At 68.1% G+C, this 54,449-nt stretch carries 54 protein-coding genes (2 of these 54 cut by a window edge); 34 read left to right on the plus strand and 20 right to left on the minus strand.

From position 1 onward, the window contains the following. From ACSQ86_RS08200 to flgL, 12 genes are all read left to right on the plus strand, one after another. Nucleotides 1-518: the 3' portion of a flagellar basal body rod protein FlgF gene (locus ACSQ86_RS08200; RefSeq protein ID WP_436308725.1), read on the plus strand. The gene continues 226 nt to the left of window position 1, outside the view; the window shows 518 of its 744 coding nt (coding positions 227-744); its start codon lies beyond the left edge, outside the window; its stop codon occupies nt 516-518. A 28-nt stretch (nt 519-546) separates the two neighbouring features. Further along, nucleotides 547-1,329, plus strand: coding sequence for a flagellar basal-body rod protein FlgG (gene flgG, locus ACSQ86_RS08205; RefSeq protein WP_093106198.1), 783 nt, complete (start codon nt 547-549; stop codon nt 1,327-1,329). Continuing rightward, nucleotides 1,329-2,012 carry a flagellar basal body L-ring protein FlgH gene (locus ACSQ86_RS08210; RefSeq protein WP_436303266.1) on the plus strand — a complete coding sequence of 228 codons (684 nt, stop codon included), beginning with the start codon at nt 1,329-1,331 and terminating at the stop codon, nt 2,010-2,012. The genes flgG and ACSQ86_RS08210 overlap by 1 nt, the downstream gene beginning before the upstream one ends. A 2-nt stretch (nt 2,013-2,014) precedes the next feature. Next, nucleotides 2,015-3,124 carry a flagellar basal body P-ring protein FlgI gene (locus ACSQ86_RS08215; RefSeq protein WP_093106193.1) on the plus strand — a complete coding sequence of 370 codons (1,110 nt, stop codon included), beginning with the start codon at nt 2,015-2,017 and terminating at the stop codon, nt 3,122-3,124. 1 nt (nt 3,125) lies between these two features. Next, complete coding sequence (gene flgJ, locus ACSQ86_RS08220) at nt 3,126-4,094, plus strand: flagellar assembly peptidoglycan hydrolase FlgJ (protein ID WP_436308726.1); 969 nt, start codon at nt 3,126-3,128, stop codon at nt 4,092-4,094. A gap of 11 nt (nt 4,095-4,105) precedes the next feature. Beyond that, nucleotides 4,106-4,615, plus strand: a complete 510-nt coding sequence (locus ACSQ86_RS08225) for a chemotaxis protein CheW (protein WP_436303270.1) — start codon at nt 4,106-4,108, stop codon at nt 4,613-4,615. A 15-nt stretch (nt 4,616-4,630) separates the two neighbouring features. Then, nucleotides 4,631-6,631 carry a methyl-accepting chemotaxis protein gene (locus ACSQ86_RS08230; RefSeq protein WP_436308727.1) on the plus strand — a complete coding sequence of 667 codons (2,001 nt, stop codon included), beginning with the start codon at nt 4,631-4,633 and terminating at the stop codon, nt 6,629-6,631. A gap of 10 nt (nt 6,632-6,641) precedes the next feature. Beyond that, nucleotides 6,642-7,127 (plus strand): chemotaxis protein CheW, encoded by a 486-nt coding sequence (locus tag ACSQ86_RS08235; protein WP_436303273.1) that lies wholly within the window; start codon nt 6,642-6,644, stop codon nt 7,125-7,127. Nucleotides 7,128-7,130: 3 nt separating this feature from the next. Continuing rightward, nucleotides 7,131-8,867, plus strand: coding sequence for a methyl-accepting chemotaxis protein (locus ACSQ86_RS08240; protein ID WP_436308728.1), 1,737 nt, complete (start codon nt 7,131-7,133; stop codon nt 8,865-8,867). 90 nt (nt 8,868-8,957) lie between these two features. Beyond that, nucleotides 8,958-10,535, plus strand: coding sequence for a methyl-accepting chemotaxis protein (locus ACSQ86_RS08245; RefSeq protein ID WP_436308729.1), 1,578 nt, complete (start codon nt 8,958-8,960; stop codon nt 10,533-10,535). 58 nt (nt 10,536-10,593) lie between these two features. After that, entirely contained in the window at nt 10,594-12,552 is a 1,959-nt protein-coding gene (gene flgK, locus ACSQ86_RS08250) for a flagellar hook-associated protein FlgK (protein WP_436308730.1), read from the plus strand. A gap of 17 nt (nt 12,553-12,569) precedes the next feature. Further along, complete coding sequence (flgL, locus tag ACSQ86_RS08255; protein WP_436308731.1) at nt 12,570-13,781, plus strand: flagellar hook-associated protein FlgL; 1,212 nt, start codon at nt 12,570-12,572, stop codon at nt 13,779-13,781. A 28-nt stretch (nt 13,782-13,809) separates the two neighbouring features. Here flgL and ACSQ86_RS08260 read toward each other — a convergent pair whose 3' ends face one another. The 3 genes from ACSQ86_RS08260 to ACSQ86_RS08270 form a co-directional block, all read right to left on the minus strand. Continuing rightward, nucleotides 13,810-14,226 carry a DUF6006 family protein gene (locus tag ACSQ86_RS08260; protein ID WP_436308732.1) on the minus strand — a complete coding sequence of 139 codons (417 nt, stop codon included), beginning with the start codon at nt 14,224-14,226 and terminating at the stop codon, nt 13,810-13,812. Nucleotides 14,227-14,304: 78 nt separating this feature from the next. After that, the gene (locus tag ACSQ86_RS08265) at nt 14,305-14,430 is read right to left on the minus strand and encodes a hypothetical protein (RefSeq protein WP_436295798.1); all 126 of its coding nucleotides are present in this window, start codon (nt 14,428-14,430) and stop codon (nt 14,305-14,307) included. A 154-nt stretch (nt 14,431-14,584) separates the two neighbouring features. Beyond that, on the minus strand, nt 14,585-15,544 hold the full coding sequence (locus ACSQ86_RS08270; protein WP_436308733.1) for a LysR family transcriptional regulator: 960 nt from the start codon (nt 15,542-15,544) through the stop codon (nt 14,585-14,587). Nucleotides 15,545-15,748: 204 nt separating this feature from the next. On the opposite strand from ACSQ86_RS08270, the gene ACSQ86_RS08275 reads away from it, so the two are divergent. Further along, nucleotides 15,749-17,158: a serine hydrolase domain-containing protein gene (locus ACSQ86_RS08275; protein ID WP_436308734.1), complete on the plus strand. Its 1,410-nt coding sequence runs from the start codon at nt 15,749-15,751 to the stop codon at nt 17,156-17,158. A 25-nt stretch (nt 17,159-17,183) separates the two neighbouring features. Here ACSQ86_RS08275 and ACSQ86_RS08280 read toward each other — a convergent pair whose 3' ends face one another. Both ACSQ86_RS08280 and ACSQ86_RS08285 read right to left on the minus strand, forming a co-directional pair. Further along, nucleotides 17,184-17,540 (minus strand): DUF1161 domain-containing protein, encoded by a 357-nt coding sequence (locus ACSQ86_RS08280; protein ID WP_436303281.1) that lies wholly within the window; start codon nt 17,538-17,540, stop codon nt 17,184-17,186. Between the two features lie 48 nt (nt 17,541-17,588). Beyond that, a complete protein-coding gene (locus ACSQ86_RS08285) occupies nt 17,589-17,975 on the minus strand; it encodes a hypothetical protein (RefSeq protein ID WP_436303282.1) in 387 nt (128 codons plus the stop codon). A 321-nt stretch (nt 17,976-18,296) separates the two neighbouring features. Here ACSQ86_RS08285 and ACSQ86_RS08290 point away from each other — a divergent pair, with 321 nt between their 5' ends. Continuing rightward, on the plus strand, nt 18,297-19,769 hold the full coding sequence (locus tag ACSQ86_RS08290; RefSeq protein ID WP_436308735.1) for an MFS transporter: 1,473 nt from the start codon (nt 18,297-18,299) through the stop codon (nt 19,767-19,769). Nucleotides 19,770-19,821: 52 nt separating this feature from the next. Here ACSQ86_RS08290 and ACSQ86_RS08295 read toward each other — a convergent pair whose 3' ends face one another. Both ACSQ86_RS08295 and ACSQ86_RS08300 read right to left on the minus strand, forming a co-directional pair. Further along, nucleotides 19,822-22,023 carry a phosphocholine-specific phospholipase C gene (locus ACSQ86_RS08295; protein ID WP_436303284.1) on the minus strand — a complete coding sequence of 734 codons (2,202 nt, stop codon included), beginning with the start codon at nt 22,021-22,023 and terminating at the stop codon, nt 19,822-19,824. Nucleotides 22,024-22,054: 31 nt separating this feature from the next. Continuing rightward, nucleotides 22,055-22,252, minus strand: a complete 198-nt coding sequence (locus ACSQ86_RS08300; protein WP_436303285.1) for a hypothetical protein — start codon at nt 22,250-22,252, stop codon at nt 22,055-22,057. A gap of 164 nt (nt 22,253-22,416) precedes the next feature. On the opposite strand from ACSQ86_RS08300, the gene ACSQ86_RS08305 reads away from it, so the two are divergent. The 8 genes from ACSQ86_RS08305 to ACSQ86_RS08340 all read left to right on the plus strand — a co-directional run bounded on the left by ACSQ86_RS08305 (nt 22,417) and on the right by ACSQ86_RS08340 (nt 29,084). After that, entirely contained in the window at nt 22,417-23,217 is an 801-nt protein-coding gene (locus ACSQ86_RS08305; protein ID WP_436303286.1) for an alpha/beta hydrolase, read from the plus strand. 140 nt (nt 23,218-23,357) lie between these two features. Next, complete coding sequence (locus ACSQ86_RS08310) at nt 23,358-23,720, plus strand: Zn-ribbon domain-containing OB-fold protein (protein WP_436303287.1); 363 nt, start codon at nt 23,358-23,360, stop codon at nt 23,718-23,720. Next, on the plus strand, nt 23,717-24,862 hold the full coding sequence (locus tag ACSQ86_RS08315; protein WP_436303288.1) for a thiolase family protein: 1,146 nt from the start codon (nt 23,717-23,719) through the stop codon (nt 24,860-24,862). The genes ACSQ86_RS08310 and ACSQ86_RS08315 overlap by 4 nt, the downstream gene beginning before the upstream one ends. A 1-nt stretch (nt 24,863) precedes the next feature. Beyond that, complete coding sequence (locus ACSQ86_RS08320; RefSeq protein WP_436308736.1) at nt 24,864-25,628, plus strand: SDR family NAD(P)-dependent oxidoreductase; 765 nt, start codon at nt 24,864-24,866, stop codon at nt 25,626-25,628. A 9-nt stretch (nt 25,629-25,637) separates the two neighbouring features. After that, nucleotides 25,638-26,444: an enoyl-CoA hydratase/isomerase family protein gene (locus ACSQ86_RS08325; RefSeq protein ID WP_436308737.1), complete on the plus strand. Its 807-nt coding sequence runs from the start codon at nt 25,638-25,640 to the stop codon at nt 26,442-26,444. Between the two features lie 23 nt (nt 26,445-26,467). Beyond that, entirely contained in the window at nt 26,468-27,463 is a 996-nt protein-coding gene (locus ACSQ86_RS08330; RefSeq protein WP_436308738.1) for a tripartite tricarboxylate transporter substrate binding protein, read from the plus strand. Next, entirely contained in the window at nt 27,460-27,861 is a 402-nt protein-coding gene (locus tag ACSQ86_RS08335; protein WP_436303291.1) for a PaaI family thioesterase, read from the plus strand. Before ACSQ86_RS08330 ends, ACSQ86_RS08335 begins: the two co-directional genes overlap by 4 nt. Nucleotides 27,862-27,881: 20 nt before the next feature. Continuing rightward, nucleotides 27,882-29,084: a CaiB/BaiF CoA transferase family protein gene (locus ACSQ86_RS08340; RefSeq protein WP_436303292.1), complete on the plus strand. Its 1,203-nt coding sequence runs from the start codon at nt 27,882-27,884 to the stop codon at nt 29,082-29,084. Here the strand turns inward: ACSQ86_RS08340 and gcvA are convergent. Further along, nucleotides 29,081-29,980 carry a transcriptional regulator GcvA gene (gene gcvA / locus ACSQ86_RS08345; RefSeq protein WP_436303293.1) on the minus strand — a complete coding sequence of 300 codons (900 nt, stop codon included), beginning with the start codon at nt 29,978-29,980 and terminating at the stop codon, nt 29,081-29,083. The two genes, ACSQ86_RS08340 and gcvA, sit on opposite strands and share 4 nt — an antisense overlap. Before the next feature lie 231 nt (nt 29,981-30,211). Here gcvA and ACSQ86_RS08350 point away from each other — a divergent pair, with 231 nt between their 5' ends. Continuing rightward, on the plus strand, nt 30,212-30,997 hold the full coding sequence (locus ACSQ86_RS08350) for a DUF899 domain-containing protein (protein WP_436308739.1): 786 nt from the start codon (nt 30,212-30,214) through the stop codon (nt 30,995-30,997). A 23-nt stretch (nt 30,998-31,020) separates the two neighbouring features. Here ACSQ86_RS08350 and ACSQ86_RS08355 read toward each other — a convergent pair whose 3' ends face one another. From ACSQ86_RS08355 to ACSQ86_RS08385, 7 genes are all read right to left on the minus strand, one after another. Further along, a complete protein-coding gene (locus ACSQ86_RS08355) occupies nt 31,021-31,503 on the minus strand; it encodes an adenosine-specific kinase (RefSeq protein ID WP_436308740.1) in 483 nt (160 codons plus the stop codon). A 51-nt stretch (nt 31,504-31,554) separates the two neighbouring features. Then, entirely contained in the window at nt 31,555-31,764 is a 210-nt protein-coding gene (locus ACSQ86_RS08360) for a hypothetical protein (protein ID WP_139191603.1), read from the minus strand. 377 nt (nt 31,765-32,141) lie between these two features. Beyond that, the gene (locus tag ACSQ86_RS08365) at nt 32,142-33,056 is read right to left on the minus strand and encodes a protein NO VEIN domain-containing protein (protein ID WP_436308741.1); all 915 of its coding nucleotides are present in this window, start codon (nt 33,054-33,056) and stop codon (nt 32,142-32,144) included. Nucleotides 33,057-33,086: 30 nt separating this feature from the next. Beyond that, a complete protein-coding gene (locus tag ACSQ86_RS08370) occupies nt 33,087-33,734 on the minus strand; it encodes a DUF6064 family protein (RefSeq protein WP_436303296.1) in 648 nt (215 codons plus the stop codon). Between the two features lie 4 nt (nt 33,735-33,738). Continuing rightward, on the minus strand, nt 33,739-34,653 hold the full coding sequence (locus ACSQ86_RS08375; protein ID WP_436308742.1) for an aldo/keto reductase: 915 nt from the start codon (nt 34,651-34,653) through the stop codon (nt 33,739-33,741). Between the two features lie 39 nt (nt 34,654-34,692). Then, the gene (locus ACSQ86_RS08380) at nt 34,693-37,092 is read right to left on the minus strand and encodes a spermidine synthase (protein WP_436308743.1); all 2,400 of its coding nucleotides are present in this window, start codon (nt 37,090-37,092) and stop codon (nt 34,693-34,695) included. 7 nt (nt 37,093-37,099) lie between these two features. Next, entirely contained in the window at nt 37,100-37,843 is a 744-nt protein-coding gene (locus tag ACSQ86_RS08385) for a protein-L-isoaspartate(D-aspartate) O-methyltransferase (RefSeq protein WP_436308744.1), read from the minus strand. A 203-nt stretch (nt 37,844-38,046) separates the two neighbouring features. Here ACSQ86_RS08385 and ACSQ86_RS08390 point away from each other — a divergent pair, with 203 nt between their 5' ends. After that, nucleotides 38,047-41,238: a galactose oxidase-like domain-containing protein gene (locus tag ACSQ86_RS08390; RefSeq protein WP_436308745.1), complete on the plus strand. Its 3,192-nt coding sequence runs from the start codon at nt 38,047-38,049 to the stop codon at nt 41,236-41,238. A gap of 75 nt (nt 41,239-41,313) precedes the next feature. Here the strand turns inward: ACSQ86_RS08390 and ACSQ86_RS08395 are convergent, their stop codons facing one another. Beyond that, nucleotides 41,314-42,429, minus strand: coding sequence for a cupin-like domain-containing protein (locus tag ACSQ86_RS08395; protein ID WP_436308746.1), 1,116 nt, complete (start codon nt 42,427-42,429; stop codon nt 41,314-41,316). Between the two features lie 56 nt (nt 42,430-42,485). On the opposite strand from ACSQ86_RS08395, the gene ACSQ86_RS08400 reads away from it, so the two are divergent. After that, nucleotides 42,486-42,620: a hypothetical protein gene (locus ACSQ86_RS08400; RefSeq protein WP_436308747.1), complete on the plus strand. Its 135-nt coding sequence runs from the start codon at nt 42,486-42,488 to the stop codon at nt 42,618-42,620. 31 nt (nt 42,621-42,651) lie between these two features. Here ACSQ86_RS08400 and ACSQ86_RS08405 read toward each other — a convergent pair whose 3' ends face one another. From ACSQ86_RS08405 to ACSQ86_RS08420, 4 genes are read right to left on the minus strand one after another with little or no spacing between them, the layout of a single operon-like run. Next, the gene (locus tag ACSQ86_RS08405; RefSeq protein ID WP_093101984.1) at nt 42,652-42,852 is read right to left on the minus strand and encodes a hypothetical protein; all 201 of its coding nucleotides are present in this window, start codon (nt 42,850-42,852) and stop codon (nt 42,652-42,654) included. 38 nt (nt 42,853-42,890) lie between these two features. Continuing rightward, nucleotides 42,891-43,355 (minus strand): EVE domain-containing protein, encoded by a 465-nt coding sequence (locus ACSQ86_RS08410; protein WP_436303302.1) that lies wholly within the window; start codon nt 43,353-43,355, stop codon nt 42,891-42,893. A 7-nt stretch (nt 43,356-43,362) separates the two neighbouring features. Then, nucleotides 43,363-44,001 carry a LysE family translocator gene (locus ACSQ86_RS08415; protein ID WP_436308748.1) on the minus strand — a complete coding sequence of 213 codons (639 nt, stop codon included), beginning with the start codon at nt 43,999-44,001 and terminating at the stop codon, nt 43,363-43,365. 56 nt (nt 44,002-44,057) lie between these two features. Next, entirely contained in the window at nt 44,058-45,116 is a 1,059-nt protein-coding gene (locus tag ACSQ86_RS08420; protein WP_436308749.1) for an adenosine deaminase family protein, read from the minus strand. A gap of 137 nt (nt 45,117-45,253) precedes the next feature. On the opposite strand from ACSQ86_RS08420, the gene ACSQ86_RS08425 reads away from it, so the two are divergent. The 9 genes from ACSQ86_RS08425 to deoA all read left to right on the plus strand — a co-directional run. Then, nucleotides 45,254-46,225 carry a BMP family lipoprotein gene (locus ACSQ86_RS08425; RefSeq protein WP_093102651.1) on the plus strand — a complete coding sequence of 324 codons (972 nt, stop codon included), beginning with the start codon at nt 45,254-45,256 and terminating at the stop codon, nt 46,223-46,225. 143 nt (nt 46,226-46,368) lie between these two features. Then, nucleotides 46,369-47,919: an ABC transporter ATP-binding protein gene (locus ACSQ86_RS08430; protein ID WP_436308750.1), complete on the plus strand. Its 1,551-nt coding sequence runs from the start codon at nt 46,369-46,371 to the stop codon at nt 47,917-47,919. Further along, nucleotides 47,916-49,058 carry an ABC transporter permease gene (locus ACSQ86_RS08435; RefSeq protein WP_436308751.1) on the plus strand — a complete coding sequence of 381 codons (1,143 nt, stop codon included), beginning with the start codon at nt 47,916-47,918 and terminating at the stop codon, nt 49,056-49,058. Before ACSQ86_RS08430 ends, ACSQ86_RS08435 begins: the two co-directional genes overlap by 4 nt. Next, nucleotides 49,051-50,019 (plus strand): ABC transporter permease, encoded by a 969-nt coding sequence (locus tag ACSQ86_RS08440; protein WP_436303306.1) that lies wholly within the window; start codon nt 49,051-49,053, stop codon nt 50,017-50,019. Before ACSQ86_RS08435 ends, ACSQ86_RS08440 begins: the two co-directional genes overlap by 8 nt. After that, the gene (locus tag ACSQ86_RS08445) at nt 50,019-50,435 is read left to right on the plus strand and encodes a cytidine deaminase (protein ID WP_436303307.1); all 417 of its coding nucleotides are present in this window, start codon (nt 50,019-50,021) and stop codon (nt 50,433-50,435) included. The genes ACSQ86_RS08440 and ACSQ86_RS08445 overlap by 1 nt, the downstream gene beginning before the upstream one ends. A gap of 82 nt (nt 50,436-50,517) precedes the next feature. After that, a complete protein-coding gene (locus ACSQ86_RS08450; protein ID WP_436308752.1) occupies nt 50,518-51,315 on the plus strand; it encodes a purine-nucleoside phosphorylase in 798 nt (265 codons plus the stop codon). A gap of 22 nt (nt 51,316-51,337) precedes the next feature. Then, the gene (ushA, locus tag ACSQ86_RS08455; protein ID WP_436308753.1) at nt 51,338-52,951 is read left to right on the plus strand and encodes a bifunctional UDP-sugar hydrolase/5'-nucleotidase UshA; all 1,614 of its coding nucleotides are present in this window, start codon (nt 51,338-51,340) and stop codon (nt 52,949-52,951) included. Nucleotides 52,952-52,964: 13 nt separating this feature from the next. Then, nucleotides 52,965-53,726 (plus strand): deoxyribose-phosphate aldolase, encoded by a 762-nt coding sequence (deoC, locus tag ACSQ86_RS08460; RefSeq protein ID WP_436306274.1) that lies wholly within the window; start codon nt 52,965-52,967, stop codon nt 53,724-53,726. Further along, a protein-coding gene (gene deoA, locus ACSQ86_RS08465; RefSeq protein ID WP_436303311.1) for a thymidine phosphorylase crosses the window boundary here: on the plus strand, nt 53,726-54,449 show its 5' portion. Its footprint extends 617 nt past the window's final position; 724 of the gene's 1,341 nt are visible here — the first part of the coding sequence; its start codon is at nt 53,726-53,728; the stop codon falls past the right edge of the window. Before deoC ends, deoA begins: the two co-directional genes overlap by 1 nt.

Consider the following 54,449-nt stretch of genomic DNA (forward strand, 5'->3'; position numbering starts at 1 on the left):
GCGCCCTCGATGTCGCGGTGCACGGCGATGGCTGGCTCGTGGTGCAGACGCCCGACGGCGGCGAGTCCTACACGCGTGTGGGCAACCTGCAGGTCGGCGCCGACGGCCAGCTGCTGACCATGGGCGCGCGCCCGGTGGTCGGCGAGGGCGGCGCGCTGGTGGTGCCGCCGGGCTCCACGGTGCAGATCGCGCCCAACGGCGCCGTCACGGCCCGCGGCGCCGGCGATGCGCTGGTCGGCGTGGCCGAAGTGGGGCGCCTGAAGCTGGTCAATCCGCCGACCGCCGACCTGGTGCGCGGCGACGACGGGCTCTTTCGCATGCGCGAGGGCCTGCCGCCGGCCGAGGCCGACGCGGCCGTGACCGTCGCCAGCGGCGTGGTCGAGGGCAGCAACGTCAACGCGGTCGAAGCCATGGTTTCGATGATCGCCCAGGCCCGCAGCTTCGAGATGCAGATGAAGTCGATGCAGACCGCGGACACCAACGCGCAGTCGGCCAACAAGTTGCTGGCGTACGGCTAGCCCACCAACCCCTGAAGGAATTTCTCCCATGATGCGCTCGCTCTACATCGCCAAGACCGGCCTCGACGCCCAGCAAACCCAGCTCGACGTGGTGTCGAACAACCTCGCCAACGTCGGCACCACCGGCTTCAAGCGCAGCCGCGCCGTGTTCGAGGACCTGATGTACCAGAACCTGCGCCAGGTCGGCGGCCAGACCTCGGACCAGACGCGGCTGCCTTCGGGCCTGCAGGTCGGCACCGGCGTGCACGTGGTCGCCACCGAGCGCATCCATGCGCAGGGCAACATGACCAAGACCGACAACCCGAAGGATGTCGCGATCAACGGCGCCGGCTTCTTCCAGGTGCTGATGCCCGACGGCACCACCTCGTACACGCGCGACGGCTCCTTCCAGACCGACCGCGACGGCCAGCTCGTCACGGCCAGCGGCTTCCCGGTGCAGCCGGCCATCACCATTCCGCAGAACGCCACCAGCATGACCATCGGCCGCGACGGCATGGTCTCGGTCACGCAGGCCGGCAGCACCGCCACGGTGCAGGTCGGCCAGCTGCAGCTGGCCACCTTCCTGAATCCGGCCGGCCTGCAGAGCATGGGCGAGAACCTCTATGCGGAGACCGATTCCTCCGGCGCGCCCAACCAGCTGAACCCGGGCCTCGAAGGTGCCGGCATCCTGAGCCAGGGCTACGTCGAGGCATCGAACGTCAACGTGGTGGAGGAGCTGGTCAACATGATCGCGACCCAGCGCGCTTACGAAATCAACAGCAAGGCCGTGCAAACCTCCGACCAGATGCTGCAGCGCCTCGCGCAACTGTGATGCAGAGCGCGCGTCTTCATCGTCTTGCCGTCTGCACGCTGGTGCTCGCCACCGGCTGCGCGCAGATCCCGCGCGAGCCGCTGGTGCACCAGCCGATGACGGCGCGCGCCAACACCTACGCGGCGCTGCCGGCGCCGCGCGCCAACGGCGCGATCTTCCGCGACGGGCCCGGCGCCAATGCGCTGTTCGAGGACCGCCGTCCGCGCAATGTCGGCGACATCCTGACCATCGTGATCAGCGAGAAGGTCAACGCCAGCAAGAACTCGGGCGCCAACGCCAGCCGCAGCGGCAGCCTGACGGCTGCCTTCCCGACCATCCCGAAGCTGCTGGGCGGTCTGCTGGACGAGCAGGACGCGAAGCTCTCCGGCAACAACATCCTCAATGCCAAGGGCGGCGCCAACGCCAACAACACCTTCAACGGCGTGATCACCGTGACCGTGGTCGACGTCATGCCCAACGGCAACCTGCTGGTTTCCGGCGAGAAGCAGATGGGCATCAATCAGGGCACCGAATACATCCGCTTCTCGGGCGTGGTGAACCCGCGCACCGTCTCCGGCAGCAACACCGTGCCCTCGACCCTGGTGGCCGATGCGCGCATCGAATACACGGCCAAGGGCTACATCGACGAAGCCCAGCACATGGGCTGGATGCAGCGCTTCTTCCTCAATGTGATGCCGTTCTGATCATGAACTTCAAATTTCTCCGGCGCTGCATCTTCTCGGCCTTGTGCGCCGTCGCGTTGTCGTCTCCGGCACAGGCCGAGCGGCTCAAGGAACTGGCCAGCATCCAGGGCGTGCGCGACAACCCGCTGATCGGCTACGGCCTGATGGTGGGCCTCGACGGCACCGGCGACCAGACCATGCAGACGCCGTTCACCACGCAGAGCCTGAACAACATGCTGCAGCAGCTCGGCATCACCATTCCGGCCGGCGTCAACATGCAGCTCAAGAACGTGGCGGCCGTGATGGTCACGGCCACGCTGCCTTCCTTCGCGCGGCCCGGCCAGAACATCGACGTGACGGTGTCCTCGATGGGCAATGCCAAGAGCCTTCGCGGCGGCACCTTGCTGATGACGCCGCTCAAGGGCGTCGACGGCGCGACCTATGCCATCGCGCAGGGCAACATGGTGGTGGGCGGCGCGGGCGCCTCTGCCAGCGGCAGCAAGGTGCAGATCAACCAGCTCGGCTCGGGCCGCATTCCCGGCGGCGCGCTGGTCGAGCGCAGCGTCGAGGCGCCGGTCGGCGGCGAAGGCATGTTCACGCTGGAGCTCAACCGCTCCGACTTCGGCACCGCGCAGCGTGCGGTCGAGGCCATCAATCGCCAGTTCGGCCCCGGCACCGCCGACGCGATGGACGCGCGCGTGATCCGCGTGCGCGCACCCGAGCCGCAGGAGCGCGTCGGCTTCCTCGCGCGCCTCGAAGGGCTCGAAGTCACGCCCACCCAGGCGGTGGCGCGCGTGGTGATCAATGCGCGCACCGGCTCGGTGGTCATGAACCAGGCGGTGCGCGTCAACGACTGCGCGGTGGCGCACGGCAATCTCTCGGTGGTCATCAACACGGAGCCGGTGATCAGCCAGCCCGGCCCCTTCTCGGGCGGCAGCACGGTGGCCACGCAGACCTCGCAGATCTCGATCGCCCAAGGCGGCGGCGCGCTGCAGATGGTGCGCGGCGGGGCATCGCTCTCGGATGTGATCAAGGGACTCAACAGCCTGGGCGCCAATCCGCAGGACCTGGTGTCGATCCTGCAGGCCATGAAGACGGCCGGTGCCCTCCGCGCCGAACTGGAAATCATCTGACATGTCGATGATCGACAACCGAAGCGGTGCGCTGGACCAGCGCTTTGCGCTGGACGTGCAGGGCGTCGATGGGCTGCGGCGCACCGTGCGCGCATCGCCCGAAGAGGGCTTGAAGCAGGTGTCGCGGCAGTTCGAAGCCCTGTTCATGAACATGGTGCTGAAGAGCATGCGCGAGGCCACGCCGTCCAGCGGCCTGCTCGAGAGCCGGAACGAGAAGGTCTACATGTCCATGCTCGACCAGCAGCTCTCGCAGAACCTCTCGGGGCGCGGCGTGGGGCTGGCCGAAGCGATGCTGGCGCAGCTGAGCCGCAGCGCGGCCTCGGGCGCGGCCGACGGCGAAGCCGGGGCCATGTCGCTCGACGGGCCGTCGGGCTTCCCGTTGAAGCCGCAGGCCGGCATTCCGCTCGGCTCCTCGCCGCCGGAGGGCGCACCGGCCACCCGGCGCTCGATGCCGGTGGACCTGAGCGTCTACCAGAACAACGGCGAGCGTCCTTCGCCGGCCGCGGCGGCTTCGCTGCAAGGCCACGTCGACAGCTTCGTGAAGAGCATGGGCGGCTCCGCCCAGGCCGCGAGCGAGGCCAGCGGCGTGCCCGCGCCCCTGATCCTGGCGCAGGCCGCGCTCGAATCGGGCTGGGGCAAGCGCGAGATCCGCGCCGACGACGGCACGCAGAGCTTCAACCTGTTCGGCATCAAGGCCGACCGTGGCTGGAAGGGCCCGGTGGTGGAAACCACCACCACCGAATACGTCGACGGCGAGCCGCAGAAAGTGCGCGCCAGGTTCAGGGCCTACGGTTCCTACGACGAAGCCTTCACCGACTACGCGAAGTTCATCACCCGCAATCCGCGCTACGCCAACGTGCTGGCCACCGACGACCCGGCCGAGGCCGCGCACGGCCTGCAGAAGGCGGGCTACGCGACCGATCCGCAGTACGGGCAGAAGCTCGTTCGGATCATGCAGAAATTCACATAGGACCCACGACCATGGCAGAGATCACCAGCCTTCATCAGCACGCGAGCGCCCCCGTTCTCGCCAACGCCAAACGCCTCGAGGTGGTCACCTTCACGCTGGGCGAGGAGGAATACGGCATCGACATCCAGAAGGTGCAGGAGCTGCGCGGCTACGACGCGGTGACGCGCATTGCGAACGCGCCGGAGTACATCAAGGGGGTGGTGAATCTGCGCGGGATCATCGTTCCGATCATCGACATGCGCATCAAGTTCAAGCTGGGCACGCCGAGCTACGACCAGTTCACGGTGGTGATCGTGCTGAACATCAGCGGGCGCGTGGTGGGGATGGTGGTGGACAGCGTGTCGGACGTGATCACGCTGTCGCCAGAGCAGATCAAGCCTGCGCCGGAGATGGGCTCGGTGCTGGACACGGACTACCTGATCGGGCTGGGGACGCTGGAGGAGCGGATGCTGATCCTGGTGGACATCGACCGGCTGATGTCGAGCGAAGAGATGGGCCTCATTGAAAAGATGGCCGCTTGAGCCAAGGGCCCCCACATGAAAGCAACGAATCCGTCGAGGCGAGCGCCTTCCTTTGTTTCGCTGGCGCGCATCCTGACCATCCGGGCCGGCGTGGCCATGCTGGCACTCACGGTGCTCATCCTGGCGGTCTTCTATGCGCTGGCCTCTGCGCAGCAGCAGCGCAGCGCCGCGCAGTACGCGAATGCGAAGGCCGAAGCCATTGCCCGGTCACTGGACATCTTCGACCAGACCATGCAGCTGAACGCGGAGAACGCCTACGGCGTGTTCCGGCGCCAGTTTGCGGCCACCTTCGTCCTCGAGGACGCCGCGCAGGGCAGGTTGACGAACCACGGCGTTGCGCTCGACGGCAGCTCCACCGCCGAAGTGGATGCCTTCGCGCGCGACTTTCCCGGCGCCAACGCCACCGTGTTCGTGGTGCAGGGCGAGGACTTCCGGCGGATCACCACCTCGGTCAAGAAGGAGAACGGCGAACGGGCCATCGGGACCCTGCTCGACCGCAAGAGCGGCGCCTATCCGGTGCTGCGCGCCGGCAAGAAGTTCGTCGGGCGCGTCATCCTGTTCGGCCGTCCCTACATGACGGTCTATGAACCGGTGCGCGATGCTGCCGGCCAGGTCGTCGCCGTGCTCTACATCGGCCTGGACATTTCGCGGCAGCAGGCGTCCTTCGGCGAAGCGGTGAACAAGACCCGCATCTTCGAAAGCGGCGGGCTCTACGTCGTCAATCCGAGCGGCGGTCCCGCGGCGGCGACGCTGGTGTTCCACCCGACGACTGCCGGCAAGAAGCTGGCCGAAGTTCTTCCTCCGGGCGTCGACGCGGCGGACTGGCTCGCGCGCCTGGGCAGCGGCGACGGCACATGGATCGACAACGCGCCTGCCGTGCTGGGGCAGGCGATCGAAGGACGGCGCTATGCCTCCGCGGCCAAGAGCGAAGCGAACGGCTGGCTGGCGGTGGCCGAGGTTCCCGCCTCGGAGGTGATGGCCGAGCTGTACCGCCAGATGGCCTGGCTCGTCGGGGCCATTGCCCTGGCCGCCGTGCTGCTGGGCACCACCCTGGTCGTCTTCATTCGCCGCACGGTGCGTCCCCTGAGCCTGCTGAGCGAACATGTGCAAGCCATCGGCGGAGGCGACCTGTCGCGGCAGCTGGCATCGGATCGCCGCGACGAGATGGGCGTCATCACCCGGTCCGTCGAATCCATGCGGGACGGCCTGGCGCGCGTGGTGAGCGGCGTGCGCGAGGGCACCGATGCGATCGCGACTGCATCCAGCCAGATCTCTGCCGGCAATCAGAATCTCTCGTCTCGCACCGAAGAGCAGGCGAGCTCGCTGGAGCAGACCGCGGCTTCGATGGAAGAACTCACCAGCACGGTGAAGCAGAACGCCGACAACGCGCGCCAGGCCAATCAGCTGGCGCTCTCTGCCTCCGAAGTGGCGGTCAAGGGCGGCGATGTGGTCAACCAGGTGGTCGACACCATGGCCTCGATCAATGCCTCGTCCAAGAAGATCGTCGACATCATCGGCGTGATCGACGGCATTGCCTTCCAGACCAACATCCTGGCCTTGAACGCAGCGGTCGAAGCCGCGCGAGCCGGCGAGCAGGGCAGAGGCTTTGCGGTGGTGGCTTCCGAAGTGCGCAACCTGGCGCAGCGCTCGGCCGCAGCCGCCAAGGAAATCAAGGGCCTGATCGACGATTCGGTCGGCAAGGTGAACGCGGGCAGCACGCTGGTGGGCGAAGCCGGCAAGACCATGGAAGAGATCGTGGGCAGCGTGAAGCGGGTGACCGACATCATCGGCGAGATCACGGCGGCGAGCCACGAGCAGACCCAGGGCATCGAGCAGATCAACCAGGCGATCACGCAGATGGACCAGGTGACGCAGCAGAACGCGGCGCTGGTGGAAGAGGCGGCTGCTGCGGCGCAATCGATGCAGGAGCAGGCCGGCAACCTCGTGGAAGCGGTCAACGTGTTCAGGCTGGATGCCGGCACCCGGCCCGCTCTCCCCAAGTTTCAAACCTCATGAAGAGACGCAGATGAACGCAACAGACACATCGAAGCAGGCCGCGAAGCCGCTGGAATTCCTTTCCTTCACGCTGGGCGAGGAGGAATACGGCATCGACATCCAGAAGGTGCAGGAGCTGCGCGGCTACGACGCGGTGACGCGCATTGCGAACGCGCCGGAGTACATCAAGGGCGTGGTGAACCTGCGCGGGATCATCGTTCCGATCATCGACATGCGCATCAAGTTCAAGCTGGGCACGCCGAGCTACGACCAGTTCACGGTGGTGATCGTGCTGAACATCAGCGGGCGCGTGGTGGGGATGGTGGTGGACAGCGTGTCGGACGTGATCACGCTGTCGCCAGAGCAGATCAAGCCTGCGCCGGAGATGGGCTCGGTGCTGGACACGGACTACCTGATCGGGCTGGGGACGCTGGAGGAGCGGATGCTGATCCTGGTGGACATCGACCGGCTGATGTCGAGCGAAGAGATGGGCCTCATTGAAAAGATGGCGGCCTGAACCATGAACCTCCTCTCCAACGTACGCATCGGAACGCGCCTGGCCATCGGCTTCGGCCTGGTCCTGGCCCTGACCCTGGCCTCGGCCGTCTTTGCCCTGATGAGCGCCAGCAGCAACGCCGAGGCCACCCGCCAGATGATGCAGAGTCCGCTCGCGAAGGAACGGCTCATCTCGGATTGGTACGTGCTGACCTACTCGGCCATCGCGCGCACGGCGATGATCGCCAGGACCACCGACGAAACGCTTCCCGCCACTTTTGCCGATGTCATCTCCGACAGCGTCAAGAAGGGCGGGGAGACCATGACCAAGGTCGAGGCCCTGCTGGTGACCGATCTCGAGAAGTCGACCTTCAAGTCCATTGTCGAGTTGCGAGCCAAGTACCAGGCGGCCAAGGAGGCGGTGCAGAAGGCGAAGGCGGGCGGCAACGCGGCGGAGACGGAGACCGTCTTCAAGGACACCTTCCAGCCGGCCGCCAAGGCTTATGAAAGCCGCGTGCTCGAACTACTGGCGCTGGAGCGCAAGGCGATCGACGACATGAGCCGCGCGATCGACGAGGCGAACGCGCAGAGCTTCAATCTCCGCATTGCGCTCACTGCGCTCACGCTGTTGCTGGGCGGGGTCTGCGCCTTCCTGATCGCCCGCAGCATCACCCGGCCCATCGACCGTGCCGTCCAGGTGGCGGAGACCGTGGCCAGCGGCGACCTCACATCGCGCATCGAAGTCGACTCGCGCGACGAGACGGGCCAGCTGATGCATGCGCTGAAGAACATGAACGAAAGCCTGGCCAAGGTGGTGGGCGAAGTGCGTTCCGGCACCGACACCATTGCCACGGCCTCGGGCCAGATCGCGGCGGGCAATCACGACTTGTCCTCGCGCACCGAGGAGCAGGCGAGCTCGCTGGAGCAGACGGCCGCCTCGATGGAAGAGCTCACCAGCACGGTGAAGCAGAACGCGGACAACGCGCGGCAGGCAAATCAACTGGCCGTCTCGGCCTCCGCGGTGGCCGTGAAGGGCGGCAGCGTCGTCAGCCAGGTGGTCGACACCATGGGCTCGATCAACGCCTCGTCCAGGAAGATCGTCGACATCATCGGCGTGATCGACGGCATTGCCTTCCAGACCAACATCCTGGCCTTGAACGCAGCGGTCGAAGCCGCGCGTGCCGGCGAGCAAGGCCGTGGCTTTGCGGTGGTGGCTTCCGAAGTGCGCAACCTCGCGCAACGCTCGGCCGCCGCGGCCAAGGAAATCAAGACGCTGATCGGCGACTCGGTGGAGAAGGTCGAGGAGGGCAGCAAGCAGGTGGCCGAAGCGGGCCGCACGATGGACGAGATCGTCGACAGCGTGAAGCGGGTGACCGACATCATGGGCGAGATCACGGCGGCGAGCCACGAGCAGACCCAGGGCATCGAGCAGATCAACCAGGCGATCACGCAGATGGACCAGGTGACGCAGCAGAACGCGGCGCTGGTGGAAGAGGCTACGGCTGCGGCGCAGTCGCTGCAGGAGCAGGCCGGCAGCCTCTCGCAGACCGTCAGCATCTTCAAGCTGAGCCAGGAAGAAGCGGCCGTGGTGCTCGCGCAGGTCCAGGCCCGCAGCCGGCCGACATTGCCGCCGAAGCGCGTGGCGCCGGCGCTGAAGGCGCCGGCCAAGCCGACCGCCGCCCCGCGCAAGGCGGTGGCGCACCGGCGCGCGCCGCAGCTTGCCGTGGGCCACACGGCCTCGGGCGAGTGGACGGAGTTCTGAAGAAGAAGTCCCGGCCCTCAAGTTTCGGGCCGGACTGCCGATATCTCTCATAACCGGGCCTCTATCGACGGCCTTCGCAGGAAGAAAAAAATGCAGTGGTTCCAGGAGCTTCGTGTCACCGTCAAGCTGATCCTCAGCTTTCTGATCGTCGCCGCCATCGGCGCCGTCGTCAGTGCGCTCGGCATCTTTCAAATGGGGCGCATCAGCGCCTCGACCGAGAGGCTCTACAACCACGAGCTGCAGACGCTGAAGGCGGCGCAGGCCGCCAATATCCACCTGCTCTATGCGAGCCGGGCTCAGATGGGCCTGCTGTCGGCCTCCACCAAGGGCGAGCGCAATGCCGGCATCGCGGAACTCAAGAAGGCCGGCGCCGGACTCGAAGCGCGGATGACCGAGGTCAAGCCCGTGCTGCTCGAAAGCGATGAGGGCCGCAAGCTCAACGAGCAGTACGAGGCCCTGCTGCCGACGCTGAAGAAGCGCATGGGCGATTTCGTCACGCTGCTCAGCGCACAATCGCTGGACAGCTCGCAGTTCGACGGCCGCGTGGCCGAGGACAGCGCGCAGCTGCTGAAGGATTCGCGCGCGCTCGAGGAAGTGCTCGAGACGATGGTGGCGCACAGCGACATGCAGGCCAAGGCGAGCATGGACCATGCCGGCCAGACCTACAAGACCTCGCGCTTGCTGATGCTGGCGATGGCCCTGATCGGCATCCTCGCGAGCGTGGGGTTGGGCGTCGTGGTGGCCCGCCTGCTGGCGCGCCAGCTGGGCGGCGAACCCGGCTACGCGGCGGATGTGGTCGGCCGCATCGCCGGCGGCGATCTGACGGTGGGTGTCGAGGCGCGCTCGGCCGACGACGGCAGCGTGCTGCATTCGATCAAGCAGATGCAGGACCAGCTGACCCATGTGGTCGGCAGGATCAAGCTGTCGACCGACGCCATCGCGACGGCCTCGGGCCAGATTGCTTCGGGCAACCAGGATCTTTCTTCGCGCACCGAGGAGCAAGCCAGCTCGCTGGAGCAGACCGCGGCGTCGATGGAAGAACTCACCAGCACGGTGAAGCAGAACGCCGACAACGCGCGCCAAGCCAATCAGCTGGCGCTCTCGGCCTCCGAAGTGGCGGTCAAGGGCGGCGATGTGGTCAGCCAGGTGGTCCACACCATGGCCTCGATCAATGCCTCGTCCAAGAAGATCGTCGACATCATCGGCGTGATCGACGGCATTGCCTTCCAGACCAACATCCTGGCCTTGAACGCAGCGGTCGAAGCCGCGCGTGCCGGCGAGCAGGGCCGAGGCTTTGCGGTGGTGGCTTCCGAAGTGCGCAACCTGGCGCAGCGCTCGGCCGCCGCGGCCAAGGAAATCAAGGGCCTGATCGACGATTCGGTCGGCAAGGTGAACGCGGGCAGCACGCTGGTGGGCGAAGCCGGCAAGACCATGGAAGAGATCGTGGGCAGCGTGAAGCGGGTGACCGACATCATCGGCGAGATCACGGCGGCGAGCCACGAGCAGACCCAGGGCATCGAGCAGATCAACCAGGCGATCACGCAGATGGACCAGGTGACGCAGCAGAACGCGGCGCTGGTCGAGGAGGCCGCGGCTGCGGCGCAATCGATGCAGGAGCAGGCCGGCAACCTAGTGGAAGCAGTCAGCGTGTTCAGGCTCGCGGACTGAATGTTTCGCCCGCGCTGCCGATAAACAAACAAGCAAACGTACTTACAGGTAAAGCCAAATGTCGATGTTCCATACGGGCCTGAGCGGCCTGGCCGTGGCGCGCAGCGCGCTCATGACCACGGCGCACAACACGGCCAACGTGTACACCGCCGGCTACAGCCGCCAGACCTCGATCGTCGCCACCAACGGCGCGATCTCGACCGGCGCCGGCTTCATGGGCACCGGCGCCCGCGTCACGACCGTGGCGCGCAGCTACGACCGCTACCTCACCGCCCAGCTCAACGGCGCCGAGGCCACGGGCGCGGCGCTCGCGAGCTACAACTCGCAGATCAGCCGCATCGACTCGCTGCTCGCCGACAAGACCTCGGGCCTCACGCCCCTGATGCAGAGCTTCTTCGCCGGCATGCAGGGCGTGGCCAACACGCCGGCCGACCCGGCCGCGCGCCAGCAGCTCATCAGCGCGGCGCAGGCCCTGGCCAACAAGTTCCGCGCCACCGACCAGTACCTCACCGACCTCAACACCTCCGTCAACGACCAGATCGTGGGCAGCGCCGAGCAGATCAACACCTACGCGACGCAGATCGCGAGCCTCAACCAGCAGATCGGCCAGCTCCAGGCGATGGCCGGCGGCCAGCCGCCGAACGACCTGATGGACCAGCGTGACCATCTGGTGGCCGAGCTCGGCAAGATCGTGGACGTGAAGGTGCTGGAGCAGGACGGCGGCAAGTACAACGTCTTCATCGGCAATGGCCAGACGCTGGTGCTGGGCGACCGGGCCGCAACGATGAAGGCCGTCGACTCGGCGGCCGATCCCACGCGCAAGGCGATGGCGCTGGTCGGGCTGAACGGCACCGCGTCCGAGCTCAAGGACAACATCTTCACCGGCGGCACGCTGGGCGGGCTGATGGCCTTCCGCGCCGAGACGCTGAGCACCACGCAGAACGCGATCGGCCGCCTCGCCATGGCGCTCGGCAGCAGCTTCAACGACCAGCACAAGCTGGGCGTCGACCTGAACGGCGTGCTGGGCTCCGACTTCTTCTCCGAGGCCCAGGCCGGCGTGTTCTCGAATGCGCGCAACACCGGCACCATGGTGCTCGACGCCAGCGTGACCGACACCTCGCAGCTCACGACCAGCGACTATTCGGTGGAAGTGAAGGACGTGGCGGGCACGCTCACCTATTCGGTGACGCGCCTTTCGGACAAGCAGCCCATCGGCGACTTCACCACCTTCCCGATCGACTTCGACGGCGTGAGCTTGACCGATGCCAGCGGCACGGCCCAGGCGGGCGACACCTTCCTGGTCCAGCCGACGCGCACCGGCGCGCGCGATCTCGAAGTGCTGGTGCTCGACCCGGCCAAGGTGGCCGCGGCCTCGCCGCTGGTCACCGGCAACACCAGCGGCAACCAGGGCAGCGGCGCGCTGAGCGCCGCCACCGTCGATGCCGGCTACCTGGCCACGCCGCTGGCGGCAACGGTCACGCTCGCCTACGACGCCGGGACCAACACGCTGTCGGGCTTTCCGGCGACCTCGGCCGTCACCGTGACGCTCGCCGACGGCACCTCGACCAGCTACGCGGCCGGCACGCCCGTGCCCTACACGGCAGGTGCCTCGATCAGCTTCGACGGCATCAAGCTCAGCATGACCGGCGCGCCGGCCCAGGGCGATACCTTCACGATCAAGAAGAACGTGGGCGGCGTGTCGGACGGCAGCAATGCGCTGCTGCTGACGGCGCTGCAGAAGAAGAACACCATGGGCGGCGGCAGCTCGACCTTCAACAGTGCCTACGCGCAGCTGGTGAGCTCGGTGGGCAACCGCACGATGGAGATTCGCGTGGCCGAGACCACGCAGACCAGCGTGACGGACCAGATCCGCGCCACCCGCGATTCGATCTCCGGCGTGAACCAGGACGAGGAAACCGCCAATCTGCTGATGTTCCAGGAGATGTACCAGGCCAACGCCAAGGTGATCGAGACCGCGTCGACGATGTTCGACTCGATCCTCGGCATCAGCAACTAAGAACATCGGGAATCGTCATGCGCATCAGCACCCAGACCTTCTACGCACAGAGCCTGAAAGGGATCGGCTCGCAGCAGCAGCAGCTGTTCCGGATCCAGCAGCAACTGTCTTCGGAATCCAAGTTTCTGACGCCGGCGGACGATCCGGTGGGCGCGGCGCGTTCGCTGGTCGTCTCCCAGTCGATCGCGGAGAGCTCGCAGTACGCCGCCAGCCGCAGCCGCGCGGTGCTCTCGCTCTCGCACGAAGAGGCCGCGCTGCAATCGGCCACCACCATCCTGCAGAACATCAAGACGCTCACGGTGCAGGCCGGCAACGGCACGCTGTCGGACGCCGACCGCGAATCGCTCGCCACCACCATCCAGAGCAATCTCGACCAGCTGGTGAACGTGGCCAACGCCGACGACGGCAACGGCCAGTTCCTGTTCGCCGGCTTCAAGAGCGCCAACCCGCCCTTCGTGGCGCAGGCCGGGGGCGGCGTGCAGTACATGGGCGACCAGGGCCAGCGTCTGATGCAGATCGACGTGTCGCGCCAGATGTCGGCCACCGACGACGGACGCAGCGTGTTCCAGTCGGTGCAGGGCGGCGCGGGCTACGTGACCACGGCGAATGTCGCCAACACCGGCTCGGGCGTGTTCGGCGCGGTCGGCGTGACCGACGCCACGTCGCCCAACTACGGCCGCGACTTCACGATCAGCTTCGCGGGCGGCAACTACACGGTGACCACCAACGACACGCCGCCGGTGGTCGCGGCCACCGGCCCCTTCGTGGCGGACACGCCGATTTCCTTCGGCGGCGTGCAGATCAGCATGAGCGGCACGCCGGCCGACGGCGACAGCTTCCAGGTCTTTACCGCCAAAAACGCCGGCACCGACGTGTTCGCCGCCATCGGCGACCTCGTGGCATCGCTGAAGAAGCCGCTCGCCGGTGGCGGTGCGGCCGCGCAGGCCGAACTGCTGAACGCGCTCTCCACGGCCAACGTCAAGATCACGAACGCGCACGACAACGTGCTGACCATCCGCTCCTCGGTCGGCTCGCGCATGAACGAACTCGATGCGCTCAACGCGTCGGGTTCCTCGCGCAGCCTGATCGACAAGAGTTACCTGTCGGAGCTAGAAGACCTGGACATGGCGAGCGCGATCTCCGAATACCTGCAGCGCGAAACCGCGCTGAAGGCCTCGCAGGAGACTTTCGCGCGGCTGCACAGCATCGCGCTGTTCAACTACCTGTAGGCCGGCCGGGCTTCGCGCCGGCGCCCGATCAGCTGCGCCAGCACGAGAGCGGGTAGCGCTGGTGGTTCCAGGTCGTCCAGCCTGTGGTCCTGTTGCCCGAGGGCTTGGCCAGGTACCACTGGTTCCCGTCGGCGTGGCGGAAGCGCAGGCCGCGCCCGTCGCTTTCGGGGTGCGTCAGCGCCACCCAGCGCGAGTTGTTGTCCGAGAACTTTCCCTTCCAGCGCGAGCCGGCGCTGCTGCTGCAGGTGTCGCCGTCGCAACTGGTTTGAGTGTCGTTGACCGGGACCCAGGTCATGCGTGCCGGCCGGCCGTCGATGCTGCAGTTCCAGGCGCCACCCCACCAGCCACCGACCGTGCTGGCGAGGGCCGGACCGGAGAGGGCGAAGCACAGGGCTAGGCCGCGGGAGAAGGTCGTGAGCGACCGCCGAGTCGTGTTCGAAGTCATGCTGCTGCTCCTTGTCGCCTCGATGAGGCTGGAGGCAGCGTACCGAGCCGCTGTCGAACGAGAAATCCCGTGAAGGCGCTACCCGCGCAGGAACGAGACCGCGATGACGACCGCGACCATCACGATGCCGACCCGGGTCATGTAGACCCCCAACCGGGCTGCCACCGGGTCTCGGGGTTGCAGCTTGGCGTGCGTTGTATCCATGGCGAACTCCTTTCGGACGACTCGCTGTCATCCTAGGGGCGAGCGCCGGCGCTGCACATGGCCAATTGGCAACGATGGACCATACTCGCCGCGCGATTCGTGGATTGGTTCACCATTCTCCGAAGTGATTGCGGGCTCCGGTGCGGCCGCACGGCTACTCAGGCGCCTCGCCAGCAGGCGCCGCCGCCTGCGGCTGCGCCTCCATCTGCACGACGGCCTCATGCAGAAGGCCGCGAAGCCAGACCAGCGCCGGGTCGTGGGTGCGGTACTTGTGCCATTGCATGGACTGCTCCATCAGAGGCAGCGGCAAGGGCACCGGCAGCACTGTCAGCGGCAGGAATTGCTGCGCCATGCGCGCCAAGCGACGCTGCACTGTGGCGACCCGGTCGGTGCCCAGAACCAGGAAGGGCGCCGCGACGAAGCTGAAGGTGCAGACCTCGATGCGCCGCTCGATGCCGCGACGCTGCATGAACCAGCTCTCGAGCGTGGGCTGGCCGATGCTGGCGGGCTGCACCTCGACGTGGTCTGCGGCCACGTAATCCTCGTAGCTGAGGGTGCCGGCGCGCGCGAAGCGGCTGCTGTTCCACACCATGCACACGTACTCTTCCTCGAACAGCGTTTCGATCGGATGGTCGGGCGAGCAATAGTTGCGCGGGATCACCAGCAGGTCCGCTTCGCCGCGCCCCAGCGCGCGCTGCGGCTGGTCCAGTTGCGGCAGCGGCGAGAGCAGGAAGCGCACCGTGCTCGACTGCCGGCGTGCCAGCGCAAGCAGGTGCGGCATCAGGGTGACCGTGGTGTAGTCGGAGACCAGCAGCTGGAAGGTGCGGTCCGAGCGTGAGGGATCGAACTGCGGCTGCGCGGCGATCGCGGTGTCGACGCGCATCAGCACGTCGCGCACGGGTTCCTTCATCGTCTGGGCCCGGGGCGTGAGCTCCAGCGTGCGGCCCACCTGCACCAGCAACTCGTCGCCGAAATAGGCCCGCAGCCGAGCCAGCGCGTTACTCATGGCGGACTGGCTCAGATGCACGCGCGCTGCCGCCCGGCTGATGCTGCACTCGGTGAGAAGCGCGTCCAGTGCCACCAGCAGATTCAGGTCAAGCTTGTTGAAGCGCATAGCCGCCCTCGCTCGCACGAGATCGAGAAGAGGATGGTGAACCACCTTCAAGCGCCGAAGATTAGGGCAAGTGCGACTATCGCCGCAGGAAATGCCGAGGGCGCACTCGCCGGGCGATTCGTGGATTGGGTCACCGTTCTCCGATGCGATTGCGGATTGCGACTACACTCCGCAGCCCCATTTTTCAACGAAGCGGCGACACCCATGAGAAAGAACGCCTGGCTCAAGGCCGCGCTGGACTACGTGCCCGATTGGCTGAGTTTTCAACTCGAGCGCTATCGGCAGCCCGGGTGCTCTGTCGCCATAGCGCAGGGGCCTCACATCGTGGCGGAGTTCGCCTTCGGTGCCGCTGATCTGGAAACCGGCGAATCCCTCACCCCGAGGCATCGCTTTCGCGTCGCGTCGCACTCCAAGAGTTTCACTGCGAGTGGTGTCATGCTGCTGCGGGAACAAGGAAAAATCGGCCTTGACGATCCGATCGGCCGCTATGTATCCGGCCTGCACAAGGGCCTCGCGGGCGCCCGGATCGGAGAATTGTTGTCACATGGTGCCGGTGTGGTTCGCGATGGCGCCGACAGCGGACAGTTCTCGGACCGCCGCCCATTTCTTTCCCGCGCCGAGCTGCTGGCGGAGTTGTCCAGAAAGCAGCCGCTCGCACCCGGCGTTCAGCTCAAGTATTCCAACCATGGCTATGGCCTGTTGGGGCTGATGATCGAGGAAGTCAGCGGCAGCGAATATCCGGCCTGGATCACCCGCCACGTGATCGACGCCGCGGGATTGCACGAGACCGTCCCCGACATGCCGCAGCTGCGCAAGAAAGCACCCATGGCCAATGGGCACAGTGCCGAGTTCCCCTTCGGGCAGCGCCTGATCGTACCGGGCGACAACGTCTGCCATGCGATCGCGCCGGCAGGCGGATTCGTCTCGACGGCTTCGGATGTGGCTCGGTTCTTTGCGCAACTCGCGCCGGAAAGCAAAGGGAGCATCCTGTCGGCAGCGAGTCGCCGCCACATGATGCAGCGCCGCTGGCGCGACAACTGCAGCACCCAGGAGTCGTACTACGGCTACGGCACCATGATGAGCGGGCCCGGGCCCAAGGAGTGGTATGGCCACACCGGCAGCCTGCAAGGCTTCGTTTCGAGAACGGCGCGTTTTACCGCCTCGGGTTTCACGGTCACCGTTCTTTGCAACGCACAGGATGGCCCGTCCTACCAGTGGGTCGATGGGATTGCGAGCATCCTTTCGGCGTTTCAACACCATGGTGCGCCAGCCAAACGGGAGGCGGCCTGGAAGGGACGCTGGTGGAGCATGTGGGGTGCCAGTGATCTTGTCCCCATGGGCAAGGTGGTGTGCCAAGTCGCGCCGGCGATGAATCTACCTTTCGATGGCACGAACACCGAGTTCGTGATCGCTGGCAACGATCATGGGGTGATCCGCAAAGCTTCTTCCTACAACAGTCCCGGAGAGACGATTCGCCGGGTGCGCGATCCCAATGGCGCGCCGACCGAGCTTTGGGTTGGAGGCTCAAGACTGCTGTCCAAGGAGGCGATGCTGGCCGAAGTCACTCCGCGCTACCGCAAGAGTCGGCGCACCGGCGATGCCGCGGCTGCATAGCGTCGGGCGTTGATCCGGGTCCCGCTTACTTCTTGCAGTCCCCGCCGACCGATACGGAGCCGTCCTTGCATTCGGTCAGGATGGGCTCGCTGCGAGGCTGCGGCGGCGAGGGACGCGCGCCGGAGGCCGATCCGTCACTATTCGGCGGCGAAGCCGGCAAATCGCCCTGCGCGTACACGATCTTCTTCGTTCCAAGATCGCAGGTGCCCACGACCTTGTCGGTAACGATTGCGTCGGCGTCTACCGTGGTGAGCGTGAAGCGAGAGACGCCGGAGGCTCTGATCTTCGTATCGATCTGGGACAGGATGGCATCGCAGTTGCTGGCGCCGCTCGCAGAACCGGCGAAGACCAGTGCGATGAAAGCCAGAGATAGTCTTGGCATCGGTGCTTGCCTCCAACGAGAGTCTTCCCGGGCGGACCCGTCCAGCGATCAGCGCGAAGGCGCCGGCACCGGAGTCACCGTCTCGCGAATCACGCCGCCGCCCATGACGCTGCCTCCGGAAGAACTGCCCGCGCCGCCTTGCACGCGCGCCTCGCAGTCCGCCTGGTCGGCAGCGGGCTGCAGCTTGCATCGGGCCATCGCATTGGCGTCGTAGCCGGTGGCGCTCGAGCCGGTGAGGCCGTTGCGCCGGGCCTCCTGTCGCGCGGCACCGGCTTCGCGAAGGCACGCCGCCTTGTCCTGCTGCACGCCATCGCAGGCCGCGCGTTCGCTCGCCGTGCGGGCATCGGAGCCGGGCGGCGCCGACTGGGCGAGCGCGGCGCTGGCGCCGAGCAGTGCGATCAGCCAAAGACTGACCAGAGCTGGTTTCGTGTTCATGGGGCTCCTCTTTGAACGGAGCCTGCAATGTGACCGCAGGATGGCGGCCGGACTGTGGGACGGATGCCCGATGCCTGTCGGACGCAGTCCGCAAAAGAAGGCCCGCACGAGGCGGGCCTGAAGGGGTTGGTCCTTGATGCCCACCCGGGAGAAACCATGGCCGAAGATTAGTAGGTGTAGTCCTACACGGCAAGTCGAGCAAAAGTTCACGTTGGCGTCAGCCGGTCACCGATGCTCGTCATCAGCTTCGCGTAAGTTTTGTATCTCGCGATCCATCCCGCCGGTTTCCTCGCGCGCGAGACCTGCCCCGGATGCCGACGTTTGGTTCTGCTTGACAAGGGCAATGACACCGCGGCGTTGTTGTCGGCATTCGCCACCTATGCCGCGGGGTTTCTGGTACGGCCCTTCGGGGCACTCGTGTTCGGTCGCATCGGCGATCTGGTCGGGCGCAAATACACCTTCCTGGTCACCATCGTCGTGATGGGGAGCGCGACCTTTGCAGTGGGACTGTTGCCGACATTCGCGGCCATCGGCTGGCTCGCGCCCATCCTGCTGGTTACCCTTCGATTGCTGCAAGGCCTGGCGCTCGGCGGTGAATATGGCGGCGCTGCCACCTACGTGGCCGAGCATGCGCCGCAGGGCAAGCGAGGCAACGACACGAGCTGGATCCAGACCGCCGCGACGCTGGGCTTCTTCATGGCGCTCGCGGTCATCGGTGCTTGCCGCGTGTGGATGGATGCTGCGGTGTTTGCCGAATGGGGTTGGAGAATTCCCTTCCTCGTGTCGCTGATCCTGCTGGTGTTCTCGATCTATATCCGGCTGCGCCTGAACGAGTCGCCGATCTTCAAGAAGATGAAGGAGGAAGGAAAAGGGTCGAAGGCGCCGCTCAGAGACAGTTTCCGGAAGTACCCGAACAACAAGTACGTGCTGCTGGCCCTGCTGGGCGCCACCGTCGGGCAGGGCGTGGTGTGGTACACGGGCCAGTTCTATGCCCTGTTCTTCCTGACGATCACGCTCAAGCTCGACTATCTGACGGCCTACATGCTGATCGGCGCGTCCTTGCTGCTGGGCACGCCGTTCTTCATTGTCTTCGGTGCGCTTTCCGACAAGATCGGCCGGCTGAAGATCATCCTGTTCGGCTGCCTGATTGCCGCAGTGACCTATTTCCCGCTGTTCAAGGGCCTGACCCACTATGTCAATCCGGCCCTGGAGGCCTACTCGGAGAAGACGCCGATCACCGTCTCCGCCGCCAACTGCAACTTCCACATGTTTGTCGGCCCCTGGAGCAAGTTCTCCGACTGCGACAAGGCGAAGGACTTCCTCACCAAGCAAGGGCTCTCGTTCAAGTCGGTCCCGGCCGCGGCCGATGCCCAGGTCGTGACGAAGATCGGTGATGTCGAAGTGGTCGGATGGGACGAGGCCAAGTACAAGGAGGCGTTGCAGAAGACCGGCTATCCCGGCGCGGCCGACAAGAGCAAGATCAACTACCCGATGACGCTGCTGATCCTGTTCATCATGTTGATCTACGTCACGATGGTGTACGGACCTATTGCCGCTTTCCTGGTCGAGCTGTTCCCCACCCGCATCCGCTACACCTCGATGTCGCTGCCTTATCACATCGGCAACGGGTGGTTCGGCGGCATGCTCCCGCTGCTGGCCACGGCAATGGTCGCGGCATCGGGGGATATTTACTATGGGCTCTGGTATCCGATCGTCGTTGCGGTGATCTCGCTCGTGGTGGGCACCATCTTCCTCAGGGAAACCAAGGACCGCGATCTCAAATACGACGACTGATCGGCGCGCTGCACCGTGCAAGGCACGGCGCAGCGCGCTTGTCGTCTCGTCCTCAGAGCGTGGGCTTGCCCATCGCCGGATCGCTCACCGAATGCCGCCCGGTCTCGACGCGGCCGGCGATGCGGCGCAAGTAGGCCGGGTCGGCGTCGCAGCTCACTTCGAAGTCGTACCAGTTGCCGCTGTCCTCGAGGTCCCACTGCTTCTCGACATCGTCGCCGCCCCTGACGCGCACGGTCCACGGGCCGTCGTTGCGGTAGGCCAGGGCCTTGATGGTGAAGACGCAGTCCCGCTCGCCCTCGTTGCGCAGCTTCAGGTGTAGGTCGCCGCGGCGCACGTTGTAGCCCACGCGGATCTCGGGGTCGGGTGCGCCGCGCGAGCGCAGGCGGTTCAGGTCGCCCTTGAAGTGGCGGTGGAAGCCGTTGGGCCCGAGCACCCACAGGTCGTAGAGGCCGGCGTTGTCGGTCGCCGCGGCCCACTCGTCGTCGAGGCGCTCGTTGGGCTCCACCATGTAGCGGCGCGGCAGCCGGTCGAGGTTCAGCTTGTCGTAGACGTGGAACACGGCCGCGGCCTCGCCGCTGTTCGCGAAGACGAGCTTGACCTTGCCGTGCAGCGCGTTGCTGCGTGCGCTCGCGTGCAGCTCGTAGGGCAGGGCGCGCGAGGGCCGCGTGCCGGTGGCCTGCACCGGCAGCAGCGGGTTGGCCGGCGGCGCGATCTGGGGCAGTTGCTGCTGCGCGGCGCGCAGCGCATCGGCCTGGGCCAGCGTCTTGCGACCCGTGAGCGTGGGCAGCGGCTCGTTGTTGGGATTCTTGAAGTTGAAGGCGCTCGTCAGGTCGCCGCACACGGCGCGGCGGTAGCGGCTGATGTTGGGTTCCTTGACGCCGAAGCGCTGCTCGAGGAAACGGATGATCGAGGTGTGGTCGAACACCTGCGAGTTGACCCAGCCGCCGCGGCTCCAGGGCGAGATCACGTACAGGGGCACGCGCACGCCCGGGCCGTAGACCCGGCCGTCGGGCTGCGGCTGGCTGGTGGTGCCGGGCGGGTTCGGGTGCGTGAAGCGCTCGAAGGCGACCTCGGACTCGCGCAGCGTGGTCTTGCCGGCCGGCGTGCCGTCGGGGTTGAGCGAGGGCGCCGAGGGCGACGGCACATGGTCGAAGTAGCCGTCGTTCTCGTCGAAGTTGACCAGCAGCACGGTCTTGCTCCACACATCGGGCACGGCGGTGAGCGCGTCCAGCGTCTCCTGGATGTACCAGGCGCCCTGCACCGGGCTCGATGGGCCGGGGTGCTCGGAGTAGGTGGCCGGCGCGATGACGAAAGACACCTGCGGCAGCTTGCCGTTCTTGATGTCCTGGCGGAAGGTCTCGAAATACGCGTTCACGTCGCCGAGCGGGCCCGGCATGGTGTTGGCGATGCCCTTATACAGCGGGTTGCCGGCATCGTCGCTGGCCGGGTCGTAGGCGGGCGAGAGGGCGTCGTTGCTCACCGGCTTGCCCGAGGCCTCGTTGGCCTTGCGGTACTGCTTGAAGCCCGCCAGCGGGTTGTCGCCGAAGTTGTCGGGCATGTTCTGGTAGACCATCCAGCTCACCTTGGCTTCCTGCAGCCGCTCGGGGTAGGTCTTCCATTCGTAGCCGAGGGCGGAGGAGTCGATGGAGTCCCACTCGTTGTTCAGCGAGGCCACGCCGGCGGCGGTGGGGCCGTTGGTGCCGGTCCACATGAACATGCGGTTCGAGTTGGTGCCGGTGTGCATCGAGCAGTGGTAGGCGTCGCACAGCGTGAAGGCATTGGCCAGCGCGAACTGGAAGGGCAACTCGGCTTCCTTGTAGTAGCCCATCGAAGCGGGCGTCTTGTAGCGCACCCATTGCTCGATGCGGCCGCCGTCCCAGGCGTCCTGGCCGTCGACCCAGCTGTGCGGCGTCCCGCTCACGCGCTGTGCATTGCCCTTGGTGAAGTCGAGGTGGTAGGGCAGCACCGGCTGGCCGGCGGCGTTGTTCTGCTGCCAGACGTTGCGGCCTTGCGGCAGCGGAATGGTGAAGCGGTCGCCGAAGCCGCGCACGCCGCGCAGCGTGCCGAAGTACTGGTCGAAGGAGCGGTTCTCCTGCATCAGGATCACGACGTGCTTGACGTCCTTGATCGTGCCGGTTTCGTTGTGCGCGGGAATCGCGAGTGCTTTGCGGATGCTGGGCGGAAAGGCGGCGAGGGTGGCGGCGGCGATGCCGGTGGTGGCGGTGCCCTGGAGGAACTTGCGGCGCGAGTTCATGTGGGGTCCTCTGGATGTTGTTGTAGGGGGCTCAGGGCGCGTAGCGCACGTCGGCGTTGTCGCTCGCCGCGGGCTGCACCGGGGTCTCGGTCTTTTCGCTACCGGTGGCCGTGCTGCCCGCGGCGGTGCCGCTGAAGCCGCCGCCGCTGCTGCCGCCGCCGCAGGCGGCCAGCGCGCAGGCCAGGGTCAGGGCGCACGCGAGGCGCGCCAGGTAAACATCTGTGTGCATGGGGAGTTCCTTTTTTGGCGTTGTCGGGGATCGGGTTCGCAAGCGGCGCGGCCAAGACTAGGCAGCGGCCGTGTCATCGCCATGAACCGGCCATGACGCTTGTGCGACGTGCGCATGACGCCCTGGTACCCTGTGCCATTCGCGCGCGGCGCGGAGTGAACGCGATGCCGATGAAACTGCTCTTGAAGCTCGCCATCGCCTGCCTGATCGGGCTGGCAGGAGTCGCCATGTTCCAGGACCGCCTGCTCTACTTCCCGGCCAAGGCCACGGTCGCGGACATGGTGTCCGGCGGACTGAAGGCCTGGCCTTCGGCGGAGGACTTCCGCGGCCTGGTCGCGGAGCCGGCGGGCGTGGCGCGCGGCACAGCCATCGTCTTTCACGGCAACGCGGGGCATGCCGGGCATCGCGCGTACTACGCCCGTGCGCTCACGGGCCTGGGGCTGCGCGTGATCCTGGCCGAGTACCCTGGCTACGGCCCGCGCGGCGGAGAGATGGGGGAACGCCATCTGGTCGACGATGCCGAACAAAGCATCGTGCAGGCGCATCGAGCGCATGGCGCGCCGCTGCTCGTGGTCGGCGAATCGCTGGGCGCCGGCGTCGCGGCCGCGGCGGCCGCACGGCAGCGGGACAAGGTGGCGGGCCTGCTGCTGATCACGCCGTGGGACCGGCTCGAGAACGTCGCGGGCCATCACTACCCATGGCTGCCAGTGAGCTGGCTGCTGCGCGATCGCTACGACAGCGCCGCGCATCTCGCCTCCTTCGGCCGCCCGGTTCTGGTCGCCATCGCCGAGCGCGACAACATCGTGCCGGCGCGCTTCGGCCGCGCGCTTTACGACGCGCTTCCCGAGCCCAGGCGGCTGGTGGTGATCGAGGCGGCCGGCCACAACGACTGGCCGGGGCGCGTCGACGATGCATGGTGGCGCAAGGCCACGTCCTTCGTGCTCGACGCCGCCACTGCGCGCTGAGCGCGCAGCGGTGTTTGCGCTTGCTCAGTTGAGATTTCCTCAAGCGACAGAGCCACAGAAGTCGTTTGTCGGCGAGCGCCGGAAGGACAACCATAGCTCCATCCGATGCCATCTTCGCGGTGTCGGCCACAAGGAGATCTATGTACGTCGCACCCTACCCGCTGTGGAGCCCTGAGCCCGACGCCGGCCTGCTCGCCTCGCGCGCCGCCGATACCGGCGAGCTGATTTTTCCCGCCTTTCCCGATGCTTCGCCGCTGGCCGCGCGGCACGCGCCGGTCGCACTGCCCTCGATCGGCGAGGTCTACAGCTTCACGGTCATCCATCCGGCGGCCAAGAGCGGGCTGGCGCCTTACGCGCTCGGCTATGTGGACCTGCCCGGCCCAGTGCGCATCTTCGGCCGGCTGCAAGGCAAGGCGCGCCCGGCCATCGGCGAGCGCTATCGCGCAGTGCCAGACGAGCAGTTCGGCTACGTGTTCGAGGCGGTCGAAGGAGCATCGGCATGAAGGACATCTTCATCACCGGCGGCGCCATGACGCCCTTCGGCCGCCACAGCGGCGTGCTCGCTCCCGAGCTCGCGCAGCACGCCATCCTGAAGGCAATGGACGACGCGGGCGTCGAGGCGCGCGACATCCAGGCCATCTACTGCGCCAACGTGCTCGGCGGCATGATCCTGGGCCAGCTCATCGTCCGCGATCTCGGCTTCGGCGGAATTCCGGTCTACAACGTCGAGAACGCCTGCGCCAGCGGCGCCACGGCGGTCCACTTGGCACGGCACGCGATGCTGGCCGAGCAGTACGACACGGCGCTGGTGTTCGGCATCGAGCAGCTCACCGCGCTCGGCGGCGGCACCATCCCGCTGCAGCGCAACGACCACAAGACCGAGCTCTATGCAAAGGCGGGCATGGTGCTGCCGGCCGTGTACGCGATGCGCGGCACGCGCTTCCTGCATGAGCGATCTGCCACGCCGGCCGACCTGGCGGCCGTCGCGGTGAAGAACCGTCACCACGGTTCTCTAAACGAATACGCCCAGCAGCGCGCCGAGACCACGGTCGAGGAGGTGCTGGCCTCGCGCATGATCGCCGATCCGCTGACGCTGCTGCAGTGCTGCCCTTCGCAGGTCGATGGCGCGGCCGCCGTGGTGCTGCGCACGCGCCGCCCGGCAGGGCGCACGCCTGTGAAGCTGCTGTCTTCCGTGGTGGTGTCGGGCATTCGCGAACAGGCCGACGACGACATCCTGGATGCCGAGATCACCGCACGGGCGGCACGCCAGGCCTACGAACAAGCCGGCCTCGGCCCGCAGGACCTCGACGTGGTGGAGCTGCACGACGCCTTCACCATCGCCGAACTGCTGTACTACGAGGCCTTGGGTCTCGCGCCGCGCGGAGAGGCTGTTGCCTTGCTGCAATCCGGCGCCACGCGATTGGGCGGCCGCGTGCCGGTGAACCCCAGCGGCGGCTTGCTCGCCAAGGGCCATCCGCTCGGCGCCACCGGCGTCGCGCAGATGGTCGAGCTGATGTGGCAGCTGCAAGGCCGGGCCGGCGCACGCCAGGTCGAGGGCGCGAAGGTCGGCCTGACCCAATGCACCGGCGGCGGCATTGCCGGCGTCGACCATGCCGCGTCATCCGTTCACCTGCTGGGAGTGTGAGATGAGCGAAAGTAGATTCAACCCCGAACACGTGGCGGTGGTCACCGGCGCCGCCCGAGGCATTGGCCTCGGCATCGCGAGCCGGCTCGCTACGCAGGACCTTACCGTCGCCTTGCTCGACCGCGATGGCGCGGCGCTCGACGCTGCTGTGGCCGCCTTGCAACAAGACGGGCACAAGGCCATGGGCGTTGCCGTGGACCTGACCGACTCCAAGGCCGTCGATGCGGCCTTCGCCAGCGTTCTTGCAAGCGCAGGCCGCGTCGACTTTCTCGTCAACAACGCGGGTGCGGTGCGCGATACGCGCTTCCTGAAGATGACCGACGAGGACTGGGATATCGTCATCGACTCCAACCTGCGGTCGCAGTTCGTTTGCTGCCGCGCGGCGCTGCCGGGCATGGTGGAGCGCGGCTTCGGCCGCATCGTCAACCTCTCCTCGCGCGCCTGGCTCGGCGGCTTCGGCCAGGCCAACTATTCGGCGGCCAAGGGCGGCGTGGTGAGCCTGACGCGGAGCCTGGCCATCGAGTTCGCCGCCAAGGGCGTGACCGTCAACGCGGTGGCGCCCGGCATCGTCGACACCCCGCTGTTTCGCAACTTCGCCCCGGATGTGCAGGCACGGCTCAAGGACTCGGTGCCGGTGCGCCGCATCGGCACGGCGGACGACATCGCGCTGGCGGTCGAGTTCTTCCTCGATCCGGCGGCGTCCTACGTGACCGGGCAGACCCTCTATGTCTGCGGCGGCCGCAGCCTGTCATCGCCCAGCGTCTAGGAGCTCCTCATGACCGTTCGTCTGGATGTCAAAGACCAGGTCGCGCTGATCACGCTGGACCGGCCCGAAGCGTTGAATGCGCTGGACCTGGGTGCGCTGAGAGACCTGCGCCGGTGCCTGGTCGAGGTCCGCGATCGCGACGATCTGCGCGTCGCGATCCTCACCGGCGCAGGGAGCAAGGCCTTCTGCGCCGGCGCCGATCTCAAGGGCACGCAGATATCGCCTGCACCGTATGCCGAAGCATTGTTCCGCGCGTCCGCGCCGGCAGCCGACATGGGCCTGTACATCCGGCTCATGGACCTGAGCGACCTCTGCGTGTTCAAGCCGATCATCGCGGCCGTCAACGGCCATTGCCTCGGTGCCGGGCTGGAGCTGGCGCTCCAGTGCGACCTGCGCATTGCCTCGGCCCGCGCGAGCTTCGGCTTGCCGGAGACGGCCGTCGGCTCGATTCCGGCGGTGTCCGGCCTGCACCGCCTGCTCAAGGCCGTGCCGTCGGCGCATGCGATGCAGATGGTGCTGACGGCGGAGCGCATCGATGCGAGCACCGCGCAGCGCATCGGGCTGGTGTCGGAGCTGGTGGAAGAGCCCGCCGCGCTGCTCGACCGCGCCTTCGCGCTGGCGCGGCGCATCGCCGGCAACGCGCCGCTGGCGGTGCAGGCCGTGAAGAAGCTGTCGCGCCAGACGGCACACCTCGGCGAAGCCGACGCGCAGCAGCTCACCGAGCTGTACTGGGGCGTGCTGCGAGATACGCAAGACCGCATCGAGGGCCGCAGGGCCTTCACCGAGAAACGCCCGCCCCGCTATGTGGGCCGCTGAACATCGATTCCAAGGAGACACGCATGAACACCCATCCCACACACCGCCGTTCGTTGCTGGCGCTCGCGGCCGCGGCCGCCGCGCTCTGCACCTGGCCGCTCGGCCATGCGCAGCAGCCACCGTATCCGGCGAAGGCGATCACGCTCGTGGTGCCGTTCGCGCCCGGCGGCGGCAACGACATCCTGGCGCGCGCCATCGCTCCGCGCCTCACGGAAATCCTCGGTCAGGCCGTGGTGGTCGACAACCGGCCGGGGGCGGGCGGCAACCTCGGCACCGACATCGTGGCGCGTGCGCCGGCCGATGGGTATACCTTGCTGCTGGCTTCCAACCAGGTGACCATCAACCCCGCCATCGGTGTCAAGACGCCGTTCAAGCTGGAGAAAGACTTCGCGCCTATCAGCCTGCTGGCCTCGGTGCCGATCGTGCTGGTGTCCAACCCGGCCGAGCCCTACCGGACGCTTGCCGAATTCGTGCAGTACGCCAAGGCCCACAGCGGCAAGCTGGCGTACAGCAGCCCCGGCAACGGCACGCCGCAGCACCTGGCGGGCGAGGTGTTCGCCAACATGGCGAAGACGCAACTGGTTCACGTGCCTTACCGCGGCACCGCGCCTGCCATCGCCGACGTGATCGGTGGGCAGGTGCAGCTGGCTTTCGGCACCATGGCCTCGGTGCTCCCCTTCATCGAGAGCGGCAAGCTGCGCGCGCTCGGCATCGCGGGACAGGCCAAATCGGCCGCGTTGCCGCAGCTTCCGACCTTCGGCGAGGTCGGTTTCAAGAACTACGAGGCCTCGCTCTGGTACAGCCTGCTCGCTCCGGCGCAGACTCCGAAGCCGGTCATCGACAAGCTCAATGCCGCGGTGGTGGAAGCGCTCAAGACCCCCGAGGTCCAGGCGCGCCTGGCCAAGCAGGGTTTCGAGACCCGCTCTTCCAGTCCCGCAGAGGCCAGGCAGCTGCTCGACAAGGACCTGCTTCGCTGGGCACGCCTGGTCAGCGAACTCAAGCTGAAGATCGAGCAATGAGCGCCGGTCCTGCGTTGCAGCTCGACAACCCGCTGCTCGAGCACCTGGGCATCCGGCTCGTCGAATGGAGTTCCGGCCGATGCAGCCTGGCGCTCGCGCTCGAGGACCGGCATCTCAACCGCCAGGCCAGTCTTCAGGGCGGCGTGACCGCCACGCTGCTCGATGCGGCCTGCGGCTACGCCGGACTCATGGCGCACGGCGAAGCGGCGCCGGTCAATGCGCTGACCTTGACGCTGTCGATCAGCTATCTCGCCCGTGCGAACCGGGGCGAAGTCCAGGCGCGCGGGCGCGTGACAGGCGGCGGCAGACGCGTCTACTTCGCGAGTGCCGAGCTGGTCGCCGACGACGGCACCGTCATCGCCACGGCCCAAGGGGCTTTCAGGCGCCAGCCGAACTGAACCATGAAGGAGACATCGCCATGCTGCGCACTGCACTCGAGAGCCTGAAGGTCATCGACTTCACGCAGATCGGCGCCGGGCCCACCTGCTCGATGCTGCTGGCCGACATGGGCGCCCGCGTGATCAAGGTCGAGGCGCCCGAGGGCGAACTCGGACGCACGCTCGGCCCGCCGTGGATCGGCGACGACAGCGCGCTGTTCCACGCCTTCAACCGCAACAAGCTCGGGCTGTGCCTGGACCTCAAGGCCCCCGAAGGCATGGCCGTCGCTCGCACGCTGATCGCGCAAGCCGACGTCGTGATCGAAAGCATGCGGCCCGGCGTCATGGAGCGGCTCGGCCTCGGCTACACGCAGCTCGCGGCCGACCATCCGCGCCTGGTGTACTGCTCCATCTCCGCCTACGGACAGAGCGGCCCGTATGCCGACCGCGCCGGCGTCGACGGCATCCTGCAGGCCGACAGCGGCCTGATGAGCCTGATCGGATCGCCGGGCGCCGAGCCGGGCAAGGTGCAGGCGCCGGTGGTCGACGTCGTCACGGGCTATGTGGCCTGCGTGGGCGTGCTGGCCCAGCTGCAGCAGCGCACGGAAAGCGGGCAGGGCGGCTATCTCGACGTGAACCTGATGAACGCGGCCCTTGCATTGCAGCAGTCTTCGTTCACCAGCTATCTCTCGGATGGCGAGCTCCCGCAGCGCATGGGCAGCGCGGCGCCGTACTCGGCTCCCAACGAGGCTTTCGAAACCGCCGACGGCTGGATCATGGTGGCCGCGTACAACGGCGGGCGCTGGGACCGGCTGTGCGAAGCGCTGGCACTTCCGCAACTGATCGGCGACGAACGCTTCGCCAGCTCGCCCCTGCGCGTGGCCCACCGCGGCGTGATGCGTGCCGCCCTGGCCGAGGCATTCCGCGCCCGCTCGACCGACCATTGGCTGGCCGAACTCAACGCCGCCGACATCCTGTGTGCGCGCGTCGCGAACTACGGCGATGTCGAGCGGCATCCGCAGGTGGCCGCCAACCAGATGATCGCCACGCTCGACGATCCGGCCGCAGGCGCGGTCCGGACGCCGGGTTTCCCGATCAACAGCGCCGAGACCAACCGCCTGCCGCACGCGCCGGCGCCGCGCCGAGGGCAGCACACGCGCGAGATCCTGGCGGCGGCGGGTTACGACGCGATGCACATCGAGCGACTGCTCGCGCATCGCGTCGTGTCCTGCCCGGCGTCCTAGGCCTCTGCCAGCGCGAACTGCGCGAGCATCCAGGTCCGGAACTGCTTCATGGATGCGCTCTCCGGCCGCCCGGCCGGCGTCAGCAGATAGTAGGTATAGCTGCCCATGTCGAGCGTCTTCTTGAGGGGCATGACCAGCTTGCCCTCGCGCAGGTCGTCCTCGACCAGGAAAAGCTGTGCCATGGCCAGTCCTTGTCCTTCGATGGCGGCAGCATAGGCCATCGCGGAGCTTTGGTAGGTCATGCCCGCAGCGCTGTCGACCTGCGGCGCCACGCCGTTGGCGTCCAGCCAGTAGCCCCAGTCGTCGGGCCGGGCGATCGAGTGCAGCAAGGTGAAGTGGCGCAAATCTGCTGGCTTGCGCAGCTTGGTGCGGCCTTTGAGGAGTTCGGGGCTGCACACCGGCGCGAGGATGTTGGCAACCAGCATGTGGCTGTTCGCGCCGGGCCACTTGCCGTCGCCCAGGCGGATCGCCGCGTCGAGATCCTCCTTGCGGAAGTCGACTTCGTCCAGCGAGGCGGTCAGGAGCACCTCGATGTCCGGATGGGCCTGGTGGAATCCGGAAAGCCGCGGAATGAGCCAGCGCATCGCGAAGGTCGTGTACGAGCGCACCTTGAGCTGCTTGCGCTGCGTGCGTCGCGTGAGCCGCCGGGTGGCCTCGCGCAACGCATCGACGGCCTTGGTCACGGCACGGAAGTAGTCCGCGCCGGCCCGCGTCAGCGAGATCTGCCGGTGCCCGCGGTGCAACAGCTGCAGGCCCAGCGTGTCCTCCAGCAGCTTGATCTGGCGGCTCACCGCGCCGGGCGTGACGTGCAGTTCGCCCGCAGCGACGGTGATGCTCAGGTGCCGCGCCGCGGCCTCGAAGGCGCGCAAGGCATTCAGCGGGGGCAGGCGGTCCATGCCGCCAGCCTAGCCTCGATTGCGAAAATCTCAAATACGAAGCAGGCTGTCGAAGACCGGAGTGGGTCGCCGAGCCATCCAACTACTCCATCGGAATCCCGCCACACTTGTTACTCCCAGCGTTCGATTTCCGGTGCCAAACTGTCTCACGACCAACGAGCGATGAGCAGCGAATGCAATCGCGCTTCAGCCACGAGGCGCGGGAATTCGCCCAATCAGGAGATTTCTGCCATGACTACGCCAACCGAGAACGGACGGAAAGGCGACCAGCCTGCCATGCACACACCACCGGTCGTGTCGCCGCAGGCGTGGGAGGCGGCCCGCGAGCAGCTGCTCTTGAAGGAAAAGGCCCAGACCCGCGCGCGTGACGCCCTGGCCGCCGAGCGCCGGCGAATGCCGTGGATGGCCGTGGAGACGGCGTATGCATTCGAGGGGCCTGCGGGCAAGGCCAGCCTGCTCGACCTGTTCGAGGGTCGGCGCCAGTTGATCGTCTACCGCGCCTTCTTCGAGCCGGGAGTGTTCGGCTGGCCCGACCACGCGTGCCGGGGCTGCTCCATGGTGGCCGACCAGGTCGCCCACGTCGCCCACCTAAACGCCCGTGACACCACCCTCGTCTTCGTCTCGCGCGCGCCTCAGCCGGACATCGCGCGGCTGAAGGCGCGGATGGGCTGGGAGATGCCGTGGTTCACCCTCACCGACAGCTTCGACGCCGACTTCGGCGTGGACGAGTGGCACGGTACGAACGTGTTCTACCGCGACGGCGACCGCGTGTTCCGCACCTACTTCATCAACAACCGCGGCGACGAGCAGATGGGGAGCACCTGGAACTACCTCGACATCACGCCGCTGGGCCGGCAGGAGGTCTGGGAAGACTCGCCCGAGGGCTATCCTCAGACTCCGACCTACAAGTGGTGGAACTGGCACGACAACTACGTCGCAGACGCGGCGCCCGACAAGAAGTGGGTCGAGGTGTCGGATGCCGGAGAGGCGGCGTTCCGGAACCAACACCCGAGCTGAGCTGGACCGCGCCTGCTCGCCGCTCAGAGCTTGTAGCCGAACTGGCGCAGCATCTTCTTGCGCGCTTCGACGTCGGCCTCGGTTTCGATTCCCTTGCTCGTGGCGCCATCGACAACACCGAGAATTCCTCGCCCGTTCCCGGTGTCGGCCACGATGACCTCCACCGGATTGGCCGTCGCGCAGTAGATGGCGCAAACCTCCGGTACCGCTTTGATCGTGTTGAGGATATTGATCGGAAATCCGCCGGTCATGAAGACGATGAAGCAATGTCCGCAACTCAGCGCCAGGGCATTTTTTTGCGCCAACTCGATGAGTTCCGCGTCATTGCCGCTCCGACGCACCAGGGCGGGCCCGCTTGACTCGCAAAACGCGATGCCGAACTTCATCTGGGGCACTGTCTGCACGATCGCCTCATGCAGGTCCTCGATCGTCTTGATGAAGTGCGACTGGCCGAGGATGAAGTTGAGGTCCGTCGGCTTGTCGATCGGGACGGTTGTCAGTTCCATGGCAGTCTCCTTTGCATTGCGACCCCTGTCGGGAGGGTCTGGTCCACCAGGTCAATCCGGACCTCGCAAATGACCCTCAATCTCGTCACGCGCATCCCCAAGCGTCTGGTACGCGCGAATCAGCGCCACTCGAAGGACGTCTTGGTGAGTTTGCGCATCAAAGCTCCGATCGCTGCTCAGCGAACTGGCGGACACGGCTGCGGCAACGAGATGCACGGCTTGCGCAAAGCGTGCTTCGTCGATTTGGGATCTTTCGCTCATGGGCACCCTCCGATGAAAGGGTTGGTGACATACCCGACAGGCGGGTAAGGTCTCCATCAGTAGCCGAGACGCGCACAGAAACGACATGCCGACACGCGACTGTACGCCTGCGCAGCGCGTTTCCCCGCGACGCCGCTCCGACGGCGAAATGGCGCGGAACTTCCTGTGCACGGGCCGATCAGACCTTGGTGATGCAACGGTGGACTCAGTGGCTCATCCCGCCACGGGAGCTTTGCTCCAAGGGGTTCGCCCCTTCCTCCCGCATCGCCCTGAAACCCGCCCCGATGGCGGGTTTCTTCGTAAGTCGCCAACATGCGGTTGAAGTCCGGAGCGATTCCACTCACGTCGACGCCTTCCGTGGGCGACGTCAACGCTTGCTATTCAAGCAGCGGTTCGAGGCCGGGTGCTTTGTCAACCTCGGAGGGCTTGTAGAGTTTGTGCTGCGCCGCGGGGCCGAGCGCGTCCGTGACCACCGCAAGCCGCCAGGGATCCCCCCGCTTTGCGCACGCGCGCTCCTCACCCGTGAGCTGGAAGCCGGCCATCCCAGCCGAGGTGCCCTTCACCGCGAGCTTGAGCAAAGTGACGCCCTTCTTGTCCGACACCTCGATGTCGTAGCCAAGGTTCTGGCCTGCCACGTTCTCGGTCTTGTACCCGTAGCCCGCGAAGTGACGCGTCAGGTAGGCAATCGCGGCTGCCTGGACCTCTTCTCGAGATGCCTGGCCCGATGGGCCCTCCGGCGCCGCAGCCGGCACGCCACCCCGCGCCCGGGCAGCTTGCAAGTCTTCCTCGGTCGGTAGCCACCCACGTCGGCCGCGAACCAGCAGTGCAACTTTTTGATCGGCATCCCACGTGGCGACGTGCCATTCTTCGTCATCCGCCACCCGCATCGAAACCTTGGCGGCTTTGTCGTTTTCCAGATCGAGGATGGGTACCCGGTTCGTCTGCAGTACGGCCCGGAACCCCTGAGCTGCGTCCAGCGAGCGCTTGAGCAATATGAGTCTGTCTTTGGCGCGCTGAATTTGCAGAGCGGTGCGCTCTCCGCCGCCAATCCGATGCTGCGTATCCAGAGACTCGAGATAGAACCACCGCCCGCCGGCTCCGATGCTCACGAACTCGGCCCAAATGGTTGCGATGACGTTGTCGCCCGTCGCCAGCCAGGCGTAGTCGGACGCTTTCTGCCTTGCATCGAACACACCCATCTTGGCGATGATGTCGACGGGAGTGCGCTTCTCGCCTAACAGGCGCTTTTCATTGATGACCGCAAGCACTGCGGGGTCGACTTCTTTGTCCATTCGGTAGGATTCAGGCGAGTTGTGACCGGTTCAAGTATGCCGCGGACCGTAGTCGATGCTGGAAATAGCCATGACTCCCGCAAGCGTGCACTGGGTCGTCGCGCCGATCAGGCACCACAGCAGCGGGATCGGCCACAGCATCCATGCCAACGGTGCGAGCGGCCGCAAGAGGAGCAGCAGGCCCAGTGTCGCGAGCGCGGTCGGGTCCGGCGCCATGCCGAACAGCTCGGCCTCGCGCCACGGCCTGCCGAAGAGCAGCATGCCGAGCCAGGGCTGGATGACGAGCGCAAAGACGAGCAGGCCGAGGCCGAGATTGCCGCTCCAGCCGCGCTGCGTCCGGATGTGAATGCGTGCGCCGAACACGCCGAACAGGAGCAGCAGCAGGCCCTCGATCGCGAAGGCCGCGGCGAACCCCGTCGCCGCCCAGTTGATGGCGGCGTAGCGCTGCAGATGGAAGGCCCAGGCCACCCACAGCCAGCAGGCCGCGAGCAGCAGGCAGGCCACCCGCGCCGCCTGCACCCCGCCTTGCAGCGCTGTGTACAGCACCGCCAACCCGATCACCAGGGCGAGGAGGTGCGCCGGCCAGAGCTCGGCGTTGTAGAGCTCGAAGAGCCGATGGTAGGTGCGCGCCGAGAACAGCAGGAAATCCGACGGCCGGTAGCTCCACCACTCCCACATGCGGCTACAACGCCTCGACGTGCGCAACCATGCGCCGGCGCATCGCGGCATCGGGCATGCGGCCGAGGGCCGCGCCCATGTTCTGCCGCACGTGCGCCACGCTGCTGGTGGCGGGAATGGCGCAGGTCACGGCCGGATGCGAGACGATGAACTTGAGCGCGAACTGCGCCCAGCCGTCGCAGCCGATCTCGGCCGCCCAGGGCGGCAGCGGATGGCGCTGCAACCCGCGCAGCAGCGCACCTTCGCGGAAAGGCCGGTTGGCGATCACCGCGATGCCGCGCTCGCGCGCCAGCGGCAGGATGCGCTCCTCGACCTCGCGGTCGAGCAGGTTGTAGCTGATCTGCACGAAGTCGATAGCCTGGCTGCGCATGATCGATTCGATCTCGCGATGGCGCCGGCCTTCCGAGGTGGTGATGCCGACGTAGCGCAGCCGGCCGGCCGCCTTCATCGCGAACAGCGTAGTCAGGTGCTCTTCCCAGGCGAGCAGGTTGTGCACCTGCAGCAGGTCGAAGCGCGAAAGCCTCCACAGGCGGCGCGATTCCTCGATCTGGCCCGGCCCGCGCGCGCGCGAGCCGATCCAGACCTTGTCGGCCGCGAACACGCGCGCCGCGCTGCCGATGCGGCCCAGGCCTTCGCCGATGACGGCCTGCGAGGAGCCGTACATCGGCGACGAATCGATCATGCGTCCGCCGGCTTCGAAGAAGGCGCGCATGACCTCGGTGCAGGCATCGCGCGCGACGCGGTCGTTGCCGACGTTGAAGGTGATCCAACTGCCCAGGCCCACCACGGGCAACTGCTCGCCGGTCGAAGGGATCGGCCGGGTCGCGGGGGCGGCCGTCGGCTGGGCGCGGCCGCGCGCCGGCCACAGCAGGGCCGGCGCCAGTACCGCGAGCCCCTTCTTCAGGAGCTCGCGGCGCATTGAAGCGTGGCAATGACCGGTGGGCATGCGTGCATGGTGTCAAGGACGCGCCGCAGCCGCAAGCCCGTAGAGCAGCAGCGCGGCCAGCACCACGGCCGTGAACCCGAGATGGATCGCGAGCAGCGTGGCCAGCACCGCGCCGGTGACCGACGCGCAGCCGTTGATGCCCCAGGCCCAGGGAACGAGCCGGACATCCGCGGCCTCCACGCGCGCCAGGCCGAGCGGGAAGGGCATGCCCATGAAGAAAGCCAGCGGCGCGATGAGCGCGACAGAGAGCAGGATGCGCGCCGCCTCCGGCCACCCCATCGCGTGGCGGAAGAGCAAGGGAAGCAGCAGCAGGCACAGCACTGCCGCGAGCGCGATGGCGCCGGCCACCGCCGCCACCGGCACGGCACGCGCGGCGACGCGGCTGCCGATGCCCGCGAACAACAGGAAGGCGAACAGCACCACCGCCACCGCATAGAGCGGATGGCCGAGGAACAGAACGAACTTCTGGATGAACGCGATCTCGATGAACATGAAGCCGAAGCCGATCGCCATGAAGTAGACCAACACGCGGCCGCGCGATCCGGCGAGCGGCGGCATGCGCCTGGCGCTCTGCCGGATGCCGACCCAGGCCAGCGGCAGGCCGATGAGAAGCAGGCTCGCGATCGCCGCTTGAGCGAGCGTCGCCACGAGCACCGGGTAGCCCCATTCCAGAAGTGGCAGGCCGCCTTGCTCCTTGAGCGACAGCAATTCGGGCAGCGAGCGCCACTTGAAGAAGTGGAAGAAGTGCGGCCTGTCGTCGGTTGCCGGCGCGATGTGGAACTTGTAGTCCTCGAGAAACGCGTCCCGGCCCGGACCGAGCAGCGCCGTCGCGCCATCGAACAGGTCGGGACCTTCGACCACGTTGTAGCGGTTCGCCTCCTCCGGGCGCATGCCGGGATAGAAGCCGAGGTCGAAGGAGCGGGCGGCGCAGAAGGCCTTGATCGCCGCGATGTCCTCGCTGCCGAACACGCCGTTCTTCACCAGCAGCGTGCTGGTCTTCCAGCTGCGCACCAGCGCGAGTTGCGATCCGGGATCGGTGGCGCCCGAGCGCTCCAGCGCCGCCACGGCGGCGGCGAAGAGCTTCAACGCATCGCGCGGCGGCAGCGTGACCCAGCGCGTGATCGCGAGCAGGCCGCCGGGCTGCAGGTGCCGCAACTGGTCCTGCAGCGCTTCGACCGTGTAGAGATGGTTCTCGGCCAGCGCGTAGAGGCCGGCCGACGAAGCGCTGAAGGAATCGAGCAGCGCCACCTGGATCAGGTCGTAGCGTTCGTCGCTGGCCGCGACGAAGGCACGCGCTTCGGCCACATGCACGCGCGCGATGTGCCCGTAGAGGCCGCCCGCATGCTCCGCGAAGCGGTCCCGCACCAGCTCGACCACTTGCGGATTGAGCTCCACCGCGTCGATCCGGCTCGCGCCGTGGTAGTGGGCCTGCAGCACGTCGGCCCCGGCGCCGGCCCCCAGCACCAGCACGTGCGGACGGCGCAGCAGGTGGTAGGGCAGTGCCGAGCTGATCTGGTCCAGATGGGCCAGGCTCTCGCGCCGCCCGTCGAAGCGGGTCAGCGCGTTGAGTCCCTCGCCGTCGACGAAGACCGCGAGCTGCGGCGGCGGTTCCGCCGTCGCGTTGAGGCTCAAGCCCGGCGCGTGCCGCAGCGGAATGCGCGGGCTCTCGAGCACGCTGACCAGCCCGAGGGGGCTCGATCGCTCCTCGATCACGCGGGCTTCGGGAATGCGCAAGGTCTGCGACAGCTCCTTGTACGGCGACATGGCGGGCGCGATCCAGACTGCGGGCAGCAGCAGGAGCAAGGCAGCCGGCAGCATCGGCAGCAGCGCCGGCCAACGCCTGGGACGGCCGCATTCGAGCCATGCCACCGCCGCGGCAGCGAATCCCAGCGCGCCGATCAGCTTCAAGGCCTCGGCCGGCGAGAGCACGAACAGCAAGGCCACGATGCCCAGGCTGCCCGCCCCCGCCCCCAGGATGTCGAAACTGTAGATGCGCGCCAGCTTGCCGCGAAAGCGCAACAGGGCCATGCACACGCAGGCGCCGGCGCACAGGAAGGGCAGCAGGAGCAGCAGGTAGATCGCCAGCAGGTTCGCGGGCTGGCGCGGATCCCAGAGCAGTTCCAGCGGATTGAAGGGTACGCGCTGCGCGAGCAGGAAGCAGCCGACGGCGCCGGCCCCGAAAGCCGCGGCGGATGCGCAGAACAGCGGCGCGAAGTGCCGCTGCACTGCGGGCTGCGCCAGCGTCAGCACGGCGCCGCTGGCGCCCCAGCCCAGCAGCGCGAGGCTGATGATCATGTAGGCGAAGTGATGCCACAGCATGATCGAGAACAGCCGCATCAGCACGATCTCGTAGGCCAGCGCGGCGGCCGAGATCAGCGCCACGGCGATCAGCGGCGCGCGTGTCGCGGCCATCGCCGGCTCAACGCTTGCCGGTCAGCGGCACGAAGGCCACCGGCAGGATCTGCCGCGTCGAGACCGTCCCGTCCGCGTTCTTCTCGACCAGCATCAGTTGCTGGACCATGAAGGCCGCGCCCACCGGAATCACCATCCGGCCGCCGGCCCTGAGCTGGCGGATGAGCGGCGGCGGGATGTGGCTGGCCGCGGCGGTGACGAGGATGGCGTCGTAGGGCGCATGCTCTTCCCACCCGTGGTAGCCGTCGCCCACGCGCACCTCGACATTGCGATAGCCCAGCGCCTGCAGCCGCTCCCTGGCCGCCAGACCGAGCGGCTCGACGATCTCGATGCTGTAGACCGCGCCGGCCAGCTGCGCCATCACCGCGGCCTGGTAGCCGGAGCCGGTGCCGACCTCGAGCACCTTGTGGCCTGGCTCCGCGCGGGCCAGGTCGGTCATCAAGGCGACGATGTAGGGCTGCGAGATGGTCTGTCCGTGGCCGATCGGCAGCGGCCGGTTCAGGTAGGCGTAGGGAAGCTGGTCGGCGGGAACGAAGGCGTGCCGCGGCACCTTCGCCATGACCTCCATCACGCGCGCGTCGAAGGCGCGCTTGCCGGTGTCGGCGTGGGTCTCGCGCGCGTGCGCCGCGATCTGTTGCGCCATGCGCTGGCGCTCGGCCGCGAACGCGTCGGCCGCGGCGGACCGGCCCCCTGTCACGGCCAACAGGAGCGCGGCGGCAACGACAACGAGGCGGACGGTGAGTGCGGCCATCGTTTGCCGATCATGGCCCCGCGCGGGAGCGCGGTCCACCCCTCCAGGCCGTGCTGCCCCGTGCCCTGCCGCTGGGCTTGCATGGCGCCTCTTCGGTGCCGGCCTAGGGCTTTGCCTTAGGTCTTTGGCTCTACCCAGATTGGAGGACGCGGTCCGAGCACGGCCGATGTATAACCGCAAAGTTCTCACTTCTGAGGGGGGATATGGCAACTGCCTCGCCGGATCCGCGTGCTTCGGGCTTCGCATGGATCGCCTTGTGCGCCCCGTTCGTGATCACCGCTTGCGGTGGCGGCGGGGACAGTGCAGGCACCGGCATCGCCGGCATGCCCACCGGTGCCGGCGATGCACCGGCACCAGCGCCAGCGCCGGCCGCTGGAGCGATGCCCAAGCCGCCGTCTCCACCCTCGCCCATCAGCAAGGCCGTCAGATCGCTGGACGACATCGCCCGGCTGCGGCAGCTGGAGCGGGATCGCACCGCGCCCATCGACCGTGGCCCGGGCGCGCCTGACCAGACCATCGCCGCCGCCGCTGCGGCACCGGCAGCAGCCCCGGTGGCGCCCAGCACGGGCGGTCAATGGGCCGCCCCGATCACCTGGCCGATCAATGCCATCCACGCCGTGCTGACGCCCGACGGCAAGGTCATGAGCTACGGCACCGACCCGAGCGGCGCCCAGGGCGCCCAGCTCTACTACGACGTGTGGACGCCCGCCACCAACGCCCACAGCCTGCTGCAGCACACCACGCGCACTGATCTCTTCTGCACCGCCCAGTCCACGCTGCCCTCCGGGCTCGTGCTGCTGGCCGGCGGCGACACGCGCGGGGTGACGCCGAATCAGGTCAACGGGGGCGTGCGCGACGTCAACCTGTACGACCCGGCCGCGGCCACCATCTCGCCGGGGCCGCCGATGGCCTATGCGCGCTGGTACGGCACGCTGGTGCCGCTGGCCGACGGACGCCAGCTCGTCCTGGCCGGCATCGACGGCGGGGGTGCGGGCTCCGGGGTGCCCGAGATCTACCGGCCCACGCTCGGCTGGCAGACCCTCAACATGCAGGACTGGCCGGCCGACTGGTTCTACCCACGCGCCGTGCTAGCGCCCAACGGGCGCGTGCTGGTGACCAGCGGCAACCGCCTGTTCAGCATGAACACCGAGGCCCCGTTCATCATGCAGATCGGGACGCTGCCCAAGACGGCGAACTGGGCCATGCCCTGGACCATGTTCGACCGCGGCAAGGTCCTGCTGATCGCCGAGGACGGCAGCGCGATGGTGGTGGATTTCAATGGCGCCACCCCCGGCGTGACCTCCATCCCGGGGCCCGGGGCCGACCGCATCTGGGCCACGGCGACCGTGATGGCGGACGGCAAGGTGCTGGTCACCGGCGGCTCGGCGAGCTACAACGAGCTGGTCGACACCGCCTTCACCGCGATGATCTGGAACCCGGCGAACGGGCAGTGGACCACCGGTGCGGCGGCGACGAAGGCCCGCCTCTACCACTCGACGGCGATGCTGCTGCCGGACGGCACGGTGCTGTCGGCCGGCGGCGGCTCGCCCGGGCCGGTGGTGAACCTCAATGCTGAGATCTACTCGCCGCCCTACCTGTTCGACAGTAACGGCCAGCGCCAGCCGCGCCCGATCATCGACCAGACGCCGGCCCAGCTGACGCTCGGCACCGACTTCCGCGTCACCGTCGCGTCCTCGCGGCCGATCCGGCGCGTCACGCTGATTCGCACCGGCGCGGTCACGCATTCCACCGATTTCGGGCAGCGCTTCCTCGAGCTGCCCTTCACCCAGGCCACGGGAAGCGCGAACGTCGACATCACCTTCAACGAGAGCCCGAACGTCGTGCCCATCGGTCACTACCTGCTGTACGTGATCGACGACGCGGGCGTGCCCTCGATCGGGAAGATCCTCAAGGTGGATGGCAGCGTGACGAAGGTCGCCGACCAGGGCCAGACCTTCACCCTGCCTGCGCCCACCGTCGTGCAGTTCGGCGTGGGCGGGAACTGGACCCCGAAGACCGTCACCGGCAACGTCAGCTGCAAGAGCGATTTCTTCGGCATCAATCCTTCCCCCACCGTCACGAAGAGCTGCCACGTGCTCACGACCAAGGCCTCCGGCGTCACCCTGGGCAGCACCCAGACCACCACCGATAGCACCGTGGCCACGCAAGGCGGCAGCTTCAACATGTCGAGCGCGACGCTGGTGAGCTACGGCGCCGACAACCGCTGGGTGCACAAGGTCGTGACCGGCTCGGCCACCTGCTCCACCACCTTCTTCGGCAGCGACCCAGCGCCGTCGGTGGCGAAGTCCTGCGTGGCGGATTCGGGCGTCACGGGGTCGCCCCCGCCTCCACCCCCGCCACCGCCGCCGCCGCCGCCACCACCACCCCCACCACCTCCTTCGGGGACCACGCTGGCCACCGAAGGCGGCACCTTCACCGTGTCGGAGCCGACCCTGGTGGCCTACGGTGCCGACACGCGCTGGGTGGAGAAAACGGTCAACGGCACGGTGCCCTGCACCAACGACTACTTCGGCACCGACCCGGCGCCCTTCGTGGTGAAGTCCTGCGTGACGGCCACGGCGCCAGCGCCAGCGCCAGCACCAGCGCCAGCACCAGCGCCAGCACCAGCGCCAGCACCAGCACCAGCACCAGCACCAGCGCCAGCACCAGCGCCAGCACCAGCACCAGCACCAGCACCAGCACCAGCACCAGCACCAGCACCAGCACCAGCACCAGCACCAGCACCAGCACCAGCACCAGCACCAGCGCCAGCGCCAGCGCCAGCACCAGCACCAGCACCAGCACCAGCGCCTGCACCAGCGCCTGCACCAGCGCCTGCGCCGCCACCTTCCGGGGCGACGCTGGCCATGGAGGGTGGCACCTTCACGGTGTCGAGCCCGACCCTGGTGGCCTATGGCGCCGACACGCGCTGGGTGGAGAAGACCGTCAGCGGCACGGTGCCTTGCACCAACGAGTTCTTCGGCACCGACCCGGCGCCCTTCGTGGTGAAGTCCTGCAGGCTGGCGACCGCGCCTGCGCCTGCGCCTGCGCCTGCACCTGCACCTGCACCTGCACCTGCACCTGCACCTGCACCTGCACCTGCGCCTGCGCCTGCGCCTGCGCCTGCGCCTGCGCCTGCACCTGCACCTGCACCTGCACCTGCACCTGCACCTGCACCTGCACCTGCACCTGCGCCTGCGCCTGCGCCGCCACCCTCGGGCGCATTCCTGGCCAACGAGGGACAAAGCTTCACCGTGTCGGCACCGACCCTGGTGGCCTATGGGGCCGACACGCGCTGGGTGCAGAAGACGGTCAACGGTACGGTGCCCTGCACCAACGAATACTTCGGCACCGACCCGGCGCCCTTCGTCGTCAAGTCCTGCCGCGTCGCCTGAGCCGAGGCTTCAGACGTCGCCGCAGGGCGCGCGGGGGGGGAACAGCGCCGAGCACCCGGCAGGGCGCGTGCTTCATCAAACATCCGTGGACGGGACGGCACGCGGCACCGGGTCGAAGTAGGTGAACTGGTTCGGGATCGGCAAGGCCAGATTCGAGTACGAGAAAGACACGCTGACGTCCAGCGCGCGCACCTGGTGCCACCAGCCCAGCGGCAGGAACATGGTCTCGCCCGGCCAGACCACGACTTCGAGCACGCGCACGCCCTCGAACAAGGGAAACTGTCTCAGGTCGACCGCATCCAGGTCGATGGGGCTGAAGACGCCGTTCGTGTTGTACAGGCGCGGCCCCTGCAGCGGCGAGACGAGGCGCCAGCGCTTGCGCCCGACGACCTGCGTGTGGAACAGCATCAGCGTGTCGTGGTGCAAGGGGGTGACGGTGCCTCCCGGCCCGAACCAGAACGAGGAACGCCCGGCCAGTTCCGCGCGATCGCAGCACGGCGGCAGGCTGCCGATGTCATCCAGCAGCGGCGCGAAGTCGGGCCGCCGCAACGCTTCGTTGTTGGCGGTGAGGTAGTAGTCGTTGCTTTCGCCGCCGGCGAGCACCTGGTCGACGAAATCGCCCAGGCGGAGAGTCCGCCGATGCGAGGCCTTGTCTTCTTCGTAGCGTGGATTCGCCTGGCGTTCGGCCTGGACCTCGACATCGACATGGCCGAACCGCATCTTCAGGTCGGCCGGCGACCACCGCCGCATCGCCGGCCAGTCCCGCGTATGGCCCGTGAGCACCAGGGGCCGGCAGCCCCGCACGTAGCGATCGATGAATTCGTCCTCGCTGACCGACACGCGCTTGTCCACGATGCCGTACATCGGGTCGATCTCCCAGAGCAGCTGCAGGTTGGCCAGCGTCGACTCGAGCTTGCGAAGTTGCTGCGCCCGACCCTCGGCCGCGATGTAGACCGCGTTGAGGGGCACCAGCTCGATCAGCTCCGCGCTGGCTCGCGCGTCGACGCCGGCAGCGGTCATGACCGCCAGCATCGATTCCGGCGTGCAGCCGCGCAGCAGCTGCTCGGTGACCCAGCGCACCCACTCGGGGGTCAGCGGTCCGCCCGCTGGAGCCGTGGATGCCTTCTCGGCCTGGCTCTCGGCCTGACTCTCAGGCGGCCGCGGCGGAGCAGGCGGCTTAGCTGGATTCATGCGGCGATCTCCTGCGTTCTCTGCCTGTCCATTGTGTGCCGAACCCGGCCGAGATAGTGGCCGGACAGAACTTCACCGTCTCGAGCCCGACCCTGGTGACGGACGGTGCCGATACGCGCTGGGTGGAAAAGACCGTCACCGGCACTGCCCAATGCACCAACGCCTACTTCGGCACCGACCCGGCGCCGTAGGTGGTGAAGTCGTGCAGGGTGGCCTGAGCCGTCACTCGCAACGAAACAGAATGCCGGCTTCGGCCTGGGCCTTGCCGAGCATCCGCGCGGTCGAGGCTTTTTCTCGGCAGTAGTTCGATGCGTCGGCGGATGTGGGGGCGCGCAGCACGCCTTCGCGAACGCGGACGACCTCGTTGGGCGTGGAGCAGCCGGCGATGGCCAGGACGAGCGGGAGCAGGGTGCGCAAGTTCATTCGATTCTTGTGTGAGGTCTTGTAGGGACCGGTTTTTTTCAAGCCAGCATCTTGTCGACGATGAGGTGCCAGTGCGTGGCATCGACGGGTGTGATCGACAGGCGATTGCCCTTGCGCAGCACCACCATGTCGGCCAGCGCGGGCGTCGCACGCATCTCGGGCAGGCCCAGCAGCCGGGTCTTGCGCAGCGCCTGCACGTCCAGCAGCAGCCAGCGCGGGTGTTCCGGCTTGGAGGCCGGGTCGTAGTAGGGCGACTTCGGATCGAACTGCGTCGGATCGGGCCGTGTGCCGGAAGCCACGCGAGCGATGCCGACGATGCCCGGTTGGGGGCAGCTCGAGTGGTAGAACAGCACGCCGTCGCCGATCTGCATCTCGCTGCGCATGAGGTTGCGCGCCTGCCAACCGCGCACGCCGGTCCATGGCACGGTCGCATCGGGCGCGGCCAACGCGTCGTCGATCGAGCACTCGTCGGGCTCGGATTTCATCAGCCAGTGGCGAGACATCGCAGGCTCAGCGCGTGGGCCGCGTGCCCATGGCCGTGAGCACGCCCAGGCCGATGAAGGAGGTGCCTGCGAGCCGGTTGCCCCAGACCGCATGCCGCGCCGCGCGGCCGAGGCGCGGTGCGACGAGACTGGCCGTCAGCACATAGACCAGGTCGGTGCAGCCGGCGACGGCTATGAAGACGCCGCCCAGCGCCAGGGTCTGCATCAGCGGGCTGGCGTGCGCGTCCATGAACTGCGGCAGGAAGGCGGCGAAGAACAGGGTGGTCTTCGGGTTCAGCAGCGCCACCACGAAGCCGTCGCGGAAGACGCGCCGCAAGGGCTTGCGCGGCGCCTGCGGCGTGGTGATTGCGATGGCCGGCGCCGTCCGCCACATCCGGATGCCGAGATACACGAGGTAGGCGGCGCCGGCCCATTTGACCACGGTGAAAGCGGTCGACGACACGGCGAACAAGGCGGCCAGGCCGAGCGCGGCGCCCACGGCGTTGGCGAGGTTGCCGAGTGCCACGCCCAGCACGGAAGCCAGGCCGCAGGCGCGGCCCTGCGCCAGAGTGCGGGCGACGATGTAGACGACGGCGGGGCCGAGCGTGAGGGCAAGCACCAGGCTTGCGGCCACGAAAGCCAGTAGGAGGGGCGTGTCGGGAAGCATGTGAACTCCAGAATTCTCAGACCGGCAAGTATCCCCGCACCATCGCTGATTGCAACTCACCCGGTGCGGTCCTGCCAGGTTTGCAGCGCAGCCTGCGCCTGCAGGCGCGCCGGCGCGGGAAGGAAGGAATGCTCGGCCGCTTGCAGGCCCATCGCCGCGAGGTCGCGCAGGCCCAGGCCGTTGTCGCGCACCAGGCCCATCGCTTCTCCGCTCATGCTGACCATCGAGATCAGCCGGTTGTCGGTATGGAAGGACAGGCTCAGGCCGGCCTGCCAGAGTCGCCGGATCGGGTGGGCCGCCAGCGATGCGGCAGCGCCGGTGTGGACGTTGCTGGTGGGGCACAGCTCCAGGTGCACGCCGCTGGCGCGCACTTCGTCGAGCATCGCGCGGGCCGCGCTGCCGGCCTCCGCGTCCAGCGCATCGGCCAGCCGCACGCCGTGCCCGATGCGGCGTGCACCCAGGCGCGCCGCTTCCAGCACGCGCTCGGCCGCGTCGGCCTCGCCGGCATGGCAGGTGATCGGCAGGCCGGCCTCGCGCGCCATGGCGAAGGCGGCGGCATGGCGCGACGGCGGATGGCCCCGTTCGGCGCCCGCCAGGTCGAAGCCGATCACGCCCTCGGCGCGGTAGCGCAGTGCCAGGCGCATCACGCGCTCGCTGTGCGCGCTGGGCTGCTCGCGCATGGCGCACAGGATCAGCCCGCTCGGGAGCGGGCTCTGGCGCAAGCCGGCCAAGAGCGCCTCGACCGCGGCCTCGGGCGGCACGCCCATCGGCTCGAACAGCAGCGGCGCGATGCGGAACTCGGCCAGCACGCAGCCGTCGAGCCGCGCGTCTTCGGCCGCCTCGAAGGCCACACGCGCGAGCGCGGCGGGGCTGGCCATGGCCGCGACCGTGAGGGCGAAGCCGCGCAGGTACTCGGCGAGGCTGCCGGCATGGGCGCGCGCGTCGAACCAGGCCGCCAGCGCTGCGGCGTCCGGCGCCGGCGCGGCCAGGCCGCGTGCGCGCAGCAGTTCGAGCAGGGTGGCCGGTCGCAGGCCGCCGTCGAGATGCTCGTGCAGCAGCACCTTCGGCAACGCCTGCAGGTGTTGCGCGAGCGCGGGAGAGAGCGGAGCGGCCATCGCGGCATGGTAGTGGAGCTAGTGGTGCCCCGGGGTTGATGCGGCGCAAGTCTTGCTATCCTGACCCGAGGCTCTCGCGAGCCCTGCAACGCAGCAAGAAGTCTTACAGCCGGATCGCCAATACCAAGGATGCGCACATGAAACTCAACAAGGCCCTCGTCCTCGCTTTCGCCGCCGGCGCCACGCTGGTGGCAGGTGCCGAGCCGGCCATCGTCTACGACATGGGCGGCAAGTTCGACAAGTCCTTCAACGAAGCGGCCTACCGCGGCGCAGAGATGTGGAAGAAGGAAAGCGGCAAGCCCTACCTCGACTTCGAGATCGCCAACGAGGCGCAGCGCGAGCAGGCCATGCGCCGCATGGCCGCGCGCGGCGCCAACCCGGTGATCGGCATCGGCTTCTCGCAGGGCAGCAGCATCGAGAAGGTGGCCAAGGAATTCCCCAAGCTCAACTTCGCGATCATCGACTCGGTGGTCAAGCTGCCCAATGTCGAATCGATCGTGTTCAAGGAGCAGGAGGGAAGCTTCCTGGTCGGCATGATGGCGGCGCTGGCCAGCAAGAGCGGCAAGGTCGGCTTCGTCGGCGGCATGGACATTCCGTTGATCCGCAAGTTCCAGTGCGGCTACGAGCAGGGCGCCAAGTACGCCAACCCGAAGGTCGAGGTGAGCTCGGTCATGACCGGCACCACGCCCGCCGCCTGGAGCGACCCGACGCGCGGCAGCGAACTCGCCAAGGCGCAGTTCGCCAAGGGTGTCGACGTGGTGTTCGCCGCCGCCGGCGGCACCGGCTCGGGCGTCTACCAGGCCGCCAAGGATGCGGGCAAGCTTGCCATCGGCGTCGACAGCAACCAGAACCACCTGCAGCCGGGCACCATGCTGACCTCGATGGTCAAGCGCGTCGACGTGGCGGTGCTCAACGCCGCGAAGAAGCCGACCCCCGGCGTCACCTCGCTGGGCCTGAAGGAAGGCGGGGTCGACTACGCGCTGGACGAGCACAACGCCAAGCTGGTGAGCGCCGACATGAAGGCGAAGGTCGACGCGGCCAAGGCCGACATCATTGCGGGCAAGATCAAGGTGGCCGACTACATGGCCGACAACGCCTGCAAACTGTGACTCTCCCCCAGGCTTCGCGCACTTCGTGTCGCTACGCCAACCCCCTCACCGGGGGCAACACCAGCGGCCCGGCAAAGCCGGTTCCGCGGTGTTCCTGGTATCGCGTGGGGGCATTCGCCTTGCGTGGGGCGCGCTGAAATTCCATGAACGAGAGCCCCGCGCCCGCGGTGCGCATGACGCGCATTGACAAGCACTTCGGCGCCGTCCACGCGAATCGCGAAGTCACGCTCACGGTGCCGGCCGGCACGGTGCATGGCGTGGTGGGCGAGAACGGCGCCGGCAAGAGCACGCTGATGTCGATCCTGTACGGCTTCTACCAGGCCGACAGCGGCGAGATCGAGATCGAAGGCAAGGCTGCGCAGATTCGCGGCGCGCACGAAGCCATTGCCCTGGGCATCGGCATGGTGCACCAGCACTTCATGCTGGTCGAGACGTTTTCCGCGCTCGACAACATCCTGCTCGGCGCCGAGCCGCACTGGCGGCTGCCGAACGCGCGCGCGCAGGTGCGCACGCGCCTCGAGGCGCTGATGCGCGACAGCGGCCTGCAAGTGCGGCTGGACCTGCCGGTCGAACAGCTGCCGGTTGGCGAACGCCAGCGCTTGGAGATCCTCAAGGCGCTGTTTCGCGGCGCGCGCATCCTGATCCTCGACGAGCCGACGGCGGTGCTCACGCCGCAGGAGACCGAGCAGCTGTTCGACACGCTGCGGGCCTTGCGCGCGCGCGGCACCACGGTGCTGCTGATCACGCACAAGCTCAAGGAAATCATGGCGCTGTGCGACGCGGTGACGGTGATGCGCGCGGGCGCCGTGGTGCTGGCCTGCGCCACGGCCGACACCAGCGTCGACGCGCTCGCGCAGGCCATGGTCGGACGCCGCGTGCAGATGGGGCGCGTGGACAGCGCCGCGCGCGCCGCGAGCGCCGCGTCGCTGCTCGAAGCGCGCGGCCTGAACTGGTGCGACGCGCAGGGCACGCCGCGCCTGGTCGACGTGTCGCTGCAGTTGCGTGCGGGCGAGATCGTCGGCATCGCGGGCGTCTCGGGCAACGGCCAGAGCGAGCTGCTGGAGGTGCTCTCAGGCATGCTGGCGCCGCAGGCCGGCACGCTCACGCTGGGCTCGCGCTCCTTCACGCGCGAGCATTGGCTCGACCCCGAAGCCGCGCGCGAAGCAGGGCTCGCCCATGTGCCGGAAGATCGGCACCGGCGCGGCCTGGTGCTGCCCTTCGCGGCCTGGGAATCGGCCCTGCTCGGCTATCAGCGGCGCCCGCGCTACAGCCGGCACGGCTGGATGAGGCAGTCGGCCATGCAGGCCGACACCGCGCGGATGATGGACGAGTACGACGTGAGGCCGCGCAATGTGCGCCTGACGAGCGCCAAGCTCTCCGGCGGCAACCAGCAGAAGCTGGTGCTGGCGCGCGAAGCCGCGCCGAAGCCGCGGGTGCTGCTGGTGGGCCAGCCGACGCGCGGGGTCGATATCGGCGCCATCGAGTTCATCCACGGTCGCCTGCGCGCGATGGCGGCCGGCGGCGGTGCGGTGCTCGTCGTCTCGTCCGAGCTCGACGAGATCCTGGCGCTGGCCGACCGCGTGCTCGTGATGGCCGGCGGACGCATCGTCGGCGAGCGCCCGGTCGCCCAGTGCGACGAGACCACGCTGGGCCGCCTGATGTGCGGCGCGGGCGACGAGGTCGCGAAGTCGTGAGTCCTCAAGGCACTGATCTGCCGCGCTGGATCGACCTCTTGGTCCTGCCGCTCGTCAACCTCGCGATGGCCCTCCTGGCCTGCGGCATCGTCGTCGCCGTGGTCGGCCACAACCCGTGGCAGGTGCTCACGCTGCTGATCCAGGGTGCCTTCGGCAGCCGCATGGGCGTGAGCTACACGCTGTACTACGCCACCACCTTCGTCTTCACCGGCCTGGCGGTGGCGGTCGCTTTCCATGCGGGCCTGTTCAACATCGGCGGCGAAGGCCAGGCCATGATGGGCGGGCTGGGCACCGCGCTGGCGGCCCTGGCGCTGGGCGAACACCTGCCGCGCTGGGCCATGCTGCCGCTGATGATCGGCGCCGCCATGCTGTTCGGCATGTGCTGGGCCGCGGTGCCGGCGGCGCTGCAGGCCTGGCGCGGCAGCCATGTGGTGATCACCACCATCATGTTCAACTTCATCGCCTCGGCGCTCCTGGCCTATCTGCTGGTCGACGTGCTCAAGGAGCCCGGCAACATGACGGTGGAGAGCCGCGCCTTCGCGCCGTCGGCGCACCTGCCCGGCGTGCACGAAGCGCTCGCCGGCCTCGGCATCGAATGGCCGGCCTCGCCGCTCAACCTGAGCGTGCTGCTGGCGCTGGCCGCGGCCGTGGCCGTGTACCTGCTGCTGTGGCGCTCGCAGCCGGGCTACGCCATCCGCGCGGTCGGCCATGCGCCGGAGGCGGCGCACTACGGCGGCATGCGGCCGCGCGTGCAGATCATGGTGTCGATGGCGTTGTCCGGCGCGCTGGCCGGGCTGGTGGGCATCAACGAGATCGCGGGCGTGCACGGGCGCTTGCTGCTCGAGTATGTGGTGGGCGCCGGCTTCGCCGGTATCGCGGTCTCGCTGATCGGGCGCAACCACCCGGTGGGCATCGTGCTGGCAGCGCTGCTCTTCGGCGCGCTGTACCAGGGCGGCTCCGAACTGGCCTTCGAGATTCCCGGTTTCAGCCGCGACATGGTGTACACGCTGCAGGGCCTGATCGTGCTGTTCTCCGGCGCGCTGGCGCATGTGGCGGCGCCGACGCTGACACGGCTGTGGCGCGCGACGCGCCGTGCGCCGCGCGCCGCGGCGGCAGCAGGGAGCACCGTCGATGGATGAAGTCGCGCTCGGCACCTTGCTGGCCTCGACCCTGCGCGTGGCGACGCCGCTGATCCTGTGCGCGCTGGCCGGTGCGCTGGCCGAGCGCTCGGGCGTGATCGATCTGGGCCTCGAAGGCAAGATGCTGTCCTGCGCTTTCGCCGCCGGCAGCGTCGCTGCGCTGAGCGGCTCCTTGGCCCTGGCCCTGGCGGTGTCGCTCATCGTCGGCGTCGCGCTCTCGCTGCTGCAGGGCTTCGGCTGCGTGACCCATCGCGGCGACCAGGTGGTGATGGGCATGGCCATCACCATGACGGCCGCCGGGCTGACGGTGGTGCTGGGCATCGCGTGGTTCCAGCAGGGCGGCCAGACGCCCCCGCTGCCCGACACGGTGCGCCTCGCGCCGTGGGGGGCGGGCGCCGGTGAGGCGCTGCGCGCGCTGCCCTGGGTGGGCACGGTGCTGGGGCTGGGCCTGTTCGGCCACAACGCGCTGGTGTATCTCGCCATCGCGCTGGTGCCGGCCGTCTGGTGGCTGCTGTTTCGCACCCGCTTCGGCCTGCGCCTGCGCGCCACCGGCGAGAACCCGGCCATGGTGGATGCGGCGGGCGTTTCCATCACCGCGCTGCGCTACCGGGCGCTCATGCTCAACGGCGTGCTGTGCTCCCTGGCCGGCAGCTACCTGGTGCTGGCGCAGAATCCGTCGTTCATGCCGAACATGACGGCCGGCCGCGGCTACATGGCCCTGGCCGCCATGATCTTCGGCAAGTGGCATCCGGTCGGCGCCTTTTTCGCCTGCCTGTTGTTCGGCTTTCTCGACGCGGTGTCGATCCGCTTGCAGGGCACGGTGCTGCCCTTGATCGGCGCCGTGCCGGTGCAGGCGGTCCAGGCCTTGCCCTACCTGATGACGGTGGTGCTGTTGGCCGGCTTCGTGGGCAAGGCGCGTGCGCCCAAGGCGCTCGGCATCCCGTACGTGAAGGAGCGATGATGGCCGTTTCGCAGACCCAGATGACGCAGTTGATCGATGCCGCCCGCGCCGCCCGCGAGCGCGCCTATGCACCCTATTCGAAGTTCGCAGTCGGCGCCGCGCTGCTCGACGAACGCGGCCAGGTCCATGCGGGTTGCAACATCGAGAACGCCGCCTATCCGCAGGGCCAGTGCGCCGAGGCCTCGGCGCTCGCGCACCTGGTGCTGGCCGGCGGCACGCGGGTGCTGGCGGCGGTGGTGGTCGGCGTGGCCAAGGCGCCCGTCACGCCGTGCGGCGGCTGTCGCCAGAAGCTGCGCGAGTTCGCCGACGACGACACGCCGGTGTGGTGTGCCGACCTGCGCGAGGTGCGCGGCCGCTACACGATGGGCGAGCTGCTGCCGGCGAGCTTTGGTCCGGCGCATCTGCCGTCGCCATGAGCGCAGCGCCGGGCCGCCCCAAGCAAGCCCGCGCCCCCTCGGGGGGCAGCGAGGACACGAAGTGCCGAGCGTGGGGGTCGCCATGAACGCCATCGAAGCAAGCGCCGCGCGCATCCGTGTCGCCGGTCCCGTGCCCGAGCTGGCGGTGGTGCTCGGCTCCGGCTGGGACCGCGCCGCCGAGCTGGTCGAGGCGCCCACGGACATCCCTTATCCCGAGCTGCCCGCCTTCCCGGCGCTGAACGTCGACGGCCATGCCGGCATCCTGCGGCTGGGCCGCATCGGCGGCCGCGCGGTCGCGCTCTTGCGCGGCCGCAAGCACGCCTACGAAAGCGGCGACGCGGCGGCCATGAAGGGCCCAATCCGCAGCCTGGCCGCCGCCGGCTGCCGCATCCTCGTGCTGACCAATGCCGCCGGCAGCCTGGACGCGAACATGGGCCCGGGCTCGCTGATGCTGATCGCCGATCACCTCAACATGGCCCAGCGCACGCCGCTGCACGACGAGCCCGGCTCGGACCGCTTCGTCGACATGAGCGATGCCTACGATCCGGCCTTGCGCGCGCAGGCCCGCGCCGCGGCCGCGCAGGCGGGCATCGCGCTGCACGAAGGCGTCTATGCCTGGGTGCTGGGCCCGCAGTTCGAGACCCCGGCCGAGATCCGCATGCTGGGCCTGCTGGGCGCGCAGGCCGTGGGCATGAGCACCGTGCCCGAGGTCATCCTGGCGCGGCATGCGGGCCTGAAGGTGCTGGCCTTCTCGATGCTCACCAACATGGCTGCGGGGCTCTCCGATGAAAGCCTGAGCCACGCCCACACCCTGCGCAACGCGCGCGCCGCCGACCAGGACGCATCGCGCCTGCTCACAGCGGTCATTGCAGCGATCTGATCTGCTCTGGAGGATTCGACCCATGCGCATGCCATTCATCGCCGCCGCCGCCGCCGCCGCGCTGGCCCTGCTGGCCGGTTGCGCTACGGCGCCGGGCGAGCGCGCGCCGATCAAGCTGACCGTGCTGCACACCAACGACCACCACGGCCGCTTCTGGACCAATGCCGACGGCGAATACGGCATGGCCGCGCGCAAGACGCTCATCGACCGCCTGCGCGCCGAGGTGCAGGCAAGCGGCGGCTACACGCTGCTGCTCGACGGCGGCGACATCAACACCGGCGTGCCCGAGTCCGACCTGCAGGACGCCGAGCCCGACTTCAAGGGAATGAAGCTGCTCGGCTACGACGCCTCGGCGGTCGGCAACCACGAGTTCGACAAGCCGCCCGCGGTGCTGGACAAGCAGCGCCAGTGGGCCGGCTTTCCGCTGCTCTCGGCCAACATCTACAAGAACGGCCAGCGCATGTTCGAGCCCTACCGCGTGTTCGAGCGCGGCGGCTTGCGGATCGCGGTGCTGGGCCTGACCACCGACGACACGGCCAGGATGGTGATGCCCGCCAACATCGCGGGCATCGAATTCCGCAAGCCCATCGACGAGGCGGCCCAACTGCTGCCCGAGCTGCGCGCCAAGGCCGACATGGTGATCGCCGCCACCCACATGGGCCACTACACCGACGGCCGGCGCGGCGTCAACGCGCCGGGCGATGTGGAGATGGCGCGCGCCACCCGCGGGCTCGACCTGATCGTCGGCGGCCACAGCCAGAACCCGGTCTGCATGCTGCAGGAAAACCTGCGCAACGACGCCTACGTGCCCGGCACGCCCTGCGCGCCCGACCGTCAGAACGGCACCTGGATCGTGCAGGCGCACGAATGGGGCAAATACGTGGGCCGGGCCGACTTCGAGGTGCGCCCGGGCCGGATCGAGTTGATCAAGTACCAGCTGATTCCGGTCAACCTCAAGCGCACTGTGGACGGCAAGAAGGTCGCGTATGAAGAGACCATTCCCGAGGACGCCGGCGTGCGCGCCTTCCTACAGCCCTTCCAGGACAACGGGCAGGCGCAGCTGACGGTGCCGGTGGGCGAAGCGGCCGGCGTGTTCGACGGTGATCGCGAACGGGTGCGCAGGCAAGCCACCAATCTCGGCCGGCTGATCGCCCAGGCCATGCGCGACAAGACGGGCGCCGATGTCGCGCTCATGAATTCGGGCGGGGTGCGCGATTCGCTGCCCGACGGCCGCATCACCTACCGCGACGTGCTCAAGGTCCAGCCTTTCGGCAATCAGGTGACCGTGGTACAGCTCACGGGCGCCGAGCTGCTCGGCTACCTCGAAGCCGCGGCCAGGATGACACCGGGCTCGGGCGGCTTCCCGCAGACGGCGGGCGTGCAGATGCTGATCGAAGGCGGACAGCTGAAGGATGCCAAGGTCAACGGCCAGCCCATCGACCCGCGGCGCGCGTACCGGCTGGCGATCAACAACTTCACTGCCACCGGCGGCGACGGCTATCCCAAGCTGGCGACGCATCCGGGCTACCTCAACACCGGCTTCGTCGATGCCGAGGTGCTGCGCGCCTACATCGCCGGCCGCAGCCCGCTCAAGGCCGCCGACTACGCACCGGGCGACGAGGTGCTAAGGAGATGATGTGGAAACCGACATGACACGCGACGCGCGCATTGCGCTGGCCTGCCTGGACCTGACCAGCCTCAACGACGGCGACGACGCGGCCGCCATCGATGCCTTGTGCGCCAAGGCGCAAGGGCCGGCCGGCCCGCCGGCGGCGCTGTGCGTGTGGCCGCGCTTCGTGGCGCAGGCCAGGGCCGCGCTGCCGGCATCGATCCGCGTCGCGGCCGTGGTTAACTTCCCCGACGGCGCGCTCGACAGCGAACGCGCCTTGCGCGAGACGCAGGCCATCCTCGCGGCCGGCGGCGACGAAGTGGACCTGGTCCTGCCCTGGCGCGCTCTCGCCGCGGGCAATGCGGACGGCGCGGCGGCCCTGGTCGCGCAGGTGCGCGCGGCCTGCGCGGGCAAGACGCTCAAGCTCATCATCGAATCCGGCGAACTTCAGACGCCCGAACTGATCCGCCAGGCCTGCCGCATCGGGCTCGATGCCGGCGTTGACTTCCTCAAGACCAGCACCGGCAAGACGGCCACGGGCGCGACGCCCGATGCCGCGCGCGCGATGCTCGAGACCATCGCCGGCCACGCGCGAAAAGATGAGGTCGGCTTCAAGGCCTCGGGCGGCGTGCGCACGGTGGCCGATGCGGCGATCTACATCGCGCTGGCGCGCGAGATGCTGGGCGAGTCGGCCATCGGACCGAAGCGGCTGCGCTTCGGCGCCAGCGGCCTGCTGGCCGACATCGAGTCGGTGTTGCTGCAGAAAGGCGCCGGCAAGCCATCCGTTCCCGGAGACTATTGATGCTGCTGCCGGCCGAGGTCATCCGCGCCAAGCGCGATCGCCATGCGCTCTCGCCGGCGCAGATCGAAGCCTTCGTGCGCGGCCTCACCGACGGCAGCTGGAGCGAAGGCCAGATCGCCGCGCTGGCGATGGCGATCCTGCTCAATGGCATGGACGATGGCGAATGCGTGGCACTGACCCGCGGCATGACGCATTCCGGCGAAGTGCTGCAATGGCCCGATGTGCCGGGCCCGGTGCTCGACAAGCATTCCACCGGCGGCGTGGGCGACAAGGTGAGCCTCATGCTGGCGCCGATCGTCGCGGCCTGCGGCGGCGTGGTGCCGATGATCTCCGGCCGCGGCCTGGGCCACACCGGCGGCACGCTGGACAAGCTCGAATCGCTGGCGGGCTACCGCGTCGAGCCGTCGCTTGATGCGCTGCTCGCCGTTCTGCGCGATGCCGGCTGCGCCATCGTCGGCGCCGGCCCCACGCTGGCACCTGCCGACAAGCGGCTCTACGCGATTCGCGACGTGACGGCCACGGTCGAATCGCTGCCCTTGATCACCGCCAGCATCCTCTCCAAGAAGCTCGCGGCCGGGCTCGAGGGACTGGTGCTCGACGTGAAGGTGGGCAACGGCGCCTTCATGCCGCGCCTGGACGGCGCGCGGGCGCTGGCCAAGAGCCTGGTCGACGTGGCGGCCGGCGCCGGCTTGCGCGCGGAGGCGCTGATCACCGACATGAACC

This window comes from Variovorax sp. LjRoot130 (assembly GCF_964253755.1).
Lineage (GTDB): Bacteria > Pseudomonadota > Gammaproteobacteria > Burkholderiales > Burkholderiaceae_C > Variovorax.

Excerpts from the sequence above, each read along its gene's own strand:
- ACSQ86_RS08425 (WP_093102651.1), top strand. The coding sequence starts at position 45,254 with ATGAAACTCAACAAGGCCCTCGTCCTCGCTTTCGCCGCCGGCGCCACG.
- ACSQ86_RS08225 (WP_436303270.1), top strand. The coding sequence starts at position 4,106 with ATGGCAGAGATCACCAGCCTTCATCAGCACGCGAGCGCCCCCGTTCTC.
- ACSQ86_RS08315 (WP_436303288.1), top strand. The coding sequence starts at position 23,717 with ATGAAGGACATCTTCATCACCGGCGGCGCCATGACGCCCTTCGGCCGC.
- ACSQ86_RS08420 (WP_436308749.1), bottom strand. The coding sequence starts at position 45,116 with ATGGCCGCTCCGCTCTCTCCCGCGCTCGCGCAACACCTGCAGGCGTTG.
- ACSQ86_RS08285 (WP_436303282.1), bottom strand. The coding sequence starts at position 17,975 with ATGAACACGAAACCAGCTCTGGTCAGTCTTTGGCTGATCGCACTGCTC.
- ACSQ86_RS08350 (WP_436308739.1), top strand. The coding sequence starts at position 30,212 with ATGACTACGCCAACCGAGAACGGACGGAAAGGCGACCAGCCTGCCATG.
- ACSQ86_RS08445 (WP_436303307.1), top strand. The coding sequence starts at position 50,019 with ATGGCCGTTTCGCAGACCCAGATGACGCAGTTGATCGATGCCGCCCGC.
- ACSQ86_RS08440 (WP_436303306.1), top strand. The coding sequence starts at position 49,051 with ATGGATGAAGTCGCGCTCGGCACCTTGCTGGCCTCGACCCTGCGCGTG.
- ACSQ86_RS08310 (WP_436303287.1), top strand. The coding sequence starts at position 23,358 with ATGTACGTCGCACCCTACCCGCTGTGGAGCCCTGAGCCCGACGCCGGC.
- ACSQ86_RS08370 (WP_436303296.1), bottom strand. The coding sequence starts at position 33,734 with ATGTGGGAGTGGTGGAGCTACCGGCCGTCGGATTTCCTGCTGTTCTCG.
- ACSQ86_RS08300 (WP_436303285.1), bottom strand. The coding sequence starts at position 22,252 with ATGCACACAGATGTTTACCTGGCGCGCCTCGCGTGCGCCCTGACCCTG.
- ACSQ86_RS08430 (WP_436308750.1), top strand. The coding sequence starts at position 46,369 with ATGAACGAGAGCCCCGCGCCCGCGGTGCGCATGACGCGCATTGACAAG.
- ACSQ86_RS08245 (WP_436308729.1), top strand. The coding sequence starts at position 8,958 with ATGCAGTGGTTCCAGGAGCTTCGTGTCACCGTCAAGCTGATCCTCAGC.
- ACSQ86_RS08360 (WP_139191603.1), bottom strand. The coding sequence starts at position 31,764 with ATGAGCGAAAGATCCCAAATCGACGAAGCACGCTTTGCGCAAGCCGTG.
- ACSQ86_RS08235 (WP_436303273.1), top strand. The coding sequence starts at position 6,642 with ATGAACGCAACAGACACATCGAAGCAGGCCGCGAAGCCGCTGGAATTC.
- ACSQ86_RS08240 (WP_436308728.1), top strand. The coding sequence starts at position 7,131 with ATGAACCTCCTCTCCAACGTACGCATCGGAACGCGCCTGGCCATCGGC.
- ACSQ86_RS08340 (WP_436303292.1), top strand. The coding sequence starts at position 27,882 with ATGCTGCGCACTGCACTCGAGAGCCTGAAGGTCATCGACTTCACGCAG.
- ACSQ86_RS08305 (WP_436303286.1), top strand. The coding sequence starts at position 22,417 with ATGCCGATGAAACTGCTCTTGAAGCTCGCCATCGCCTGCCTGATCGGG.
- ACSQ86_RS08260 (WP_436308732.1), bottom strand. The coding sequence starts at position 14,226 with ATGACTTCGAACACGACTCGGCGGTCGCTCACGACCTTCTCCCGCGGC.
- ACSQ86_RS08230 (WP_436308727.1), top strand. The coding sequence starts at position 4,631 with ATGAAAGCAACGAATCCGTCGAGGCGAGCGCCTTCCTTTGTTTCGCTG.
- ACSQ86_RS08385 (WP_436308744.1), bottom strand. The coding sequence starts at position 37,843 with ATGGCCGCACTCACCGTCCGCCTCGTTGTCGTTGCCGCCGCGCTCCTG.
- ACSQ86_RS08355 (WP_436308740.1), bottom strand. The coding sequence starts at position 31,503 with ATGGAACTGACAACCGTCCCGATCGACAAGCCGACGGACCTCAACTTC.
- ACSQ86_RS08330 (WP_436308738.1), top strand. The coding sequence starts at position 26,468 with ATGAACACCCATCCCACACACCGCCGTTCGTTGCTGGCGCTCGCGGCC.
- ACSQ86_RS08450 (WP_436308752.1), top strand. The coding sequence starts at position 50,518 with ATGAACGCCATCGAAGCAAGCGCCGCGCGCATCCGTGTCGCCGGTCCC.
- flgG (WP_093106198.1), top strand. The coding sequence starts at position 547 with ATGATGCGCTCGCTCTACATCGCCAAGACCGGCCTCGACGCCCAGCAA.
- ACSQ86_RS08390 (WP_436308745.1), top strand. The coding sequence starts at position 38,047 with ATGGCAACTGCCTCGCCGGATCCGCGTGCTTCGGGCTTCGCATGGATC.
- ACSQ86_RS08375 (WP_436308742.1), bottom strand. The coding sequence starts at position 34,653 with ATGCGCCGCGAGCTCCTGAAGAAGGGGCTCGCGGTACTGGCGCCGGCC.
- flgJ (WP_436308726.1), top strand. The coding sequence starts at position 3,126 with ATGTCGATGATCGACAACCGAAGCGGTGCGCTGGACCAGCGCTTTGCG.
- ACSQ86_RS08405 (WP_093101984.1), bottom strand. The coding sequence starts at position 42,852 with ATGAACTTGCGCACCCTGCTCCCGCTCGTCCTGGCCATCGCCGGCTGC.
- ACSQ86_RS08335 (WP_436303291.1), top strand. The coding sequence starts at position 27,460 with ATGAGCGCCGGTCCTGCGTTGCAGCTCGACAACCCGCTGCTCGAGCAC.
- ACSQ86_RS08395 (WP_436308746.1), bottom strand. The coding sequence starts at position 42,429 with ATGAATCCAGCTAAGCCGCCTGCTCCGCCGCGGCCGCCTGAGAGTCAG.
- ACSQ86_RS08295 (WP_436303284.1), bottom strand. The coding sequence starts at position 22,023 with ATGAACTCGCGCCGCAAGTTCCTCCAGGGCACCGCCACCACCGGCATC.
- gcvA (WP_436303293.1), bottom strand. The coding sequence starts at position 29,980 with ATGGACCGCCTGCCCCCGCTGAATGCCTTGCGCGCCTTCGAGGCCGCG.
- ACSQ86_RS08380 (WP_436308743.1), bottom strand. The coding sequence starts at position 37,092 with ATGGCCGCGACACGCGCGCCGCTGATCGCCGTGGCGCTGATCTCGGCC.
- ushA (WP_436308753.1), top strand. The coding sequence starts at position 51,338 with ATGCGCATGCCATTCATCGCCGCCGCCGCCGCCGCCGCGCTGGCCCTG.
- ACSQ86_RS08365 (WP_436308741.1), bottom strand. The coding sequence starts at position 33,056 with ATGGACAAAGAAGTCGACCCCGCAGTGCTTGCGGTCATCAATGAAAAG.
- ACSQ86_RS08215 (WP_093106193.1), top strand. The coding sequence starts at position 2,015 with ATGAACTTCAAATTTCTCCGGCGCTGCATCTTCTCGGCCTTGTGCGCC.
- ACSQ86_RS08210 (WP_436303266.1), top strand. The coding sequence starts at position 1,329 with ATGCAGAGCGCGCGTCTTCATCGTCTTGCCGTCTGCACGCTGGTGCTC.
- ACSQ86_RS08325 (WP_436308737.1), top strand. The coding sequence starts at position 25,638 with ATGACCGTTCGTCTGGATGTCAAAGACCAGGTCGCGCTGATCACGCTG.
- ACSQ86_RS08415 (WP_436308748.1), bottom strand. The coding sequence starts at position 44,001 with ATGCTTCCCGACACGCCCCTCCTACTGGCTTTCGTGGCCGCAAGCCTG.
- deoC (WP_436306274.1), top strand. The coding sequence starts at position 52,965 with ATGACACGCGACGCGCGCATTGCGCTGGCCTGCCTGGACCTGACCAGC.
- flgL (WP_436308731.1), top strand. The coding sequence starts at position 12,570 with ATGCGCATCAGCACCCAGACCTTCTACGCACAGAGCCTGAAAGGGATC.
- ACSQ86_RS08280 (WP_436303281.1), bottom strand. The coding sequence starts at position 17,540 with ATGCCAAGACTATCTCTGGCTTTCATCGCACTGGTCTTCGCCGGTTCT.
- ACSQ86_RS08320 (WP_436308736.1), top strand. The coding sequence starts at position 24,864 with ATGAGCGAAAGTAGATTCAACCCCGAACACGTGGCGGTGGTCACCGGC.
- ACSQ86_RS08410 (WP_436303302.1), bottom strand. The coding sequence starts at position 43,355 with ATGTCTCGCCACTGGCTGATGAAATCCGAGCCCGACGAGTGCTCGATC.
- ACSQ86_RS08275 (WP_436308734.1), top strand. The coding sequence starts at position 15,749 with ATGAGAAAGAACGCCTGGCTCAAGGCCGCGCTGGACTACGTGCCCGAT.
- ACSQ86_RS08270 (WP_436308733.1), bottom strand. The coding sequence starts at position 15,544 with ATGCGCTTCAACAAGCTTGACCTGAATCTGCTGGTGGCACTGGACGCG.
- flgK (WP_436308730.1), top strand. The coding sequence starts at position 10,594 with ATGTCGATGTTCCATACGGGCCTGAGCGGCCTGGCCGTGGCGCGCAGC.
- ACSQ86_RS08265 (WP_436295798.1), bottom strand. The coding sequence starts at position 14,430 with ATGGATACAACGCACGCCAAGCTGCAACCCCGAGACCCGGTGGCAGCC.